Raw genomic sequence first — 53,724 nt, 5'->3', positions numbered from 1 at the left:
CGAGCGCCATACACCCCGTGATGTAGAGGTCGGCCGTCTCGTCCGCGAGTTCCCGGGCACGCCGGAGCATGTTTCGTTCGGTCTTCTCGACGACGGTACAGGTGTTCAGGATGGCGACGTCGGCGTCGTCCGGGCCGTCGACCCGGTAGTGTCCCGCGTCGCGGAGGCGCCGCTCGATCTCGCGGCTCTCTCCGCGATTGGACGTACAGCCGTACGTTTCGATGTGATAGCGAGCCATCCCCGGTACCCGTTCGTCGGGGGCCCGCGGGCAAAAGCCCGACGGATCCGCGCGGGGACGATCGCGCTCGAGGCGGAAGTCATCGCCACAACGATACGCTACGATGCCCGATGATTTTTCTCATCAGTACAGAAATAAAATCCCTTGTCGAAGGTGTAAGTTCTAATTACTTCTACTCAGGATCTGTTAGCATAAATATATCACGTGGCGCGACGTACGACCGACTGCGATGTCAAATAGTAACACCACCTTACGAGCGTTTCTCGCCGACCACCCGCGACTGATGGGCGTCCTGTTCGCGATGGCACTCGTCGTTTCCCAGACGGGAACGGTTGCCGCGGGTAACAACGGCTCGATCTGGTAGCTCGACGAACCACGAAACGGAAAGAGCCTCTCACGGCTCGTTCGACGATTTTTCAGACGGTCTCCGATAAGCGAACGTTATCCGGTAGCTGGGCGAACCGACGGTCGAGCGTCGGACGAAGCCGACGACCGTTCCCCCCGGCCGGTCGATCTCGCGAACGCGATCACGGTCCAGTCAGACGCTCGTCCGTCGACCAGCCGAACGTCCCGTCGAAGACGACGGGGATCGCCTCGAGCTGGAAGAACCGCTCGAGTTCGGACCCCGACAGCGTGACGGGCGGAAGCTCCGTTCCGGCCAGGCAGTACCGATCGATCTCGTCGAGGTACGGGATACAGAGCGCGCCGACCCCGTGCTGGGAGTGGTAGGTCTGCTGGCGGAGCACGTACCGGCCGTCGTCGGTCGGCTCGACGCGACACTGATTTGGAACGCCGCCGCCCGACTGTGCGATTGCGACGCTCCCGTCGCCGACGACGACGTACTGGTTGCCGACGATCCGATGCTCGCGGGCGATTTCCATCGCCGACCGGAACGTGAATCCGCAGTTCAATAGTTGGGCGAGCAGCCGGCCGACCGCCGTCGCGTCCCGGTTATCGACCTCGCTCAGCGTGACGATTCCCGCCGAACTCCCCGCCTCGAGTAGCCGAAGCCCCGGCTCGTACGAGCGACAGCCGTTGATCAGGAACGTATCGACGCCGACCGGAGACAGCTCGTTCGCCGGGAGCGTGCCGTCCCGACAGACGAACGCGTCGTCGTCGACGTGGCCGATGTAGTGCAGAAAGTCGGTTTCCGCCGCGATCGCGTCCCGGAGTTCCTCGACCGACAGCGTCCGACGGACGGTGACGTCGAACGGAAGTTCGTCGCGGTTGCCGTAGAGACCCTCCTCGCTCGCCTCGTACTCGGCCACCATCCGCGAATCGTTACAGACGACCGTGATCTCGATCGCGTCGCCCGCCGGCGAGCGCTCGAGGTCGTTGACGAACGCGCCGGGGTGCAGTTTGTTGGCACCCAGGGGAACGCCGGTGCCGAGCCACGCGGTCTCGAACGTCTCGGTGTCGGGGAGCGAGACGTACGCGTCGGAGACGGCTCGTCGGTCGGCTCCCCGATCGTCCGTACCCGCTCCGTCCCGGAGGCCGTCCGCCCCGTTCGCGCGCCCGTCGACCGTCCGCCCCTCACGCCCGGCTCCCCCGGCGTCCGCTTCGTCCGTCCGGCTCCGCGAGCGGGTCAAGGCGTTCACTTCGGCGGGCGGATCGGGCACCGCCCGCGTTCGCGACGCGCGAGTGGGGGCGATCCGGACGAGCGAGAGGTCGGAAGCCAGAAACGGCAACGCCGTCGCGTTTGCTGGCCCGGGCGTGACGAACGTCGTGAGCTGCCACGTCGGGGCGACGGGCTCGAGCGTCTCGAACGGAATCGAGAGAATCGTCGGCAGTTGTTCGGAAAGCGCGGCGTCGTACAGCGACGGGAGGTCGACGTCGACCGTCGCCTCGAACAGCTCCCGTTCCCGGAGGCCGACGTCGTACACCCCTTCCGTTCTGCTCACCGTATCGACGACGAAGACGTGTTTGAGAACGCGCCCGACCTCGGCGACGAACGCTGCTGGCGAACTGCCGAGCGGGTACTCGAACCCCGCGTCGGTCTCGAGGCGCGGCCGATCGCCCGTGACGACCGTCGCGCCGAGGTAGTACGCGGGCGATGCGGTCGCGTAGACGGCGAGGCGGTCCTCGGGGGCGACGATGGTGACGCCGGTGTCGGGAGACTCGAGCTCCGCGGGAACGTCGACGCGGTCGCCCAGGTCGATCAGCGGCGGATGACCGCGATACGACGGCAACGATCGCTCGGCGGTCGTCGTCTTCAGCGCCGAGCCGAACGTCGAAACGGCACGCGCGAGGTCGGCCGGTTCGTCCGTCGTCGTCACCGTACCGGCGGGTCGGTCGTGCGTCGAGACGGCACCCAGTCGAACGCGCGTTTCGTCGCCGAACTCGACCGCGAGCCGATCGTCGGCCGACGCGACCGTGAGTTCGGTTCGAACCCGGAGATAGAACCTGATCGGCGCGGTGAACTCGAGCAGATACTCGCCATCGGGGAACGTTTCGAACGCGAAGTGTTCGGCGTCGGCCAGCGTCTCGCCGTCGGGATCGCGCACGCAGGTCGGGACGACGTACGGCAGCACGACCGACGTGGTCTCGAACGCGATCGCCGAGTCGATCGGGAACGGACACCAGTCGGTGTCGACCTCGTGGGGATCGATCGCCGACGCCGTCCGGAGCGGGAATCGCCGATTCGCGATCGAGTCGACGATCGTCACTCCCGGTTCGTCGTCAGGTTCGAACGTCGGAACTGTCATACGTACGTAGCAGGTGTGGTGTCGGTCGAATCCGAGTTGGTGCGTCGGTGTCGGTGTGAGTCGTCGCCATCAACAGGCGAACCAGTCAGTCACGTGATCGCTCGCGTTCAGGTGCCACCGCTGAACTGGTTCGGTTCCGTCGACGTCGAGTTCGACGGTCGCGTCGAACAGCGACTCGAGTTCAGCGACCCGATCTGCCGTTCTGTCGACCGGTAAGACGTAGTGGCCGACCCCGCCGCGATTCCGGACGCTCCGACAGACCGGCTCGAGCAGCGAGCGCGAGCGATCGCCGTCGTAGCGCTCGAGCAGCGGTCGAAGCGAGTCGAGACAGAGGCGAAGATCGCTCGCGTCCTCGGCGTCCTCGATCGCGGCTTCGACGGCCGCGAGCGTCGACTCGAGGTCGCCGTCGACGTGCTCGACGCGTGGCGCGGGAACCCCCTCGAGCGCTGACGGACCCGCGGACGAACTCGCGCCGGCCGTCGAGCGCGCGACGGTGCCGTGCTGGATCACGCGAGCGGGCCGGTCGGAACGTCCGGCCCGCGAGAGCCGACCGAACGCCGTCTCGGTACTCCGATCCAGAAGCCCGACGATCCGATCTCTGGATCCGTCGGCGGTGCCGAGGAGGCGAGCGCTCGCTCGATCGGAGACCGCGTCGGGAACCGCACCGACGAGCAACACGTTACAGCCGGTCAGCTCGAGTCGCTCGAGCGTCGAGCCCGTTGCGACGGTGCCGTCCGGGTCGACGACGACGTCGCAACCCAGGATCGAGAACCGGACGAATCCCCCGATTCGCTCGACGCCGTTCGACCGCCTTCGGTTCAGCCGTCCGATCGCCTCGCGATCGATCACCTCGTCGATCTCGTCTCGGACGCGCGCGCGGCCGTCTCCGGTCTGGACGGCGACCGCGAGGGGGAGGCGAGTCTCGAGGCTGTCGACAGGGTGGGAGACGTCCGGCGGCGAAACGTGCGGCCAGTCGACGCTGCCCGCTCGTCGCTCGAATCCGGCTCGATCTGCGGGGAGAACCGACACGTCGTCGGATCCGGTGACGTCGACGGCGCGATCGGCGTAGGTAAACGAGATCGCCGGCCACCCGCCGTTTTGCCAGCGACAGCGTCGGACGAGGGTATCGAACGCGTCGGGGTCGATGACGTCGTTGAGCGGTGGGAGCGAACGCGGTTCGACGCCGAGCGAGTCAGCGACCGTCCGTGCGACGGTCCGACTCGGCGGTTCGTCGTCTCTTTGAGAGGGGAGCGAGCGTTTCGGGAGAACTCCCCCGTTCCCCGATGTCGAGTTCTCGTCGGTAGACATCTGGGTTCGGTAGGACGGGCGAGAGGAAAAGGACTGCGACGAATGTTCATTTGTATCTCCTTTCAGGAAATACATCTGGTGGTGAGTTTGGTGTCTCTGTGTTATTGTTTTCTATATCTGTTCTTCGCTGGTCGCTCGTAACACACTTATCTCGCTCCGTCGCCTCTCTGGCGACATGGTCGATAGGCACCGAGACGGGGGCGACGAGCGCGAGACTCCCGTTCGCCGTTGGGAACTGGCCGACTCCGAGTTCGAGCCGGGGCTCGACGAAACGCTGTTGCTCTTGAGTCATCACCGCCGCCGCGACGTTCTGTACTACCTCTCGGAGCACGAACTCGCGGGCGTCGAAACGCTGGCGACGGAGATCGTCGCGAACGAGCGAGGCTGTCCACCGCGTGACGTAACGCCGGCCGACCGGGAGCCGATCACGATCGATCTCTACCAGAATCACCTGCCGAAACTCACCGACGGCAGGCTCGTCGAGTTCGATCGGCGAAGCGGTGCCGTCCGATGGAGTTTTCCGTCGTCGAACGCCACGACGCTGCTCGAGTTTTTCTACGACTTCGAACACGACGATTTGACGGACGAAAACGAGTGAGCGCGCTCGCGCGTCGACCCGGCTCGAGTTCCCTACGACGGTCCGGCTCCGTCCGACAGCCGATCGTAGTGTTCGTCGAAGACGTTGACCGTCGCGAGCAATGCGCCGATGACGACCGGACCGAAAAACAGGCCCATGATGCCGAAGGCGTAGATTCCGCCGAGGACCCCGAGGATGATGATCGCCGGACTGAGATCGGCGTACCGATCGACGACGATGGGTCTGAGGTAGTCGTCGGCGACGCCGACGACGATCGCGCTGTAGATCGCGAGCCCGATCGCGAGCGCCGGCTCTCCGGTCGCAAAGAGGTAGACGACCGCCGGGCCCCACACCAGAAACGCGCCGATCAGCGGCACGAGCGAGAGGACGACCATGACGAACGTCCAGAACGCAGCGTTGGGAATCCCCGTCGCGAACAGGCCGAGACCCGCGATCACGCCCTCGGCGATCGCAATCAGTACGTGACCGGCGAGCACGGCCCACATGACCTGGTCCAGCTCGCCGTAGAAGTCGTCCTGAACGTCGTCGGGCAGCGGCGTGACCTCCCGCAGCCACGACAACAGCTCGTCGCCGTCTTTGAGGAGGTAGTACAGTAAAAACAGCGCCAGCCCGGCCCCGATCAGAGTGTGCGTGAGCACGCCGAACCAGACCGCCGTCTGCTCGACGAGGATCGTTCCGATCTGTTCCGCAGAATCCGCGACCGTCTCCACGACGTCGACTTCGATTCCCGTTTCCTCCTCGAGTCGCGCCTCCAGTTCGGCCAACTCGAGATCCTGGGGATCGACCTCACCGAGGATGTTCACGGCGTCGTCGACGACGACGAACGCGACGAGCACGAACGGAACGACGAAGCCGACGACGGCGACGATGACGAGCACGACCGCCGAAATGGTCGGCGAAACGACCCTCTCGAGGCGTTTTTGCAGCGGATAGAGAACGAAGGCGAGCAAGATCGCGACGAGGACGTACTGGAGAAACGGCGCGACGAGTTGCCACGAGAGATACGCGAAAATCGCAACCAGTACGAGCAGAAATCCCTTGCTTCTGTTCACACTGCAGTCGACCACGGACGATGCGATAAAACCGGGCGCGACTCATTCGGAGACGAGACTGTCGGTTTCAGCCGTCACACGCCTTCAAGGGGCTGGTTCACGCAGTTACCACCGGATGGCGACGCAGCTCGATCCGCTCTCGATCTCGGCCGATCTGCTCTATGCAGTCAAGACCGAGGGCAACGCCGACTGGTTGCAAGAGCAACTCGCGACGCTCGAGCGCTCGAGACTGGCCCGGGCGCTTACGGACTGTGACGGACGACTCGCGTTCTGGCTCAACTGCTACAACGCGTACGGGCAGTTGCTGATCGAAGACGATCCGTCGCTGCTCGAGGGTGGATTACTCGATCGCTGGAAGTTCTACGCCCGCGATCGGATTCCCATCAGCGGGGTGTGGCTGAGTCTCAACGACATCCAGCACGGCTTGCTTCGCGGGTCGAAACTCCCCTGGGGGTTCGGCTACCTTCCCCGCCCGATCCCCTCGGCGTTCGAACGCCGGTTCCGTCTCGAGGAGTGCGATCCACGGATCCACTTCGCGTTGAGCCGCGGCAGCGAGAACTGTCCGCCGATCGCGGTCTACTCGCCGGCCACCGTCGACGACGAACTGGACATCGCCGTCGAGTGGTACCTGGAGGAGAGCGCCGAGTACGACCCGGACCGGGGCGTGGCGACGATCCCTCCCCTCTTCCGGCGCTACCGTGGCGATTTCGGGGGCAAGCGCGGCATCGTCGACTTCCTCCGGGAGTACGACGCGATCCCCGCCGACGCGACGCCGTCGCTCGCCTACGAATCCGTCGGTCCATCGTCGGGAGTGGACCTCGAGCTCGAGTAGAGCGACTCGTGACGGCGTCGCTCTCGTCCCCGTCCTCCTCGAGCGATCGTTTTCCGCTCCTCGAAACCGGACCGGACACTCGTCGCCTGTCGCCTCCCGCGCCTCGAGGCCGCGACGATCACTCCTCGATTACCGTCCTCGCTCCTCGAGACCGCGACGATCACTCCTCGAGCTCCACGACGTGGGCGGTCGACGCGGCACGGATCACGCTTTTGACCGCCCGCGTCGCGTTTCGCTTCGAGGCGTATCCCTCCCCGCTGTCCCCGATCACGTTGCCGTTCCAGTGGACCAGCCGCCAGCGCCACTCGTCGGCGCGATCCTCGTACACCTCGAATCGGCTGCGTCGTTTCTCGCTTCCCGAGGCCGCGTTCGGCTCGCTCGACTCCCCGCGTTCGGTCACCGCCGTCGGCGGAATCGCCGCCGTCGACGCTTCCGACGCCGGATCGCTGCCGGGTGGATCCGCGCGGACGGCGACGCGGTCACCCTCGCCGGCCGACTCGTCGCCGATCCGGATACTCGAGCCGTCCGCGTCCTCCCACTCGAGATCGATCTCGAGTTCCGCGATCGCCGGCTCGCCCGACTCGCGCTCGAGTTCGAACTCGGCGACGACTCGCGGCGGAACCGCGACGCTGGCGCTCGCATCCGCTCCCGAGAGTCGAACTCGATCGCCGCTCTCGAGGGCGTCTGCGAGCGTTCTGAACACCTCGGCGAGGTCGTCGCGGTCGTAGGCGCGCTCGAACTCGAACTCCGTCGGTGGATCGGTCATAGCGGACGGACGACGCGGTCGAAAATAGTTCTTTCACGTGCGGGGGTTCGTCGATCGGATCGTAGCCGGAGTACTTTTGTCGGTTCACCGTCTCCGCTCGCCCGTGACCGAACGCGAGTGGCGCGGCGAACGCGAGGTCGTCCTCGAGCGGGACGAACGCACCTGCCGTCGCTGTGGGACGGCGGCGACGGAAGACCCGAACGGACTGCGGCTGTACCCCGTCGGCGACGTGCCGCGTTCGGGGACGGTTCACGAAAGCGCCCTCGTCGCGGTTTGTACTCCCTGTTTCGCGTCGCTCCGAAGCGAACCCGACGGCTCCGCTCTCCCGGACGATGAGGCGCTGTTCTCGCTCGTCCGCGAGACGACGGAACGCCAGGGGGTGACGGTGTCAGCGGTCGCCGCCTTCGCTTCCCTCGCGACGAAACTGCCCGGCGAACTCGCGGCAGCGACCGCCGACTCCGATCCCGTCTCGATCCCGGATACGGGGTACGTCCGGGCCCGCCGCGAGGTGTTGCTCGCGATCGACTCCGTCGACTCCCGGCTCGATCACCTCTACGCGATCGAGACGGACGCGCTCGATCCCAATCTGGCCGATCCCCTCGCCGAGTTCGCGGGCACGGGAACGAAGCTTCAGTCGGAACTGCGCGGCATCGTCGCTCTCGGCGAGTGCATCGCCGCGGGACTGGGCCGCTGTCACGGCTGCTTCGGGGAACTCGAAGCGGACGTCGATCGCTGCGGGACGTGCGACCTCGAGCGCCGCGACGTGGCCGACTGGCGGAGCGCGGACGGGTCCGTCGACTTCGAGGGGCTGTTCGACGCGATCAACGAGACCCTACAGGCCGCATCGGGAACGACGGAGGCGCTGACCGACCGGACGACGTCGGTGGCCGAGCAACTTCGGGGCGGTTGACCGACCGACCGGCGCTGGCGAAGAGTCGACGGACTCGAGTCGGCGTCCTCGCGTTTATCGCCAGTCCGTCGACTCGAGCCGACGGGGACGTCTCTGCGAGAGGTGGCGACGGAATCGACGCGAATGCGACGACCGGTCGTCCCCGCCGACGATTCGCACGTCACCGGGAATCGGTTCGTGGCTGGTTCGTGCGAGTTCCGGAGATGGCGGTCAGTCGTCGATGAGGCATTCTACCACGTCACCGTCTTCGGGAGCGATCTCCTCGTCTTCGGTCCGTCTGACGACGAGTTCGTCGACGTAGTACCAGGCGGACTCCTGTGCGTCGGTGATATCCACCGAATCCGACGTGATGTCGAGTGCCACCGGCGCGTCGTCGACGGTCAGATAGTACTCGTCGGCGTCACCCCGTGCCGACTCGAGCGACTCGACGAGCAGATCGTAGTTCTGTCGTCGGTCCCTCCGCCGTCTCACTCGGTCGTCGGCGATCGCTTCGCGTGCGATCCGCTCGGCGAGTTCGGCTTCGTCCGGCAACGCGTCCACGCCGATCGGATCGACGTCGTCCGGAACCCGGTCTCGCGGTGTGGCGACGATCGAGACGTCCGTTCTGGTCGTGGCCGACCACACGGTCTCCGTCTCGATACCGAACCCACCTCGTCGAACGCAGTAACTTCCGGCGACAGGCTGTAGGTAATCGTCCACTTCACCTCGTCGATCGCGTTCAGCAGGCGTTTCGCCTCGTACTGCCGGACGAACGATCTCACCGCACTGGCGTCGATCTCGTCCGGAACGGAGAGGCCGAGGTCCTGCGTTACCGGGCATTCGTCCGGGTAGGTCGGAGTACCGTCCTCGCTGGCCGCCCGGTCGCTCGCATCGCCCTCTCGGTGGTCGCTCGCGTTACCGTTCGCATCGTCGGTAGAATAGCAGCCAGCGAGCTCGGTAGCGATCCCGGTCGCTACGACGCCGAGACACCGCCGTCGATCCATACCCTTCACGATCTGACGTGTGGGAAACTGTTTTTTGATACGTTTCGGCCTAAAATAGGCACTCGGACGGTTACAGCGTCGTCGCCGCCTCGAGCGCGATGTCGATCGCGCGGGCGACGTTGTTTTTCGCCTTCTCCGGGAGTTCGTCGTCTTCGGTGTCGGTTCCTTTCTGGGTGCCTTCGACGAGGTTGCCGTCGACGGTGCAGATCGCGCCGGCTTGCAGTCCGCGCCTGCGAGCGAGGGTGAAGAGCGCGGCCGCCTCCATCTCGACCGAGAGCAGACCCGCCTCCTCCCAGTCCGCGACGTACGCCTCCGTCTCGGCGTAGTAGGCGTCGTCGGAGGCGATCGGACCCACGTGGATGTCTTCACCGTTTGCTTCTGCAGCGTCGACCAGCGCAGAGAGCACCTCGTAGTCGGGGACGGCGGGGTACTCGACGTCCTCGTAGCGCTTCGTCGTGCCCTCGTTTTTCGCCGCGCCGGTCGCGACGATCATATCGCCGATCTCGATGTCCGACTGCAACGCGCCGGTCGTTCCCACGCGGACGACGGTCTCGACGCCGACGTTCGCCAGCTCCTCGAGGGCGATCGCGGCGGAGGGACAGCCGATGCCGGTCGAACAGATCGTCAGTTCGCGACCCTCGTAGCTCGCGTTGACGACCTTGTACTCGCGATTGCTGGCGACCGTCTCGGACTCCTCGCAGTGGTCGGCGATGCGATCGACCCGTCCGGGATCGCCCGGCACGAGCGCGAGGTCCGCTACCGCTCCCTCCTCGATCAGCAGGTGTGGTTGGGTACCCATGTCTTCGCGTTCCGCGGGTGACGAGAAAAAAGATTCGAGTACGGAAACGACGCCGACGAGTCGCTCACGCCGACGGTGCCGACGGGAAGACTTCGACGGTTCGTTCCGGCGGACGGATCTCGCCGCGGACGCTTACGCCGACGGGGCGATCTCGACGCGCGTCGGCTGGACGACGACGGTCACGTCGTCGACGTCGAACTCGATGCGGGTGGCCGTGCGATCGGTTCCGCCGTCTGTCTCGCCAAAGAGCGCGTCGAGCGCTTCGGGATCGACGTAGTCGTACAGCTTCGTGCTCGACGACGTCGGATCTTCGTCGAAGTATCGCGCCAGGGCGATCGCAACGGCGACACTTGGCGGTTCGTTCTCTCCTCGTTCGTACTGGACGCGGCGACCGAGTGCGTATCCAGGGGACTCGCGTATCCTTCGTTCCGTCATGTCTCTCCGTCACGTTTCCGTGACTTTCTAGTCGAGTGGCCAACGGCCCGGCCCATATACTTACCGTCAGACAACAGCGGCTGAGAAGCGACGCTCGTCGCGCTCGTTTCGTGTGCCAACGATAAGACGGAACGAGTAATGATACTCCCGTTCAGAATCGCGCGTTGAGAAAGTCCGAAACCTCGTCGGCCGTCGGCGCGCTGCGGGCGCCGTTTCCGCTGGCGGTGAGGGCCCCGCATGCGTTGGCGTACTCGAGCGCCCGCTCGAGGTCGTCGCCGTTGAGCGTCATCGCGATGAAGCCGGCCGCGAAGGCGTCGCCCGATCCGGCCGTGTCGACGTCCTCGACGTCGAATCCGGGGTGAACGAACGATCCGTTCGGGGCGTGCAGTTCCGCCCCGTCGCGGCCGTGTTTCACGACGACGATTCGGTCGTCGAACGACGATCCCGCGTACTCGTCTTCGAGCAACGCGGCGCACTCCCTGTCGTTGGCGAAAACCACGTCCGCGATCGCGAGGGGCTCGCCGTACTCCCGATCGGCGAGGCGACGTCCCGGGTCGAAACTGACAGTCGCCCCGCTTTCGCGTGCGGTTCGTGCGATCGCGGCGGCCGTTTCGGGACGCTGGCCCGTGAGGTGGACGTGATCGGCGGCCGCGACGTACTCCTCGTCGACGTCGTCTGGACCGACCGCCTCGTTGACGCCGTCGTTACCGAGGATCGCGACCTCGCCGGCCTCGTCGACGAGGAGGTACTTGACGGCCGTGTTCGCGCCGTCGACGACGCGAACGCCCTCGAGCGAGACGCCCGCCGCCTCGAGTTCTCGGCGTGCGAGCAGTCCGTTGTCGTCGTCGCCGACGCTTCCGATCAGGCCGGTTTCGACGCCGAGCCCCGAGAGCCCGGCGGCGACGTTCCCCGCGCTTCCGCCGCCGCCCTGATGCCGTGACTGAATCGTCGCTTCGTCGTCTGCTTCGGGAAGTCTGTCGACTCGCAACGTCACGTCCCAGTTGACGTGACCGGCCGTGAGCACCGTGACCATTCGATTGTCGGGAGCACGGCGGCCGCCGAGAAAAATCTAGGTGACGGCGAACAGGAGGACGTTGTGCACGCCGGGTCCGAGACCGACCGCGGCGATGAGCGCGAGCAAGAACCTGGCCTGAGTGGGCTCTTCCTCGACGTACGCTTTGAACAGGGAGAGGACGACTACCGCCAGGACGATCTTGACCACGACGAACAGCCAGCCAGCGCCGACGTACTCCGCGGTCGGAAGTGCGCCGCCGGCCTCGAGGATTAGCCGCGAGAGGGGCACCTCCTCGCTCGCGCCGAGGACGTCGTATCCCACGGCGGTCGAGATACCGTCGAGCGCGTGTCCGAAGACGACGAGCGCGCCGGTCGCGCCGGTCACCGCGGCGACGTCGGTGAACCAGAGCCCGAGCGCCAGCCAGACGAGCGCGGTGACGACGCCGGTCGCGACGACCGCCACGACGGGCCAGAACGGCTGGAACGCGCCGGAATTCCAGCTCTCGACGAGAAGCGCGAGCACCGACGTAGCGAAGAAAACGACGCCGACGATTCCCAGAAACCGATCCTTCGAGCGCTGCAGTCCGCCGGCCTCGAGAAACGCACCGAGTATCCAGACGAGGCCGCCGACGGTCGCCGTCACCAGGTAGACGCCGGGTGACGCGAACAGCACCGCGGCGGCGTCCGGATAGACCTCGAGCCTGTAAAGGACGTGAGCGGTCGCGCCGATCATCATCCACGGTGCGAACGCGAGTACCGTCCGATCGGTCACGGGCGGCTCGAGGGTCCACAGGAGCGTGGCGGTGCCGAAAAACACCACGAGCAGCGGCACGAGGAGGTACCACGGTGGCAGCACGAATCCCTCCGGTACGACCATACTGCTACGCGGACGTGCAAGCGACTAACAACTTCCGGTTGTCGGGACGGACCCGATCTCGCCGGTCGTGGGGACGGACGCACAGTTCCGGCCGACGGTTCGGATCTCCGGTCACGTCTCCCAGGGATCGCGAGTCGTCTCGCCGAACAGCTCCCGCATGAGCGTCACGATGCTCTCGGGCGGGAACTGGCCGCGTTCGGTAACGATCGCGTCGACGTGCCTCGGCGGCGTGACGTCGAACGCGGGGTTTTCCACCGTCAGTTCGTCGTCCGATTCGTGCGGTGTGATCTCGTTGCGTTCGGACGGAGTGAGCACTTCCGTCTCGTCTCGCGTCTCGATCGCGACCGTGTGTCCGGTGAGCGTGTCGGGATGGAGCTTGATCGTCTGGGCGGCGACCATCACCGGAACGCCGCGCTCGCGGGCGTTGACCGCGAGGCCGCTGGTACCGATCTTGTTGATCACGCTGCCGTCAGCGGCGATGCTGTCCGCGCCGACGAGGACGTGATCGGCGTCGTTCAGGTATCGACGCGCCGCATTGTCGACGATCAGCGTCACCGGCACGCCCCACTCGCGGAGCTGGCGGGCCGTGATGTGACCCTGGTTTCGCGGCCGGGTCTCCCTGACGATCGCCTCAATGTGCTTTCCAGCCTCGAGTGCCGCCTCGATGCACGCGAGCGCGTCGGTGGAGTGACAGTGGGTCATCACCACGTCGCCGTCGCGCAGCCGGTTGGCCCCGATTTCGCCGAGCGTCGTCTGCGCTCGCTCGAGGTTTCGCCGAAACGCCTCGGCCCCCGCGATCGTCGACGATCGCAACTCGTCGACGGTGTCGCCGTCCATCTCCCGGAGGACGTACCGGAGGGCGTTCGGCAGGCTGACCGCGGTCGGTCGCGTCTCGTAGACCGTTTTGGCCGCGGCGTGCATCTGGCTCCGAAACGCCGCCGGACTCGAGGCGTCGGATAGCTCGGCCTGGGTCGCGAGCGCCTCGGCCGCGGCGTCCGCGATCGTCGCGGCGCCTCGAATCCGCATCTCCGCGATGTCGTCGGCGGTCGACTGGACGACCGGGGCGACGTCGGACGCGTCACTCACCATGTGAGCGTGATAGACGGGACGACACAAAAGCGATCGGTCGGGTTTTTGCCCGTCCGGCGAGTCGGTCCGCTATGGACCGAACCGAACTCGCCCCGCTGATCGACCACACCGTTCTCGGGCCCGAGACGTCGATCGGTGACGTCGAAGCCGTCCTCGACGACGCCGGTACGTACGGAATGAACGCCTGCATCCCGCCGTACGCCCTCGAGGAGGCGACGGAGTATGCACCCGATGTGACGCTGGCGACGGTCATCGGCTTCCCACACGGTCAGAACAGTCGGAACGTGAAACGGCGCGAGGGCGTCCTCGCCTGGAAAGCCGGCGCGGACGAACTCGACGTCGTGATCAACGTCGGCCGACTGAAAGCGGGCGAGGACGACGTCGTCCGCGCGGAACTCGCGGAGGTCGTCGCCGCAGTCCCGATTCCGGTGAAAGTAATCATCGAGACCGCACTGCTCACGGAGGCGGAGAAACGTCGAGCCTGCGAGGCCGCCACCGCCGCCGACGCCGCGATGGTCAAGACCTCCACCGGCTTCGCGGATGGCGGCGCGACCCTCGAGGACGTCGACCTGATGAGCGAGTACCTGCCTGTCAAAGCAAGCGGCGGGATCGGCAGCTACGAGAACGCGCTGGCCATGCTCGAGGCCGGCGCGGAACGGATCGGTGCCTCGAGCGGCGTCGCGATCCTCGACGGAGCACCCGAGCCCTCGGCGTGATCGCAACGGCCGCGCCGATTCCCCGCCGTCCGATCACTCGTCCGAAAGGATCCGATCGATCACGTCGGAGTCGTCCCCGCCCAGCGCCGACCGCACGAGCAGGTGGCCCCCGAGCAACGCCGGGCTGATGACGACGTCCGCGCCCGCCCGCTCGAGTTTCTTCGTGTTCTCCTGATCGGTGGCGGCGGCGACGATCCGCGTCTCCGGTGCGAGCTGTCGGGCGGTGAGGATCGTGAACGCGTCCTGTGGATCCTGGTTCGTCGCGACCAGGATCGCGGCCGCCCGTTCGATCTTGGCGCGGTGAAGCGGACTCTCGTCGCTCGGGTCGGCCGTCACCACCGGAATATTCTCGTCCGAGAGCGCCTCGGCCGCGTCGCGGTTCGTGGTCACGACGACGAACTCGCGGTCGTTCGCCGCGAGTTCGTCGACGATCGGTTCGGTCAGTTCGCCGTAGCCGAGCACGAGGACGTGCTCGTTCAACAGTTCGAGTTCTGATTCGGTCATCTTTCCGAGCGTTTTCTCGATTCGCATCTGGATCGCCGGGCCGACGAGCACCCCGACCGCGAGGCCGAAACTGGCGACGCCGAGAACGAGCACCGACATCGTAAATAGCTGTCCCTCGATCGAATCGAGGTGCGGCGTGACGTCGCCGTAACCGACCGTACTCGAGGTGATCAGCGTGAAGTAGAAGGCGTCGAGAAGCGTGTCGACGCCGTCGAACTCCTCGCGAAGCGCGTACGCGCCGATCGTTCCGTACGCCTGGACGCCGACGAGCGCCGCGCCGGCGGCGATCTGGGTCGTGTTGAGCGAGAGCGGTTTGGTGAAGTGGTCGCGGATGAACAGCAACACCGGAATCGAGATCAGCGAGAGGACGATCAGCGGAAACGAGTACTGGCTCACCTGCAAGAATCCCTGCGCGGCGGTCAACGGGAGCAGGAGGATCGTCGCCCACCACCCCACGCGCAGTCCGCGCCTGAGCGCGAGGGCGCTCGCGACCATCAAAAACCCGGTCACCGCGCCGGTGAAACGGGCCGTTCGCTGGACGACGTCGGGAATGTACGGGTCGAGCGGATCGTACGCCGGCTCGACGCCGATGTTGAACACCGCCGTCGCGACCGAGAGCAGGGCCACCGCCAGCGCGAGCCCGATCGCGGCTCGCGTCGTGAGTATCCGCTGCCAGTTTTCCGGTAACCGCGCTTTGAGCGACCCGCCATCGACCATACGCCTTCTTTCGCGTCGACTGCAATGAAGTCGGGTGTTTCGGGGCGGATCGCTCGAGCGACCTGGGCCGATTCACATCGTTTCGGGATCGATTCGATCCACGAGACCGTCGAAGTCGTCGTCGAAGCTTACGACGTGGTCGATTCCGTGACGCGCCACCAGAGCGACGGTGGTCGCATCGGTGAAACTTAGCGCCTGATCGTCGTACCGTTCGAACACTTCGACCGCGTCGGCGAAGGCAGCAGCCGTGACGCGAAGCATCTCGTACGTTTGCGGATACGGATCGACGCCGCGTAATCGATCGCCGAGCAGTTTTGCCGGTTCGAACGCCTCACCTCGGGTCAGCGTGAGCGTGACTGCCTCGTCGTAGACGTAGTCGCTGACGTACGGCTGGCCGAACTCGCCGTCGTACACCGCCTCGATCGCGGTGGTCGCCGCGGTGTGACGGGACGCGTCCGTGTCGTGGTCAGCGTACAGAACGCCCGTGTCGACGAGCACCGTCATCCGTATAGTATCTCGTCGATGTCTTCCTCTCCCGTTTCGACCCCGGAACTGAATCGCCCGCGCTGCATCGTCTCCTTTTCCGCATCCGAAAGCGGCACCCGCGATTCGCGAAACGAGTCGATAACGTCGTCGCGCGATTCGTACGCATCGTCGATCAATCGCGTCAGTAGCTCTTGTTGCGTGACGCTCGATCCCGTTTGAATCCGGATTTCCGCCTGCAACTCTTCGAGTCTGGATTTCGCGTTTTCGTCGACTTTTACTGCCGTCGCCATGAACGGTAGTTTCGTCCGAAACTGGGTAAACCTTTCCACCGCCAAGACGATCGTTTCCAGCGCGACGAGACGCCCGAGAGCGGTAGCTACTTGCCTCCGGCGGCGATAGCGCCACCTATGGCTACGGAGTGGAAACTGTTCGCCGATCTCGCGGAACGGGCGGGCGACAGACACGTCACCGTCGACGCCTCGGCGGGCGACACGATCGGTGATGCCCTCGAGCAGCTCGTCGACGGCCGACCGGAACTCGAGGCGCGCGTGCTCGAAGACGGCGAGTTGCGCTCGCAGATCAACGTGCTTCGCAACGGGACGAACGTCCTCGTCGAGGAAGAGGGACTCGAGACGGAACTCGAGGGCGACGACGAACTGGCGCTGTTCCCGCCGGTTAGCGGCGGCTCGTTCGCCAGTCGGGCGGTTGGCTTTCGGTGACGCCCGCAGCGCGGGTCACGCTCCCGAGAGGTCGATACCGAACACGAAGTCGGGTTCCTCGGAGAGCGACGCGCCCGCGTAGGAGGCGTCGCTGACGAACCGAGCAGTTTCGGGGATCAGCACTCTCGTCCCGTCGGCTCCGAGCGCCGCGGCGTCGCGCGCGACGGCGGCGAACAGCGCTCGAGCCGCCTCGACGTCGTCCCACGCGCCGACGCCGTACTCGGCCCACCGTTCGGTTTCGGAGTCCGACGCGCTCTCGCTCTCGATCTCCCCGTCGCTTTCGCTCCCGGTCGCCGTCGCGTTCCCTTCGCCACCGTCTTCGTCCGGCGTCACGGTCCGTTCGTACGTCCTCGAGCGATACGCCGCACCCGCGAGCCCGTCGTTTTCGTCCTCGACGGCGAAGACCGCCGTCTCGTCGGCCAGTCGATCGAAGTCGGACCGCGTCACCTCGCGCATCGCCCACGACTCCTCGGGCGCGAGTCCGAGCCCGCGCAGGTGCGTTCGGGCGTCGCTGTGCGTCCAGTAGCGCCACGCGGCCGTCGGATCGCGCGAGACCGCGTGCGACGGCGGGCCGTCGGCGTCGGGATCCGGCTCGAGGTGGGCGAACCGGAACTCGGTCAGCGGTTCGAATCCGCCGGCCCGAGCGGCACCGAGCGAGACCGCGTTCCACGAGAAGATCATGATCCGACCGACCGTCGCACCGCGCTCGCGGGCCCACTCGAAGCAGGCCTCGTTGAGCCGACCGCTGATCCCGCGACGGCGGTGGCCGGCGGCGACTCGCATTCCCTGGAACCACGCCTCGTCGGCCGACAGCAGCACGGCCTGGACGATCCCGACCGGCGTTCCCTCGAGTTCAGCGAGGAACGTCTTTTTCGCCTCCTCGCCGTTCTCGAGCCACTCGTGGTAGATCTCTGGGATGTAGTCTCCGCCCCGGTCGGTCCAGATGTCGCCGGTGAAGTCGACGACGCCCTCGTAGTCGTCGTGCGTCGCCCGGCGGATCTCGAGGGCGTCGGCTTCGTCGGACGCCGCGGTCGGTCGATCGGCGCGGTCGTTCATCTCACTCCCAGGGAACCGACCGGTCCTGAATTTCGCCGGCGAGCGAGGTCCTCATCGCCGCCTCCACGTCGTCCGCGTTGGCGAGCGCCCACATCAGTTTGACTTTCGCCGTTCCGGGTAGCGTGTCGCCCGCCTCGACGACGCCCGCCTCGAGCAGGTCGCGGCCGGTGTCGTACACGCGGTCGCAGACCCGCCCCTCGAGACACTGGCTGGTCATGACGACCGTCGTTCCGTCCGCGACCAGCTTCTCGATTCGCGGGATCAGATCGGTGTGGACGTGGCCGAGTCCGGTTCCCTCCAGGATCAGACCGGCGGACCCCTCGACGACGTCGAGAAACGCGGGATCCATCCCGGGCGTGAACTTCACCAGTTCGACGTCGCTCTCGAGGTCCGCTTCGATCTCGACGTCGCCCCCGTCGCTCCCGTCGCGCTCGCGGTACTCCCGCCTGAAGTCGACCGCGCCGGTTTCGTAGTCGACCTCGCCGATGGGGGTCGCGCCGACGGTCTCGAACGCGTCGCGTCGGGAAGTGTGATTCTTCCTGACGCGAGTGCCCCGGTGGAGCGCACAGGCGTCGTCGCTCTCGCTCGCGTGCATGCAGACCAGCACCTCGGCGCAGTCGCTCTTTGCGGCCTCGACGGCACAGACGGCGTTCATCACGTTGTCCGACGAGGGCCGGTCGGCCGAACGCTGGCTGCCGGTGAAGACGATCGACACCGGCGGTTCGAGCGCGAACGCGAGCGCCGACGCGGAGTACTGCATCGTGTCCGTTCCGTGCATGACGACGACGCCGTCGGCGCCGGCCTCGATCTCCTCGGCGACCGCCTCGGCGAGCTCGCGCCAGATCGCCGGCTCCATGTTCTCCGAGAGGATGTTCGCGACGACCCGACCCCGGTAGTTCGCCCGTCCCGCGAGGTCCGGCACCGCGCGAAGGACGTCCTCGGCGTCGAACTGTGCGGTTACCGCGCCCGTCCGGTAGTCGACCGTCGAGGCGATGGTCCCGCCGGTCGAGATCAGCGAGATCGTCGGCAGATCGTCGTCGAACGCGATCTCGCTCGCGTTTCCGTCGTCCCCCGCCGCGTCGGTGCCGTCGATTTCGTAAACGCCCTCTTCGAGCACGGCGACGTCGGCTTCCTCGCGATCGACGCCGACGTTGTACCCTCCCTCGAGTTTCACCACGAGGTGCTCGTCGGTGCTGGAGGGGAGCATCACGCCTTCGTACGCACGATCCGCGCGGTCGACGCGGACGCGATCGCCTGGATTCATGGGTGGCCGTTGCGCCCCGTCGGACTTGAAGCCACGCTTTCCGTCCGCGCCCCGCTCGGACCGCGGGCTAGGTCAGGAGACCGACGGCGACGAGTCCGAGTCCCGCGAGCACGAGCACGCCGACGATCAGCGCCGTCAGCAGCCGCACCGACGCCAGCCCCTCCTCCGAGAGGTCCAGACGGGGATAGAGGTGACGGGCTGCGTAGAGAAGTCCCACCCCGGCGGCGATGGCGATGGTTCCGAACGCGATCAGCTCGGTGTTCACCCGCGTACGTACCAGCCTCCCCGTGAAAAGCGTACTCACGCGTGTGCACCCAGAGAACGCCGTTCGAGGCCCGTCCGAAATCGCCGGCGGATGGGAAAGCTCCATGTTGCCGGGCCGACACCCTCTAGGTATGACCGACCGCTCGAACGAACTAACCGAGAGCAGGGACGGCCACTCCCGATCGACGGACGACATCCTCGAGGAGACGGAACGAATGCTCTCGGGGGCCGACGTCGGCGACGCGGGACCCGACGACCGATCGGGTGAGTCGGTCGATCGATCGACCGCGGATCGGCCGCCGGTCGAGGACGAATCCGCAGCCTCGCGCGGATCGCGATTTCGACTCCCGTCGCTGCGGCCGACCCGGTCGCTCGGCGAATACTTCTCGCCGAAAGGGTTTCTCGCGCTGGTTCTGCTCGCGGGCGTCGGGCTGTTCGCCGGTCAGACGGTCCTTCCGATCGGCGGAGTCGGCCGGTTCGTCGGGCTGTTCGCCGTCGCGTTTGCGGTCGGTCTCGTCACGTCGAAACGTCGCTATCTCGAGTTCTCCGCCGCGGGCGTCTCGACGGGAGTGGCGACGACGCTGTTGTTCGAATTTCCGCTCGCGGTGGCCGGATCCGCTCGGGCGCTGGTCGCGATGGGCGCAGTAGCCGGTCTGGTCGCCGCGCTCGCGGGCTACTACTTCGGACGGGACCTGCGCGATGGACTGGTTCGGGACGTGACGTAGACCGCTTCGCTCGACCCAGCAACCGGGGACGAAGGCCGTCGCTACCGACTCACGCGGGCGCCGTCAGCTCCCAACCGCGCTCGGTTCGGCGAACGATTCCCTCGTCCGCCATGCGCTCTAGCAACTCAGCGACGACCTCGCGCGGGGCCTCGACGTCGTTGCTGAGTTCGCCGATCGATTTGGGATCGGAGCGAACGCTCGCCAGCACGTCGGCGTAGATTCGACTCTCGGGGCCCGCACCGACGGTGTCAGAGATCCGATCGAGTACGTCACAGAGCCGACCCTGCACCCACCGCTGAGCCAGCGAGAGTTCGTTTTCGAGCCGTTCGAGGTCCTCGAGCGCTCGCAGGAGGTCGTCCAGGTCGTCGTCTTCGTCCCAGGAGACGTCGAGCGAGAGGTGTCGACAGGTCGTGATGTCGAAACTGCTGTTTGCGGGGTAGGCGCTCTTGCTCGCGAAACCGTACGGCGAGACGTTGACCTCGAGTCGAACGTTCCGGGCGATGTGGAAGTACTTCCGTCGCTGATCGTCGACGCGGCTCTCGATCAGTCCGGCGTCCTCGAGCTTTCGAAGGTGTTCGATGACCGCTTTGGGACTCACGCCGAGGTACTCCGATATCTCGGTCACGTAACAGGGTTTGCGGGCGAGCAATCGAAGAATTCGCCTGCGATTTTCGTTCCCGAGCAAATCCAACAACGCAGCGGAGTCCATCGAGCGAGCGTAGGACTTCGGCGCTGAAAAGCGTGTCTCTCGAGCGGGCGCGACGCCCGCTCATCAATGCGTGAAGCGATGTCAGCGACCGGGTTCGCCGTCCGACTGTCCGGGCCCGTCGTCGGCTTCGCCCGTGGCCGCCGAGCCGCCGTCGTTCGGCTGATCCGTGTCGTCGTTCGAACCCGATCCGTTGCCGGCACTCCTGTTCTGTTCCGCCGGCGCTCGATCGCTCCGGTCGGAGGGTGCAAGATCGTTGCTCTGATTCGGCACCTGCTGTCCGTCGTCCTGACCGGGCGCCGACTGGTCGTTCTCGAGTCCCGGCGTCTGATTCTGACCGGGCGTCGACTCATTCTGTCCGCCGGCGGCGTTCACCCCGGTGCGCTCGAATCCGGCGATTTGCTGTGCCATCGTCGCGACTTCCGGTCCGGTAAGCTCCGACGCGTTGTTCTGGAGCTCGTCGAGGCGGTCCTGATCGACGCCGGCGTCGGCGGCCCGCGGAACGGTCCGCTCGAGCGCTCGATCGAGCGAGGCGATTTCGACGGCGAGCTTCGCCATCCTGGCGTTGTACTCCGGCGGCGTGAGCTCGTCGCGTTTCTCGCGGAGTTCGTTCCGTTCGGTTTCGAGCGCCTCGAGTTTCGCCTCGAGGTCTCCGGTTCGGTCGCCGACGATCTCCGCCCGGTCGTCGTCGTCGGCGTTCTCGTATCGAACCTCAAACAGTCCGGACTCGACGGTGTTCTCGGCGTCGGCGGCGCTCGATTGCATGAACGACGAAACGGTGACGTTCGTCTCCGATTCCTCGTCAGCTTCGGGAGTCGATTCGTTCGAAACCTGTCCGTTCGCCGCGGCGCTTACGGCGATCGGCGCGACCGTCAGTCCGAACGCGACCAGAACGAGGACGACGATCGTCCGAGTGGCACTCATCGTCCGTACGGTCGGGTGACCGCCCTAAAAAGGCGAACGCCCGTTCGCACCCGTTCTGTATCGTTCACGCGCGAGCGACGACCGCCGAACAGTTTCAAAAGCGTTCAAGCGACTCGCTCGAGGTTCTATTCTCGATCAGATCTCGAATATTTTCCCGTCCGATTCACTCGTCGTTCGTCCGAACTCGCGTCGAATCGAGCGCCGTTCGTCGAACCGGAGTCAGATATCTGCCCATTCTCAGTCCACGGCCCGATATCGCTGACCACACGTGGGTAAAACACGTGCCGGAGTAGCGGAACGACTACGCTGATAGCGCTTCCGTTTAAATCTGTTCGCAAATAGTTATACCGTTTCGGAACGTGCGCCTAGTTAGCATGTTCGAGGTGTTCTCCGGAAGCTACTATCTCGGACGTCTCTACGTGACACCGACCGATAGCGACCGCGCGCTGATGCATCGACGGCAACACGAACGAATCAACGAGGAGGTCTACACCACCGGCGACGGCGTCGAACCGCTCGACGCTCCGCTGGTGATGAAACTCGAGAATCGGCACTTCGCGGTTCACGGCGACGAGGGCGTTCCCTCGGATACGTTGGCGGTTCCGGAGTCGGTGCTCGAGGAGACTCGGGTCCGGAATCCGCCGTCGGTTCGCGAGGTGTTGCTCGCCCGCCGCGAGCGCGCCCGGCAACTCCTCGAGCTAACCGGCTGGCAGCCGCCGGGGCTCGAGTCGGTGGTCGACGATTTCGACGGCGGTCCGAGCGACGGCTATCCCGGCGCCGGAACCTAGAAGTACTCTCGCTTCGCGTTTTCGTCCGGATGTTCGACGTCGACGAGTTGCTCGGCCGCGCATCGCTCAAAGAGCGCATCGACGAACTGGAATCCGAAACCGAGCGCCTGCGACGGCGGTACGAGGCCGAATCCGATCGTCGGGCCGAGGCTGCCACGGCCAGACAGGAGGCCGAAGAGCGGGTCAACAGGCTCGAAGACCGAATCGCACAGCTCGAGGGTGAACTCGAGCGGGTCGATGGAGAAGAGACGTCGCTCGAGTACCGTCGGCGCGACCGACTGCCCGCTCCCGAGGCCGCGGCGGTGGTCGACCGGCTGTCGTCGTTCAGAACCGCACCGGAGGGTGCGCTGACGGCGGTGATCGGTGGGAGCGACGGCGACGTTCGCGAGGTCGACGCCGAACTGGAGGCGGTGCTGGGCGAGCGAACCGCCCTGCTCGAGGACGCGACGCCGTGTGTCTGTTGCGTCGACGACGCCGGGCTCGTGTCGGTCGCGTTGACCCCGCCCGTCCTCCCCGACCGGGAGTCGGCCTGGGCCGACCGATTTTCCCTCGAGCGCGAGTGGTTCGTTCCGTCCGGCGGATTCGCGCTGGCGCTGGTCCGGGCCGACCTGTTCGCACTCGGCGTCTACGACGGCGACGAGCGACGCGAGTACCGCGGGTTCGAAAGCGACGTCAAGGGGAGCCACTCGAAGGGAGGCTACTCGCAGGCCCGGTTCGAACGAATCCGTGACGACCAGATCGACGACCACCTCGAGCGGTGTCGAGACGCTATCGCCGAGCACGATTTCGGCGATCCCGGCGTCGACGAGCCCCTGTACGTCGTCGGCCAGCGCGGCGTCCTCGAGTCGCTCGTCGAAGAAGCGTCCCTCGAACCCGCAGCTACGGCCGCCGTCGACGCGACCGGCGATCCGAAGTCGGCGCTCGAGGACGCGTTCGAGTCGTTCTGGACGACCGAACTCCGCGTGCTGTGAGACGGGTTGCCGTACCGCTGGGCAGTCGCGGTCCCGGCAGGCAGTCGCCGTTCCGCCGAACAGTCGCGGGCCCGCCGAAACTGGCGGACGATCGCGGTTCCGACGGAACTGACGGACGACAGTCCGTCTGACTCGCTGGGGGTCGATGCGGATTTCACGCGTCACGGCCGCGGTTCCCGCGCTGTGGGGACGCTCTCTCAATTCGTATTCCCACCGCGAACGTCGCCGCTGGGCGTATCACGATTTAAGTCCTCACCGCGAATATCGCCGCTATGCGTATCGCGATTCTGGCGCACGAGCAGTTTCCCGATGGGGCGAAGACGGCCCTCGGAGTGCTCCGGTACGCCGACGACGAGGTCGTCGCGGTGCTCGACCGGGATCGCTCCGGTCACCGGGTGACCGACTTCGTATCGGACGTCCAGGACGCCCCGATCGTGGCGGGAATGGGCGACCTCGAGGACGACGTCGACGCCCTGTTGATCGGCATCGCCCCGATCGGCGGCGGCTTCGAGGAAAGCTGGCGCGAGGACGTTCGGACGGCCCTCGAGCGGGGCTGCGACGTCGTCTCCGGATTGCACTACTTCCTGAGCGAGGACGAGGAGTTCGTCGAACTGGCCGCCGAGAACGGCTGTGAACTTCGAGACGTCCGCAGACCGCCGGACGACCTGTCGGTGAGCGAGGGCGTTGCGGCCGACGTCGACGCCGAGGTGATCCTGACGGTCGGAACCGACTGCTCGGTCGGCAAGATGACCGCCACGATGAAACTCGCTCGCGACGCCCGCGCGGCCGGCTACGACGCCGAGGTGATCCCGACCGGCCAGACCGGCATCATGATCGAGGGCTGGGGGATCCCGGTCGATCGCGTCGTCTCCGATTTCACCGCTGGCGCCGTCGAGGAGATGATCCTCGAATGCGGCGACGATCACGACTACCTGTTCGTCGAAGGCCAGGGGAGCATCGTTCACCCCGCCTACTCGGGGGTTACCTGCGGCATCCTCCACGGGGCGATGCCCGATCGGCTGGTGCTCTGTCACGACGCCGGCCGGCAGGCGATCGGCGGCTACGAGTCGTTCTCGCTGCCGTCGATCCCGACCTACGTCGACCTCTACGAGCGACTCGCCGAACCCGTCCGCGACGCGCCCGTCGTCGCGGGCGCGCTCAACACCGCCGGACTGGCGGAGCCGGCCGCCCGTGAGGCCGTCGACGAGTTCGCCGCGTCGCTGGACGCGCCGGCCACCGACGTGATCCGCTTCGGGACCGACGAGGTTCTCGAGACGCTCCTGTCGTCGAACCCGAACCGATGAGTCTCGAAACGTCGTTTCAGCGCCGTTCGCTCCCGCTCGAGCATCCGTTTACGATCGCCCGCGGAACGGTGACCGAGACCGACGTCGTGACCGTCCGCGTCGAGGACGATGACGGCCGCGTCGGAATCGGTGCCGCTGGGCCGGCGTCGCACTACGGTGAGACCGCCGACACGGTCGAGGCCGTCCTGCCGGATCTGCTCGAGGTCGTCGAGGACGTCGGTGATCCGGCGCGCCTGTCGCGGATCGAACGCCAAATGCGCGAGACCGTCCGGTACAACCCGGCTGCGCGGGCCGCCGTCAGCATCGCCGTCCACGATCTCGAGACGAAACGACTCGGCGTTCCGCTCTATCGCTACTGGGGGCTCGATCCCGCCGAGTCGCTCGAGACGTCGTACACGATCGGCATCGACGACGCGGAGACGATGTGCGAGAAGGCCGAGACCGCAATTGACAGGGGATACGGAACGCTGAAGGTCAAACTCGGAACCGACCGGGACGAGGAGATCGTTCGGACGATCCGGTCGGTCGCCCCCGACGCCAGCCTGTACGTCGACGCCAACGAGGCGTGGACGCCGCGCGAGGCGGTCGAGACGATCGATCGACTCGCGGCGTTCGACCTCGCGTTCGTCGAACAGCCCGTCCCGGCCGACGATCCCGAGGGACTGCGGTTCGTCTACGAGCGTTCTCCGGTTCCGATCGCCGCCGACGAGTCCTGTCTCACGCTCTCGGACGTACCCGCGGTCGCGGACCGCTGTGACGTCGCGAACCTGAAACTGATGAAATGCGGCGGGCTCCGGGAGGTCCGGCGGATGATTCACGCCGCCCGCGCGCACGGCCTCGAGGTCATGCTCGGCTGTATGACCGAGTCGAACGCCTCGATCGCCGCCGCCTGTCACCTCGCGCCGCTGCTCGATTACGCCGACCTGGACGGCTCGCTGTTGCTGGCCGACGATCCGTACGACGGGGTTCCGATGCCGGACGGACGGATCGATCTCGAGTCGCTCGATCGTCCGGGAACGGGCGCGACGGCCGACTGACCGTCGCCCTACTCCCGTCCCCCTCGCGTCGACTCCTCGAGTCGCGTGACGTCGACGCGGCCGCCGGTGCGCTCGAGTTCGAACCCCAGCGACCGCAGACAGTCGACCGACCGTCCCGTACCGTGTACCAGCACCTCGACGAGATCGGCCGGCTCGTCGACGTCGGTGCCCAGCCGGAAGGAGTCGACCGTCTCGAGGGAGGCACCGACGTCGTCGGCGATCCGGCGGTGGTCGAGGTAAGACGCGCCGTGGAAGTCGACGCGGAACGAGTCGTCTCGAACGACGAGCGCGTTCGTGCCGCCGCCGCGACCCGGCGCGAGGACGACGTCGCCGTCCGCGGAAAACAACGCCTCGAGCGCACCGGGCGTCGCCAGCGCGAGGTCGGCCATCACGACGGCGACGGGGCCGCCCTCGCGCTCGAGGACGGCGTCGATCGCCTCGGTTAGCGGCCGGTCGTCGACTCTGATCGTTGTATTCGGCGACGCCGCCTCGAGTTCGCCCTCGAACGAGATCGGCGACGTCGAGAGGACGGTCGGTTCGCGTCCCGTCGCGACGACCGCCGCCAGCACGTCCGCGAGCATCGCTCGCGCGAACCGCGCTCGCTCGTGGGCTGCGAGCACGGGGCCGAGGCGGGTTTTCGGCGATACGGCGTCGAACGGGACGACGGTCTGCATCCGACGGGGGTTGCCCGCACGCGTCCAAAAGGCCGTCGGAGTTGAAGCCCCGGAGCTCGACTCGTACGGATCGGCGTTCGAACGAAACGCATTCGATGCCGCGCTGTCGATCCAGGCGCTACTGACATTCGATCGTCGAACGAAAATCGTCGCCCCCGTACGAACTCTTTCCAGCGCGAACCGCGATCAGAACAGCGGTTCGAGTTCGTCCTCGTCGTCCTCGACGAGGCTCTCGAGGTTGTCCTGGCTCTCGGCCTGGATGTCATCGATGTTGTCCTGTGCCTCGATCGCGACCTGCTGAAGGCGCTTGATCCGCGGCACGTTCGTCACGCCTGAGAGCAAGACGGCGGCGGCGACCTCCGGTTCGTCGCGCGGGTAGTCGCCGCCCCGGACCTCCATGCTGCCGGTTTCCTCTTCGAGCCACTTGCGGCCGCGCTCGATGCCTTTCCGGTTCAGGTACTCCGAGGGACCTGCGAGGACGAGCAGCGCCCGTTCGGTCCCTTCGATCTCACAGGGGAGGGTCAACCGACCGAGCGCAGCTTTGCGAACGAGACTCGTGATGCGGTTGGTCGTGTTCGCCGCGTCGAGGTCGTCGCCGCTTCGGTCGTCGGTCGTAAACCGAGAGAGGAGTCCGCCGCCCGTGTTCAGCTCCACCCCTTCGCTGGCGAAGCCGACGGTCGAGACGCCGCCGCCGGAGAGAGTGTTGATGATCTCGGAGGAGTCGACGACGCTCTCTGCGACGTCCTGGCTACCGGTCACCTCGCCGGCACCGAAGAGGATGCCGAAGCGACGGACGATCTCCTCGTTGATCTGGTCGTAGCCGCCCTCGACGGATTCACCGGTCTGTCGCCAGGAGTCGTTGTCGAAGACGAGCAGATTGTCGACTTCGCGGACGAACGTCTGGAACGACCGCGCCGCGTTGAGGGTGTAGATGCCGCCCTCGTCCGTTCCGGGTAGGACGCCGAGTCCGTACACGGGGATCGTGTAGATTCGCTTGAGATGTTTCGCGAGAACGGGTGCACCGCCGGATCCGGTGCCGCCACCCATACCGGCGACGATCAGGAACGCGTCGACCTCGTGGGTCGGGATCGAGTCGATCGCGTTCTGTACCTCGTCGATGTCCTCCTCGGCGACTTCCGCGCCGAGTTCGTTGTCCGCGCCAACGCCGTGGCCCTTCACTCGAGCCTGACCGATGAGCACGCGATTTTCCTGCGGGATGCGCTCGAGACCCATGAGGTCAGCTTTCGCGGAGTTAACCGCGATCGCAGCGCGGACGATCCCGCTGTTCGTGCGATCGTCGTAATCGAGAAATCGATCGACGATCTTGCCACCGGCCTGTCCGAATCCGATCATCGCCAGCTTCATTGTTTGTCAGGGGGCTCCGTTGGGTTGGAACAGAGCGATTAAGACTATAAGTCTTTTGATGATGTGAATTTCTAACACAATTCTATATTACCGAAAACCGACTGACGGCGGCGCTCTCCAATCGCTCGTTACGACGCGCGGTAGGTCGACATCTGTCAGCACCACTAATATTTATGTCGGCCGAGTGTCGTCGAGTTGATGGAAGCGGATCCGGCGACTGTCGACGGCTTTTGTCCGAGACGTTCGATCGGTCATCGGAACCGCTGTACACGAGTTCGATCGGCCGGACGAACTGTCCTCCGCCGGTTTCGGCTGGACCGCCCGGCGGTCGCGGTCCCGCCGATCCGTCGGTACTGCGGACCGTCTCAGACGAATTACTCTACCGATGTACCGGTGCACCCGCCGCCGGTGTCGCGGGTGGGCCGGAACTGACGGACAGTAAAGCGTCTCACGCGCCGTCCGACGTGAGGTACGAACCGAGCCGTCGCAGTTCGTCCTCGTCGACGCCGAACGCCGCGACGTCGTTCTCCCGGACGGTGTTGTCGATCTCGAGCGATCGCGCCTGGTCCGGGCCGAAGGGAACGAACGGGAGCGGTCCCGCCGCGGCGAGCCCGAGTTTCGCGAGCGCCATCGGCACCGGAAGCACGGTCACGGGCCTGCCGTCGGCTTCGTGGGCGAGTTCGGTCACGTCCGCGAGCGTGAGCACCTCCGGACCGGCCACTTCGTACACCTCGCCGACGTGGACGTCGTCCTCGAGGGCGTCGGCCAGCATCGAGACGAGGTCGTGCACCCAGATCGGCTGAAATCGCGTCCGTCCGCCCGCCGGCAGCCCGGTCACGTACGGCGTCGTCACCGTCTTGGTGAAGCCGACGAACTCGTCACCCTCGCCGAAGACGACCGACGGCCGGAAGATCGTCCACGCGAGCGACGACTCTCTGACCACCGTCTCGGCCCGCCCCTTCGCGCGCAGAAACGCCGTCTTCGCGTTCGAATCGGCGTCGAGCGCGCTCATCTGGACGAAGCGATCGACGCCGTGCTCTTCGGCGGCACGAACGAGGTTCTCGGTTCCCCGAAGGTGGACGGTCTCGTGGTCTGCCCCGCCGCGGGGCTGATACAGCGGCGACAGCGAGACCAGGTTGACGACGGTGTCGTGGTCCGCCACGGGATCGACGATCGAATCGAAGGCGGCGACGTCGCCTACCGCCAGTCCGACGCCGTCGGGCAGGTCGTCACCGTCCGGATTCCGGGACAGCGCCGTTACCTCGTGGCCGCGTTCGATCAGCTCAGCACACAGGTTCGTGCCGATGAAGCCGGTACCGCCGGCGACGAGGATCTTCATACCCGAAAGATGACTCCGGAGCGATAAATAAATACGCGGTTACCGACGTCTCGCGCCGCGGGATCTGAACGCCCTGGGATCCTCCCTCGAGCGGCGAACGTCGAACGATACATGTATTCGCGTCTTCGAGGTGAGAGCATGCTGATCACGCTCGAGGGGCTGGACGGAAGCGGGAAGACGACGGTGTGGGAGGCGCTTCGCGACGTCTACCCCGAGGCGACGTTCACGCGGGAACCGACGAACTCGTGGTACGGCGACGCCGTCTATCGTTCGATTGACGACGACGAGGCGGACCCGCTCGCGGAGCTCTTTCTGTACACCGCCGATCACGCGGATCACCTCTCCCGAGTCGTCGCGCCGGCGCTCGAGCGTGGCGACCTCGTCGTCTCTGACCGCTACTCGGATTCGCGCTTTGCGTACCAAGGTGCCACGCTCGCCGCCGAGACGGGAGCGAAGGAGGCGGGCACTCGCCGGCCCGCCGACCCGCTCGAGTACGTCGTCGAGATCCACGAGCCGTTCTCGATCTCGCCGGATCTGACGATCTACCTCGATCTCGACCCCGAAACGGCCGCGACTCGCGCCGGTACGACGAACAAGTTCGAACGCGCCGAGTACCTCGCGTCGGTCCGGGAAAATTACGAGCGGTTGATCGAACGCGAGCCGAACCGATTCGTTCGCGTCGACGCGACGCGGGAACCCGACGCGGTCCTCGAGCGCGTGACGGACGTGCTGGCCGACGCGACCTCCGAGGCCCACGACTAGAACGCCGGCAACCGGCCGGAATCGACCGCGGTTAGTACCGACAGCTACCCGCCGCGACCGGATACGGACGGGGACTCGCGACGAACGGCCGGCTACCCGCGACGGCCGGGGCAACCGACTTGCGTCTCCGTACTGATGGTTCGCTATGCACCGCGCCATCGGCGAACGTCCGCTGGCGGAGACTCGCGTCTCGAGCGACCTCGCTCTCGAACTCTACGAGGACATGGTGCGATCGCGGCTGTTCGACGAGCGCGCGGTCTCGCTCCAGCGCCGGGGGTGGATGAGCGGCTACCCCCCGTTTCGCGGCCAGGAGGCGTCACAGGTCGGCGCGGCCCACGCGCTCGCCGGATCGGACTGGCTCGTCCCGACCTACCGGTCGAACGCGATGCAACTCGTCCGTGGGGTTCCCATGGCGGATATCCTGCTGTTTCGTCGGGGCCGTCCCGAGTTCGCCTCGGGACGCGAGTCGAACGTCTTCCCGCAGGCGATCTCGATCGCATCGCAGCTTCCACACGCGGTCGGACTGGGGATGGCCGCCGCTCGCGGGGACGGATCGGACGCCGTCTGCTGTTACTTCGGCGACGGGGCGACCTCGGAGGGCGACTTCCACGAGGCGCTCACCTTCGCGGGCGTCTTCGACGCGCCGGTCGTCTTCTTCTGCGAGAACAACCGCTGGGCGATTTCGACGCCGCGACCGCGACAGACCGCCAGCGAGACGATCGCACAGAAGGCGACGGCCTACGGCTTCGAGGGCGTTCGCGTCGACGGCAACGATCCGATCGCCACCTACGAGGTCGTCTCGGACGCCCTCGAGTCGGCCCGCGCCGGCGATCCGATCCTCGTCGAGAGCCTGACCTACCGGCAGGGACCGCACACGACCAGCGACGACCCGTCCCGCTACCGGACCGACGAGGATCTCCCGGCGTGGCGAACGGCGGACCCGCTCGAGCGCTTCGAGCGCATGCTCCGCGAGCACGACGTTCTCGCGGACGACCTCGCCGAGTCGATCCGCGCCGACGCCGAAGCCGAGATCGAAACCGCGATCGAGACGGCCGACTCGTCACCTGAGCCGGGTCCGACGGCCGTCTTCGATTCGGTTTTCGCCGACCGTCCGCCGCGGATTTCGGCCCAGCGGGAGTGGCTCCAGGAGTTCCTCGAGCGACGCGAGCCGGACGACCTCGAGACGGGTCGTTGATCGCCGGTGGCTCGTGCGACCTCGCACGAACCGCTGTACGTCGTAGCCGGCGCAACCCCGGCATCCCGCAGTTGCGCCGGTAACTCGTGGTTGCGCCGTTAATCCGCAGTTGCGCCGTTAACCCGTTGCAGCGATCCGTCTCAATCCATCGCGATGTACGTCTGCGTTCCTTCGATCCCGTCGATTCCCTGAATCCGAGTCGCGGCGATGTCTTTCACTTCGGCGGGCGTCTCGACCTGTGCTTTCGCGATGATGTCGACGTCACCCGCGACGATGTGTGCCGATTCGACGCCGTCGATCGCCCGAATTTCGTCTCGCAGTCGATCCGCCTCGCCCGTGTTCGCTTTGATCATGACGTATGCTGTGACCATCAGTTGACACCTCCGGTTCTGCCGGCAGTCGCGGTCTCCTGGTTCGCACTCTCTCCGACGAGCAACTGTCTGACCTCGCTCAACACCTCGAAGTCCGCCAGAACCACGAGTCTGTCGCCGACCTCGAGGGATTCGTCCTCGGAGGGGATGGCGAGCTCCCGATCGCGCTTTCCGAACGCGAGCACGGTCGCATCGGCGGGGAGTTCCAGTTCGCTGATCGTGTAGCCGTTGACCGGAGCCTCGTCGGTGACGGTGAGTTCGACGATCTGCAGGCTGGGTGCGACGTCGGCGACCGCGCGGATCGTCCCGCCCAGCAGGGCGTTTTTCGCGCCGATCGCGCCCAGCCGTTCGGGGTAAATGATCTCGTCGACCTCGTTTGCGTACTTGCGATAGATCTCCTCGCGGTAGGCCTCGTCGATGCGCATGACGGTTCGACAGCCGTGGTGTTTGGCGATCATACAGGCGGTGAAGTTGACGTTCAGATCGCCCGTCAGTGCACCCAGGACGTCGGTGTTCGCAATCCCGGCCTCCTCGAGGACGGTCTCCCGGGAGCCGTCGCCCTCCACGACGGAAAACTCCTGCGTGCGGGCGCGTCGGATCTTGCCCTCCTCGCGCTCGATCAGCGTCACCTCGTGGCCCTCATCGCGCAAGACGCGTGCCGTCCGCAGTCCGACCCGTCCCGCGCCGATAATTACGAACCGCATGGGGAGCGATACGCTCGCCGCTGTCAATAAGGTTGTCCCTCTTTACCACACCCCATGCTGACGGTAGGCAAAGGCTTTAGTCGTGATAGGGAGTACCACACCAGCAACTGATGGTTCACGCGTTCATTATGGTGAAAACCGCCGCCGGGAAGTCCGAAGATCTGCTCTCGGAGATCAGAGCGCTCGAGCGAGTTGCCAGCGCGCACATCGTCGCGGGCAACTACGACATCATCGCGGAGGTCCACGCCGACGAGATGTACGACATTCTCGAGGCGGTCTCCTCGAACGTGCAGGGACTCGACGGCGTAACGGACACGAAGACGTACATCGCGATGGACTGATCCGTCGCGGCGGTATCCGATCACAGCGTCTCTCGAGACGGTGAGCCGAACCGGTGCGTCTCTCCTGCGTTCCCGTCGCGCTGGACTCGAGCTCTCGAGGTGCGCTCGCGACCACCACGGCCGAACGAGCGTCGACTACATCGGCATTCCGCCGCGACCCCCGTCCTCGCTCGCGGACTGGCCGCGGCTCTGGGCGTTCTCGAGCAGCGTCGCCGCCGCGCCGCGGTACTCGTAGCCCGGAACGATCCCCTGGGCGAAGGTTCCCTCGACGTACTCGACGAGCGCTTTCGCGTCCTCGACGCCCTCGCGGGCGTTCCAGGCGACGTATCCGAGCGTCACCGTGACGTCGGTCGCGTCCCGTTCGACGATCGGTTCGTCGTGCGTGTCGGTGTGTGCAACGGTGAAGACGTCCGCGAGTCGCCGCTCGAGCGTCTCGAACCAGCCGTCTTCGACGACCGACGCGACCGCCTCGTCCGCGACCGCGGCGTCGAGCGTCGGAAGGACCACGGTGGCCGTGAACCGGCCGTCCCGCTCGCCTTCGGCCTCGCTCGCCGTGACGGTCGCGTCGAAGACGGTCGTCGTGAGTTCGTATCCGTCGGCGGTCGGTTCGAACGCCTCGTGGGCCTCGAGTTCGCGTTCGACGGAAGCCGGAATCTCGCTCATCGGGCGACGGTACGGGCGGTGCGAAAAAGGATGTTGCGTCCCGTCGACCGCCGCCAATCGAGCAGCGAGCATCGCTCGAGTGTGAGGAACGTAACCGTTTCGCGGCGGTAGCCGGTCGTTTCCGGCGCAAACGTCGCGTATAACTACAACGGATATCGACGTTTCTCGCTGGCATGTCCCTCGACAGACACGCCGCCGAACGTCGGCGCTTCGCTCGTCTCCTTGGAATCGACGGTGAACTCGGCTCCGGACTGCCGATCGGCTCGGGCTCGAGTCGACTTTCCGGGCCGAGTCGCGACGATTCCTGCGATCGACCGCGAAATCGAGAGCGGGCCCGGGAGTGTGAGCCTGACTCCGACGAGCGTCGTTAACGGACCTCGCGTTCTCCGAGAAACGAGTTGAGCGCCGTCGCGACTTCCTCGAAGTCTTTGACCGTCAGTCCGTCCGTCGTGACGAAGACGCCCTCGCGGTCGGTCGTCACGCGGATCAGAAAGCCGTTGTCGAAGACGCGTATCGTGTAGTTGTAATCGCCCAATTCGGTCCCCTCGTAGGCGGTCTGAGCGGTCTTGAATCCGCGCCACTCGTGGCCGATGAACGTCGAGAGGTCGGCGTCGCGCTCCAGGTCGTCACGGAGGTAAACTTGCTCGTAGTCGTCGCGCGTGAAGTAGGTGATCGACCGGAGGCTGTCTCCGATCGCCGTTCGACAGGTCGTTTCGATCCGTTCTGCTTGCTCCGACGTGAGGAGGCCTGTGGCCATACTTCTTCGATGGTCGTGCGACCCCTTAACCACGGGGTCGATTTTCGGGGCGTCGCGTTCCGCCTCGATTCCGGTCCGATCGACGCTCGACTCGATCGAGTCGGGGGCCGCTCCCGATCCGAGAACGCGGCCGATCGTTCAGTCTGCCATCACTCACGGCAGCAGAATCTTTATAGCCGGTAACCCCTCAGTACCCTCAACGAGTCCCCGATCGAGCCGCTCCTCATGAAGATTCTCACCTGTAACGCCGGCTACCTGCTCGGATACCGGAACGTCCTCGGCGGATACGTTCCACCGCCGATCGGCTCGATCCTCGGCGACGGTGAGGTCGAACGCCGGTCGCTCGAGCGGCTCGTGTCGGTAATCGAGCGCGAACGCCCCGACGTCGTCTCGCTCCTCGAGGTCGATCGCGGCTCTCACCGGACGGTCACCGGCGGACAGTTCCGGACGCTCCTCGAGTCGCTTCGAGACCGTGGACTCTCCTATCGCGGCGACGTGGCGAACAAGTACGGCGACGGCGGAATCGTCGAGTCGGTCCCGTTTTTCGGCCACCTCGGAAACGCCGTGCTCTCGCGAACGGATCGTCCGACGACCACGCACTATCTGTCGGCCGGACGAAAACGACTGGTCATCGAGGCGGACGCCGCCGTCGACACGGTGTTGTTCACGGTCCACCTCTCGCTCGGTGCCCGAAGCAGGAGGCGTCAGCTCCGCCAGCTGGCCGACCTCGTCGACAGACGAGCCGACGGACGCGACGTCGTCGTGACCGGGGACTTCAACACCTACGGCGGAACCGACGAGCTGACCGCGTTCGCCGACCGGACGGGACTCGAGACGCGGATCCCGGGCGACACCGTGCCGCCGCGGCCGCTCGACGACCTGTTCGTCGACTCCCGCGCGCTCGATCTGTTTCTCTGTTCGCCGTCCATCGAGATCGGACGATGCGACGTGCTCGACGTCCAGCTTTCGGATCACCGGCCGATCGTCCTCGAAACGGGACGCTGACCGTCCCTCGCGGGAGGACGCGCGGTGTCGGCCGAACGAAACACGCGTCATTCAATATCTTCCCCGGCAGAGGTGGAATAATGAACGAGATCGCCGGCGAATCGACGGTCGAACTGGTAGGGACGACCGACTCCGAGCGGCCGTTCCAGGAGGCTCTCTCCGAGTTGTTCGCGGGCGACGGAACGATCTACGTCGTCAGCGGCTACTTCACCTACCAGGGGTACCTCTCGATTCGGAACGACGTCGTCTCGTTTCTCGAGCGATCGCGCGAGAACAAGCTGGTGGTGATCGTCGGCCCCGCCTCCGACCAGTTTTCGGCGCGAATCGCCCACGATCTCTGGGGACTCGACGACTGCGATCGGGTGCGCCTCTACAAGCAACCGCGGGGACTCCACGCGAAACTGTACCTTCGAGACGGACCGGAGCCGACGTGCATCATCGGCTCCGCGAACATCACGCAGGTCGCCTTCGAGTACAACGTCGAACTCGGCCTCGAGATGACGCGTGCACACAGCGATCATCCGGATCTGAAGCCGTTCCTCGAGTGGGCCCACGACCTCGTCGCGTCGTCGGAGCCGCTTCGTCGACGGGACCTCTTCGGCCCCGTCCTGGTCGGAAGTTCGTTCGTCAACTGGTCGAACAAGGCGCGGCTGTTGCCGATGCGAAACGTCGCGCTCAGGGTGGGCCCCGTCCTCTTGTTGCTGTTTTTCCTCGCGGGACTGTTTCGACTCGTGTGAACGACGAGGCGTTCACCTCGAATGTTCCGTAATCCGACGGTCGACCGGGAGCCGTCGAGAACCGAACCCGGCAGCCGTTCGCTTCAGGCGTTCGAAATCGCCCGATCGAGGTCGGCGATGACGTCGTCGACGTCCTCGATGCCGATCGACAGCCGGACGAGGTCGTCGCTCACGCCGCTCGCGAGTTTTTCTTCCTCGGTGAGCTGCTGGTGGGTGGTGCTCGCGGGGTGGATGATCAGCGACTTCGCGTCGCCGACGTTGGCGAGTAAGCTGGTGAGTTCGACCTCGTTGCACACCGTCTCGGCCGCGTCGTAGCCGTCCTCGAGGCCGAACGTGATCATACCGCCGTAGCCGCCGTCGAGGTACTCGCCGGCCTCGTCGTGGGTCTCGTGACTCTCGAGACCGGGATAGTTGATCCACGAGACGTCCGGGTGATCCTCGAGGAACTCGGCGACGGCCATCGCGTTCTCGCAGTGTTTCTCCATGCGAAGCGGCAACGACTCGAGCTTCTGGAGGGTGACCCAGGCGTCGAACGGCGACTGCTGGTTACCGAGGTCGCGCAGTCCGCGCGTTCGGGCGGCGATGGCGAACGCCTGTTCGCCGAAGGTTTCGTGGAAGTTGACGCCGTGGTAGGCCGGGTTCGGCTCCGTGAGCTCCGGATAGTCGCCCTCGTCCCACGGGAAACTACCGCCGTCGACGAGCACGCCCCCGACGGTCGAGCCGGCGCCGTGGATCCACTTGGTCGTCGAGTTCCAGACCAGGTCCGCGCCGTGTTCGATCGGCCGACAGAGATACGGCGTCGCGAACGTGTTGTCGACGAACAGCGGCACGTCGTGGTCGTGAGCGATGTCCGCGATTCGCTCGATGTCCGGCGTCACGAGCGCGGGATTGCCGATCGTCTCGAGGTGGACGAACGCGGTGTCGTCGTCGATGGCTTCCTCGTAGGCGTCGTAGTCGAGCGTGTCGACGAACTTCGTCTCGATGCCGCGTTTCGAGACCGTGTGGGTCAGGTACGTGTAGGTACCTCCGTACAGCGACGACGAGGAGACGATGTTGTCGCCGACGTCGGCGAGGATGAACGTCGCCAGATCGAACGCCGCCATTCCGGACGAGGTGGCCAGCGCGCCGACGCCGCCCTCGAGCGTCGCGATGCGCTCTTCGAGCATCGCGTTCGTCGGGTTCATGATCCGCGAGTAGATGTTGCCGAACTCCTGCAGCCCGAACAGCGCCGCAGCGTGTTCGGTGTCGTCGAAGACGTAGGAGGTCGTCTGGTAGAGTGGCGGCGCTCGAGCGCCCGTCGTCGGATCGGGCTCCTGTCCGGCGTGGACGCTGTTCGTTGCAAACTGACGGTCGTCGCTGTCGTCGCTCATGGTCGTCCCCAACTCAGGGCTGGTAGTAAAACGTTGTTGCGATCGTGGACGAAACTCACCGCGCGTCCCGCTCGGGCCGTCGTTCGGATTCCGTGGCCGTGACGAACTCGAAGCGCGCGCCGCCCGAGTCGGCTGCCTCAACGGAGACCGACCAGCCGTGGGCGTCGACGACTGACGTGACGATCGAGAGACCGAGTCCCGTACCGTTACCGCCGGTGTACCCCTTCTGGACGACCCGATCCCGTTCTTCCGCTGGAATTCCGGGACCGTCGTCCTCGACTGCGAACCCGTCGTCCGTGCCGCAGACGGTCACCCTCACCGACGGTCCCGCGTGTTCGATCGCGTTTCGAAAGAGATTCTCGAACGCCTGCTGGAGACGACCGGGATCGCCTTCGACCGTTCCGAGCTCTCGGGTTTCGAGGACGGCGTTTGCCGTCTCGACGCCGTTCCAGGCGGCTCGAACCGTCCGCTCGAGATCGAGCCGCCGCTCGTCGAGGTGTTCGCCCTGGCGCGCAAGCGCCAGCAGATCGTCGATCATCGTCTCCATGCGTTCCGCTGCGACGACGATCTCTTCGACGTACGCCGGATCCTCCGTCTCCTCGACGAGATCGGCGTACCCCTGGAGCACGTTGAGCGGGTTGCGGAGGTCGTGGCTCACGACGGAGGTGAATCGCTCGAGGTGTTCGTTTTGCCGTGCGAGTTCCCGGCGGCGACGCTCCCGGTCCAGCGTGTACCCCACGAGTTCGCCGAGCGTCCGAACCTGCTGGCGAAGCGACCGGGGCCACGGCCGTTCGATTCGCTGTTCGATGGCCAGAACCCCCTCGAGTTCCCAGTCGACGACGATCGGAACCGCGAGCAACGACTCCAGGTTCCGCTCTCGAAGGTACGGATGTTCTTTCGGCTTCGCTTCGACGCGGCGATCCGACCGTCTCTCGGCAGCGCCGAGGCGGCCGACGAACCCTTCCGGAACGTCGATGTCGAGCTCGTCGTCGACGGCCGGCGGAACGGCGTGTGGGTCGAACGACTTGGACATGGTCTCGAATCCGGGGAATGACCCGATATCGATCGACTCGACGTCGGTCGGGTGCTCCGCCCGCCGATCCCAGCAGTGGGTCGGTTCGAGGGCTTCGCCCTCGAGTTCGAATACGAGACAGCGATCGGCGTCGAGCTGTCGGCCGACCAGCTGGAGTCCCCACTCGATCTCGATATCGGTCTCGTCCGGCGCGGCGCTCATCAACGACCGCGAAATCTCGAACACCACCTCCCTGATGTCCGAAATCGAGCGGTGATAGAACTCGTCGATACGAGCCGCGAGCCGACCGATTGCGTGTTCGTCCAGCGGACGATCGCCGTACGTCTCGATCGCCGACGCCTCGAGGGAGACCATCGATCGACAGACCGCCGGTTCGACCGTCGGTGCGAACCTGACGACCGGAACGGTCGGACGGACGTCGACAACGTTCTCGAGCATCGAGACGACGTCGGCCGCGTCGAAGCCGTCGCCGATCACGACGCAGTCGATCTCGTGATCGAGCGCGTCGCGGATCTCCGCCGCAGAGTCGACGGTCGTCGTCGTATACGACCTCCCGATCGCTTCCTCGATGCGCTCGCGGTCGTCGGTCGCGTCGGCGTAGAGGACGTGAAAGGAGCGATTCGTCGGTTCTCCTCGAGTCCGGGGTTCCGCGCGACCCGAACTACCGCTCATTTCGCCACCCCGTTTCTCGAGGTCGGCGTCCGCTCGACCGCCGAACGCGATCTCTTCGACCACAGCGTGGAGTGCTGTCGGCGACCGTCGTCGATCGCTGCGAGTCGCCGCTATCCGTCGTTCGATCGATGCTCGCTCGCCGGCGTCGCTTTCTCGCGTCCGCCCACCGAGAGGCGTCGTTCGCACTCGAACCGAATCGGTGCCGATGGTCGTAAGTCAGCGTACGGCTCCCAATCAAAGCGGATGTCAGTTCGAGTTGTAGGATGAATTATCATAAGTATACTGGCTATCGTCCCGGGAGTTCCGTCGATACTCGGCTGGCGGTGTCGTTACGCCGGCGTCGAAGTTCCGGGAAGTCAGAGTCCGATCGGTGCGAACGCGAACAGTCCCGCGAAGGGGTCCCGAAGCAGTACCAGCACGATTCCCGCGATGATCACGGCGATCGTCCAGACGATCATGATGTACATAATTTCCCGGACGAACTCCTCGTCCTCGGTCGCCATCAGGGATCCGTCACTACTCATGGGCGGACATTCCGTCTCCGACACTAAATACTGTTCGCCGTCGCGGATACCGCCGAAATCGGCGACGGACCGCGCGCTCACTCGAGCAACGGTTCGCCGGTCATCTCCGGCGGGCGATCGACGCCGATCAGCCCGAGGAGCGTGGGCGCGAGGTCGGCAAGCGTTCCGCCCTCGCGGACGGATCGACCGCCGTCTGTCCCGTCGGGGGCGAGGTAGACGAACGGAACGTCGTTGTACGTGTGGGCGGTGTGTGGATCGTCTTCGGTGCCCATCTCGTCGGCGTTGCCGTGGTCTGCGGTGACCAGGACGTGCGCGCCGGCGTCCGCGAGCGCCTCGAGCAGTCGGCCGAGTTGCGCGTCGACGGCTTCGACCGCTTCGATCGCGGCCTCGTAGTCGCCGGTGTGGCCGACCATGTCCGGATTGGCGTAGTTGAGTACGAGGGTGTCCGGATTCTCGTCCTCGAGAATTTCGATCGCCGTATCGGTCACCTCGGGCGCGCTCATCTCGGGGCGCTCGTCGTAGGTCGGTACGTCCGGACTCTCGACGATTTCGCGGATCTCGCCGTCGAACTCGACCTCGCGGCCGCCGTTCAAGAAGTAGGTGACGTGGGCGTACTTCTCGGATTCGGCGATCCGCAGTTGCGACTTCCCGTGGTCGGCGAGCACCTCGCCCAGCACGTTCTCGGGCTGGTTCGGCGGATACGCGACCGGCAGGTCGAACGTCTTGTCGTACTGGGTCATCATCACGACCTCGGCGTCCGGCGGATCCGTCTCGAACTCCGTCGCCCAGTCCGCCGAACGGATGTCCGCGAGCATCCTGGTCAGCTGGCGGGCGCGATCGGAGCGGAAGTTGAACCAGACGACCGCGTCGCCGTCTTCGAGCGCAGGACCGCCCTCGATCACCGTCGGTTCGACGAACTCGTCGGTGACGTCGCGCTCGTAGGATCGTTCGATCGCCCCGAGCGCCGACTCCGCCTCGAACGCGGCCTCTCGATCGACGATCGCGTCGTAGGCCCGCTTCGTCCGCTCCCAGTTCTGGTCGCGGTCCATCGCGTAGTAGCGGCCCGTGACGGTCGCGACGTGACCCGTTCCGTGCTCGTCGACAACGTCCTCGAGCGTCGCGAGGTACTCGCGACCGCCGGTGGGCGAGGTGTCCCGTCCGTCGGTGATCGCGTGGGTGACCGCCTCGACGCCGCGGTCGCCGGCGAGTTCGATCAGCGCGTGGAGGTGCTCGTGATCGGAGTGGACGCCGCCGTCGCTGACGAGACCGACGAAGTGAATCCGCCCGTCGTTCTCGAGTGCGCCGTCGAAGGCCGCGTTGATGGCGTCGTTCTCCCGGAACGACCCGTCGGCGATCGCATCGGAGATGCGCGTGTACTCCTGGTAGACGACCCGGCCGGCCCCGATGTTGAGGTGGCCGACCTCGCTGTTGCCCATCTGTCCCTCCGGCAGCCCGACGCGTCTGCCCGCGACCTCGAGGCTGGCGCTTGCACCGACGTCCGAGATGCGATCGAACGTCGGCGTCTCGGCCGCCTTCACGGCATCGCGTCCGCCGTCCCTTCCGAGTCCCCAGCCGTCGAGAACGATCAACGCAGCGTCCATGTGCGAGCGATGCCCATCCGCGCGTAATTAGCTGTTGTTTTTCCGTGCGATCGAGGTGATCCCCGTCGTCGTCCGGCGGTTTCTCTCGAGACGACCGATCACTGGGTTTTTGCTCGTGGACCGGGATCAACGGCCATGACGCTCGATCCGGTCCACTACGACGGCATCGCGCAACTCGCGAGGCGGATCGACCACGGCGCGGACGAACGCGACCGGCGCGCGTTCGCCGAGACCGTCTGGACGGAGTTTCTCGAGCCGCTTCGATCGGACGACCGGACGATTCTCGCGCCGGTCGACGAGCGGGCGCGTCGGCTCGTCGACTGCGAGACGGTCGCGTTGCGCGAACGCGAATTCCCCACCCAACACGGCCTCGACGCCGGGACGATCAACCCGACGACGTTCAAAAACGGGCTGGTCATCGACATCGCCCAGGCGGCGATGAGCGCGACGCCGAGCGATCTCGAGTTACACCGCTCGCGGACGACCGTCATGACGGTCCACTCGAACGACGAGACGATGACCGTCGACGAGGAGTGGCGGTCGTTCGACGAGGGATTCAGTCGCAGCCGGGCGGTGAAGGTACCACCGCTGCCGCGGTTCGCCGAGGGCGTCGTTCACGCGCTCGCGCTCTATCTGGCCGAGAGCAAACACGCCCTCGAGCACGCGCCGGCGGTTTCGGACCTGCTCGTCCTCGACGGGCCGCTGTATCCGCGCGGACTCCTCCGCTGGGCCGACCAGCACCCCGATCTCTCGGATTTCCTCCTCGAGGATCCCCGGCCGACGACGGTCCTCGAGAACTACGTTCGGCTGGTCGAGCGATTCGTCGACCGCGGGGTCCCCCTCGTCGGATTCGTCAAAAACCCGGCAACCCGCGTCGTCACGCGAACGCTGAAGGAGAACCGAGACGTCGACGTCAGCGTCCCCTGGGCCGACGACGCGGCGCTGTTCACGCGGCTGCTCGAGCGCGGCGAGTACGTCGACGACGCCGACGGCGATCGCTGGGAGCGCGACACGACGTCGCTTTCGTACACGAACTGGTTCCGCTCACGCGGCGGCGTCGATGGGCCGCTGTCGGCCGACGGCGACGCGCTCGGCGTTGCCCGCCGCCTCGACCCCTCGGCGTACGAGGTCACGTTCTTCGTCGTCTACGATCCCCGCGACGATCTGCTCTACCGGATCGAAGCGCCCTACGCGTTCACTCGCGATACGGAGACGCGTGAGCGACTGACGATGCAGCTACTCCAGGACGTCGCGATCGCACACGGACCGCCGACGATCGTCGAGAAGGCGGACGAACTCGCCCGAATCAGTCGCCCGGAGAAACGGTCGCTCCGGGACACGCTCGAGACGCAGTTCGACACGACTCACAGACGCAGCTACGACGATCACCGCTGGGACGACGGCTGGTCGGCCACCAGCGGTTGAAGGCCGCGGGTTTCCGCGCCGTTTCCGCGGTGACCCGGCCGCGACCGTCGGAGCGTCGACCGTCGAAGCGAACGCCGGGCCGTCGACCGAGGCGTCGCCGTGGCCGGGTTCGGACGACCCGTTGTCACTCCGTACCGGTACGCAAGGGTTCGCGCGCGTCGGAACCGACGGGCGCCAGACCGCCTCACTCGACGTCGAGTTCCGCTTTCTCGACGTCGAACTCGACGTCGTCGGGATCGATGCCGATCCGGGCGAACTGCGTTCGGACGTGCTCTTTCGCACACTCGAGCGCCTGTTCGCGGGTGTCGAACCCCCGCGGCATGGGTGATTCGAACGCGAGGTTAACCTCCCGTCCGTCCACCAGCTGCGTGGTTCCGCCGCTGTCGACCTCGTAGAACTCGTCGCAGACCCAGACGTACGCGGCGTCCTCGTCGGGCGCACCGCGAAACGAGGGGGACTGCTCACCGCGCTCGTACAGCGTCCCGGTAAGTTCGGTCCCGCCCGCTATTCCGCGTACCATGAGCATACCGTTTCGTACGGCTCGCGGACGCAAAAAGGGCGTGACTCGAACGTAGGCGAGTTGCTCTTTCTTTTCGCTCGTCCTCGCTGGTGTCACCCCCGACGACCACCTGGAACAATGATAATTAGTATACGATATTACTATATGCGACGGTCAGTAGTCCAAATTCGCCGCGTATGAGATAACGCATCAAACAAATGACCCAAATCGTTTTGGAAACGGGCTTATCCACGTTGCAATGGTGTATCCTTCTAATGAGTTCTGACGCTCACATCGATAGCACCAGCGGGGGAGTCATTCTGAACGACGTCGCGCCGGAGCGCTACGAAGTTCTGCGCCATCCCCGCCGCGTCCGGCTCCTCGAGATTCTCGAAGATCGGCCCAGTCTGTCGGTCGAGGCGCTTACGTCCGCATTGGCCGAGCGGGAGCGGTCCGACGTCACGGGGGGCCGCTCCCGTCGGGAGATCCGGGTCACGCTCGTCCACAACCACCTGCCGCGGCTCGCCGAGTTCGGCATCGTCGAGTGGGACGACGACCGCGTCGAACTGGTCGCCGATTCGCCCGTCTGTCCGGACGAACTCTCGCGGCTCCTCGAAGAGAGCAACGGCGACGCGGCTCACCTCGAGCAGCTGGTCGATCCCGTCCGACTGGCCGTCCTCGAGGAGGTGACCGAGAGCGATCGACCGCTCTCGCTCGAGCAGCTCGCATCGGCGCTCGCTGGCCGGGGATCGCTCTCGCAGACGGATCCTGAGCGTGCGGAAATCGCGCTTCATCACTCCCATCTTCCCGCACTCGAGGAGATCGGCGCCCTCGAGTACGACCACGAGTCCGGGCTGGTCAGTCGCCCCGACGACGCCGTCTGACCGGTCGGATCGCTCCGGCCGCCCGCCGGTGAACCATCCCCGTTGACGTCGGACCCGTCGGAACGTTCGGTTTCGAGTTCTGCTTCGTGACAGCGCGTCGGCACGCCCGGAGGGAAACGCGTTTTAGGAACCGGTCGGATTACGTGAGTATGACCGATCTGGGTGACTTCGGCGATTTCACCGCCGACGGAGACGGCGATCCGAGCGCCGCGGCCGAATCCGCGGCCGAGGAGGCCGACGCTCCGTCTCGGCGGTCCGATGCGACGTCGGCTGCGGGCGACGTCCAACCGAACGGGGCCGGAACCGCGGACGACGAGTTCGAAACGACGACCGTCGAACCGCGCGGCGAGGACGTCGGCATCGGCGCGCTCTGTGTCTCGCAGGGGTTGCGCGTCGCCGAAGACGGCGACGAAACGACGCTGCGTGCGTACGTCACCCGCGGGAACCGCTCGTCGATCCGTCTGGGGAGCTACCTGCTCGCGCCGTATCCGGACGGCGAACAGCTGTTCTGTCGCATCACGGAACTCGAGTACGCCCAGCAGTACCACGCCGACGACGCGACCGAGATTCACGCCCGACGCGCGATGCGCTCCGACGGCATCGAGGAGGCCGACTACAAGTTCGTCGCGTCGCTCGAGCCGATCGCGGTGCTGTACCAGGACGAGGGCGAACTCAAACGCCGGATGACCGACCGCGTACCCAAACCCCAGACCGTGATCGCGCAGGCCGACGACACCGAGGCCATCAAGACCGGGCTGAAGATTCCCGACGACGGCGTCTTCCTCGGTCACCTCTCCGTCGGCGGCGAGAAGGTCAGGACCGCGGCGTCACCGCCGACGATCGACTACCGGTTGAAAGACGACTACGAGGCGGGCGATCCGCTCGTCTTCCGACACACCCTGATCGCCGGCGGCACCGGTTCCGGAAAGACCCACGGCGCGAAGAACGTTCTCCGACAGTTTCTCGCCGACAACCGGACGTACCCGATGGAAGACGGGCGCAGCGTCCGTCCCGCCGTCGTCCAGTTCGACCCGCAGGACGAGTACGCCCAGATGCACGACGACAACCCCGACCTCGACGACGAGTTCGCCCGCCGTCTCGAGCGCGAGGGGATCGCCCACGGCGGCGTTTCCGAGACGACGGCGTTCGTCCCGAAAATCGGCTCCGCGTCGTACTCGGCGGGACACCACCGCGCACAGCAGGTCGAGTTCACGATTCCGTTCTCGATGGTCCACGAGAATCCGTGGCTCGTCGCCGGCAGCGGACTGAACGACAACCAGTACGGCGCGCTCGTGAGCGTTCTCCTGCCGCGATTTCGCGAGCAGTACGGGATGGGAGCAACCTACGACGAGTTCACGACGTTTCTCGACGACCCCGCGCTCAGAGAGGAACTCGACGAGTCCGGCCGCGTCCACGAGGCGACCTTCGACGCCGTTCGCCGGCGCGTTCTCGGCTTCGGTCACGTCTTCGACCAGGACGCCCGACCGATCACCGAGCTGATCTCCGAGTTCGTCCGCCCCGGCGGATTGAGCGTCGTTCCGACGTACCACATCAACGATACGCGAGCGACCGAGGCCGTCGTGCTCGCACTCTCGTCGCTGCTGATCGACGAGAAGCTCTCGAACGATCCGACCTACGACCGCATCAAGGAGACGCCGCTGATCCTCGGCATGGACGAAGCCCACAACTTCCTCACCGACGCCGACAGCGTCCAGGCGGGCAAAGTCATCACGAAGTTCACCGAAGCGGCCAAGCAGGGCCGCAAGGAACGACTCGGCCTCTTTCTGATCACGCAGGACCCCCAGGACATCGACGACGCCGTCTTCAAACAGATCAACACCACGGTCGTCCTCAATCTGGGCGACGAAGACGCCATCAAGAGCGTCAACATCCCCTCGAACCTCGAGTCGAAGGTCCCCTACATGGAGAAGGGACAGATGGTCGTCTACTCGCCCGACAATTCGGAGCCGGTCGAACTGATCGGGCTGCCGAAGTGTCTGACCCGCCACGGCCGGGACTGATCCCGTCTTTTCCAACGGTTCGACGCTCGCACAGTCACGTCGAAACCGACCGCGATCCCCGTTCCGTCGACTCGATCGTCGGTCGCTACTCGAGCAGCGTGCGTTCGAAGAACTCGCGGACCGACTCGGCGATCGCGTCGTCCTGTCCGACGAAGAAGTGGTCCGCCGACAGGGCCACGGTCGTCACGTCGGGACCCCGCTCGTCTGCGCGCTCGACGACCGGACCCCACTCCACCGTCTCGTCTCGCTCGCCGTAGAGCACTCTGGCCGGCGACTCGAGCGCGCCGAGGGCGTCGACGGCGTCGAGATCCGCGTTCGCGTCGATTCGCGCCGACGGCGCGAGGACGGCGACGGCGTCGACCGCCACGTCCGCGCTCGCGAGCAGCGCCTGCGTCGCGCCGAAGCTGTAGCCGAACAGGCCGACCCGAGCGTAGCGTTCGCGTGCCCACCGGACGGCGTTTCGCACGTCCTCGCGCTCGCCGTAGCCTTCGTCCCACGTCCCGTAGTCGAATCGCAGGCAGTCGATTCCCGCCTCCGCGAGCGCACTCGAGATCGCGACGAGCCGCCTGTCGCTTCGCGAACCGCCGTACCGGGGATGGGGCGGACAGGCGACGACGATCGCCGACGGCTCGCCCGCCGGCTGCTCGAGCGTTCCGCGAACGTCGCGTCCGCCGGGGATCACCACGTCGCTCATGCTCGGGGGTATCGCCCGCCCGGTATTGAAGCCACGGGTCGCGTTCGACCCCGGCGACGCCGTGGCGGGCCGCCCGATCCGTCCTCACTCGTCGCGCTCGCTCACCGACCGTGCGTTCGTCGCCGACTGTCGTTGATGTGATGTTTTTAAGGGTGACGAGCGATACGTACGAGTATGGGCATCCTCTCTCGGACCTCCTACGTCATCCGGTCGAAGATCAACTCGCTGCTCAACCGAGCCGAGGACCCGACCCAGACGCTCGATTACTCCTACGAGCAGATGCGCGACCAGCTTCAGGAGGTCAAACGCGGTATCGCCGATCTCACCACCCAGAAAAAGCGCCTCGAGATGCAAAAGCGCCGGCTCGAGGAAAACGTCGAGAAGCACAACGAGCAGGCCCGAACGGCGGTCCAGCAGGACCGAGAGGACCTGGCGCGGCGCGCCCTCGAGAAGAAGAAGACGAAGATGAACCAGATCGAGGACCTCGAGCGCCAGATTTCGGACCTCCAGAGCCAGCAGGACAGTCTGATCGAGCAGAAAGACGAACTCCAGACGCGCATCGAGGAGTTCCGGACGAAAAAGGAGACGATGAAAGCCCGCTACGAGGCCGCCGAGGCGAGTTCGACGGTGTCGGAGGCGATGACGGCGACGGGCGAGGAGTTCGAGGACGTGGGTCGCGCGATCGAACGGGCCGAAGAACAGACCGAGGACATGGAAGCCCGCGCCGCCGCCCTGGACGAACTCCACGAGAGCGGCGCGTTCGACGACGTCCTCTCGGACAAGGATTCGATCGACCGCGAACTCGAGGAGCTGTCGACCGGCAGCGGCGTCGAGGCCGAACTCGAGACGCTGAAATCAGACGTCGGCGGCGGGGAGTCCGAACCCGACTCCGACGTCGAGGCGGCGGACGTCGACGACTCCGAACTCGAGGACCTCGAGGCGGACGTCGACGACGAGGAGGTCGAAGCGGAACTCGCGGAGCTACAGGAAGAGGAGAATCAGTAGCGCCGCGTATCGGCTCAGTTCCGTTTTCATTTTCGACCGTCACTCTCGAGCGTCTCTCGGTTTGAATCCGAACCGTTCCGCGAGCGTCGAGATGACGCGGTCGTGGAGGTACCAGAGGATGGCGACCGCCGCCACGATGATGAGCCCGTCCTCGAGGCCGCCCATCAGTCCCAACGCGACGATCAGCGTCGTCGCGCACGCCGCCGCGTGGTTCGTCTTCGTCAGTAACATGGTCGTGGTCGTCAACATCATCGCGAGCGTCGCGCTCGCGGACAGGTAGATGAGGTCCCACGAGAGCGCGGGGTCGGGTTGATCGAAGACGACGTACGCGCTGACCTCGTTTCCAAGCAGCGCGTAGGCGATCAGCCCGGCGACGACGGCGATGGCGTGACCGCCGATGACGTGGTAGCCGCCCTCGGCTCGCGGCTGTTCGCCGGTCGCCATCAGGTACGCCGAGGGCCCGAGACTCGGAAACAGAAACGGTCGTCCCGTCACCAGCGTGATCAGTCCGAGAACCGTAAAGTGCAAGAAGACGTTGATCGTCGCGCTGTACTCGTCTCTGACGTTGAGTTCGCGGTCGGGATCTTCGAAGGGGAGTTCGACGTCGACCAACGTGGGTGGGGAAACGGCCCGATCCGGCAAAAGCGCTCGCGCTGCAACCGCCCGTCCCGACGGCGGCACTCACTCCTCCATCTCGACGTCGGGATCGGTTGGGCGTTCTCCCGGCGGCCCGAGTCGATCGTTCTCTCTCCCTGCCTCGAGTCGCGCGTTTTTACTTCCGATGACTCGAGGAACGAGTATGGGCAGGCGACGGCGCTCGCGTCGGGAACTGCTTTCGGCCGGGAGCACGCTGTTCGCCGCCGGAAGCACGCTGCTCGCGTCGGGATTCGCCGGCTGTCTCGAGGAGTCGCCGGGCGCGGACGATCCGCAACTTGGCGATCCGGAGCCGTTCGTCGAGATCGAACTGACGACTGCGCCGAACGGCGAGCGGGTCGACCCATCGGCGGTCCACCTCGTCGACGGCGGAACGATCGAGTGGGTCGGCGGCGACGGACGCCACGATACGACCGCGTACCATCCGGCGACTCACGGCGACCAGCGACGGATCCCCGACGCCGCCGAACCGTGGGCGAGCGACGTGCTGGACGACGGCGATTCCTTCGACCGAACGTTCGACGACGAGGGAGTCTACGACTACGTCTGTACGCGCCACGAAGCGGTGGGGATGGTCGGAACGATCGTCGTCGGCTGGCCGGACCCCGACGATCAGCCGGCGCTCGAGTCCCCGTCCGAGTCGTATCCGCCCGCTGCGGTCGAGGAACTCGAGCGCCTGAACGACCGGGTTCGGGCGTTTCTCGAGGACGCACACCGATAACGATCGTCGCGGCGACCGGCGTATCCGCTGTGCCGGCCCGAACGCTTTCGTCGCTCGGCACCGAAACGACTATCCGAATTCCCACCGAACGTGGGAATATGCCGACCGTGGATTCCAAGGGGAGGATCGTTCTCCCGAAAGAAGTACGCGAGCAACTCGGCCTGGACGTCGGCACGGAGGTAGACGTTCGCGAAAAAGACGGCAAGGCCGTCGTCGAGCCCGAGACGGATCCTGAGCGCATCATCGAGCGAATGGAGTCGCTCGTCGAACGAGCGAGTCCCGATCCGACGAGCCGGCGGGAAGACGACCTCGACGCGTACGCTCGAGATCACGCCGAGACCATCCGAAGACGGGCTCGACGCGCAGATGACGAGTGACGGACCGTATCTTTTCGACGTCGGCGTCGTCGCTCTCGCTCACGCGGGGACTCCCGTAAGCGAGCCCGCGCTCTCGTCTCTTCGAGATGCGATCACGGGCGATATCGACGGCGTGATCCCTTACTCTGCGCTCGTCGGCGCTCACCACGTGCTGACGTCCTACTACGGATTTTCGAACGAGCGGGCGTCCGAACTCATGGAGAACCTGATGGATGCCAAACGGATCCACTGGTACGACGAACTCCCCGAGCCCGTCGTTCGATCGGGATTCTCGCTCTCCGGAGCCCTGAACATCGACGGGTGGGACGGCTACTACGCTCGGGTCGCGCTCAGCGAGGGCGTCGGCACGATTTTGACGCTCGACGACGACTTCGAGGCTGTCGACGGCGTTTCGACTCACGTCGTCCTCACGCCCGACGAATTCGCCACGCTGAACGACTACCTCGCCGGTTGATTCTCGGGAAGGCGTGGATCGACTGGAGACGGTGGGCGTCGCAGCTTCGATCCGTCCCTGTAGCCGCCGGGCCGGGAGCGGTGCAGTCCGAACGTCGGTCAGTACGTCCAAAACCGACGTCGAAAGCCGGCGTGCTCTGATACGGTCTGCGTTCACGTCGGGGTCCCGAGCACCGTCACGTCGTACCCCTCGAGGTCGTCGATCGACTCGAGGAGGATCACCTCGAACGCCCAGGACGCGCCGCCGTCGAGGTCGCCCGTCGTGTCGAGGTAGCGTCCGAGTTGGTCGCCGGTTTCGTCGTACGTTCGAACGCGGACCTCGACGAGTTGAACCCGGTCGTCGCCCGCGTTCTCGACCGTCCCCTGGACCGTCGGGCCCCTGAAGTCCTGCTCGAGGACGAACCCGTGGTCGTCGATCGCCAGCGAATCCAGCGGCGTGACGCTCTCGTTGAGCTCGGTTTCTGCGAGCGCCGCCGCCGCGGCGGTCTCTTCGGGGGTGCGGTCGTCGCCGTCGATCGGACCGACCTCGCCGCTCTCGTAGGTCGGCGAGTCGTCCCCGCCGACGGCGTTGCACCCGGCGAGCGCGACGGCGGCAACCGTTCCGACGCCGGCGAGCACGCGGCGACGGTCCGGTCGATCGCAGCGAGTCGGATCGAAACCTCCTCGGGTCATCGCCGCGACCGTCGGTCCACGGAGCGTTCGCCGTACTCGATCATACGGGTCGAACGGCTCCGGGCCATTTGAGTCTGGACCCTGCACTCGAGCCGGCGGGGGCGACGTGACCGACCGAATCTCGGGATGTGCAACGCGGAATCTTATCGTCGCCGACGGTGAAGCCGGGGGTATGAGTTCGTCCGACGCCGACGAGGCGTACGAGTCGTACGGCGCTGACATCGGTGAGCGGATGACCTCGTGGGCGCGATTTCGCGACTGGTTTCTCGTGGAAGCCGACCGACTGTTCGTCGCCGCGCTCATCTCGGTCGTGACGTTTCTCCTCTTTCTCGTCCTGAACGCGCTCGGCGTCATCTCGTTCGTCAACGACGACTCGATCACCCGCCTGGCCGGCGGCATGATCGCCGGCACCTTCTCGCTGGTGACGCTCGTCGTCTCGATCAACCAGCTCATCCTCTCTCGAGAGTTCGCCGCGGCCGGCGAGTCCCAGGACCAGCTCGAGGGCGTCCTCTCTTTTCGCGAGGACGTCACCGAGACGACGGGCGTGCCGGCGGTCCCCGCCTCGCCCACGCGATTGCTCGAGTTGCTCGTCGAAGCGATCGACGACCGCGCCAGGACGCTCGCCGACGCGACGAGCGATCACGACGACGAACTCGCGACGCGGGTGAGACGGTACACGAACGGCGTCACGAACAGCACTGAACGGATCGACGAGACGCTCGAGCACACGAAGTTCGGCACGTTCCGGGCCGTCTCCGCGGCGATCGGCTACGACGACGCCTGGCAGCTGTACGCCGCCAAACACCTTCGAGGTCGGTACGGCGACCAGTTGTCCGACGAGGCACGCGAGGCCCTCGACGGACTGATCGACGCGCTCGAGTCGTTCAGCGTCGCCCGCGAGCACTTCAAGACGACGTACCTCCAGCGCGAACTCACCCGCTTCTCGCAGCTGACGATCTACTGCGGCGTGCCGGCGATCCTGTCGGCGATGCTCGTCGGCTTTCTGTACGCCGATCTGGGCGGGCCGGCGATCAGCGCCGATTATCTGCCGTTCGTGGTCAGCGCGCTCATCGCCGTCGTCGTCTCGCCGCTCGCGTTGCTCACGTCGTACATCCTCCGGACCGCGACCGTGACGCGCCGGACCGCATCCGTCGGCCCGATGCTCCCTCAGAAGGACCCCGACGAGGGACCGTTCGACGTCACCTACGGCGAGGAATCCGAGTCGCCGACGCCGGCCGGATCCGACTGATCGCCGGTCGGGACTCGCGTCGCCCGGAGCCGCAGTATCCGCCGAACTTCGTGGTATCTCGTCGGATTCCACGGTATCCCATCGGATCTCCCGTTTCTCCGTCTGATCTCGCGGTATCCACCCCTGATTCGTGTTCCCCGTCGGATTGCACGTCGCGACCGTCGCCCCCGTACCCGTCGATCACCGGCTGTGGTATTTTACCCGTGAGCGTCGTTGTGTTTCCCGTCGATGAGCGACTCGGACTCGAGCGACGGATCGGACGACCAGGAGCGGCTCGAGGGACCGCGGTTGTGGGTGTTGCTCCAGGTAAACCGCTGGCTGTTCACGGCTACCATCCTGTTCGCCGTCTTCGCGATCCTCGTGGCTACGAGCTTTCTCGAACTGACGCCGCTTCGGGAGATCGTCGAGAATCAGGACGGTATCGAGTTCCTCTTTTCGGCGTTCATCGGAGCGATCATCACCGGCACCTCGATCGTCGTCACGATCAACCAGCTGGTGCTATCCCAGGAACTCGGCGCGGTCGGCCAGCAGCGAGACCGGATGCAGGACGCGATGGAGTTCCGACGGGACGTCGAGAGTACCATCACCGAGGACGCGAGCCCGCCCGAACCCGCGGCCTTCCTCTTCGAACTCGTCGACGGCGTCGAGGAACGTGCAAAGGAACTCGAGGCCGAGATGGAAGACGAACGCGACGAGGAGCTGCGCGAGAAGATCGCCGACTACGTCGACGACGCCACCGAAAACGCACGGAGCGTCAAAGACGACCTTCAGGACGCCCAGTTCGGCACGTTCGAGGTGATCTGGAACGCGCTGAACTTCAACTACTCGCGGAAGATCTACGACGCCCGCAAGATCCGGGCGGATCACGGCGACTCGCTTTCCGAGGAGGCAAGCGAGAAGATCGACCACACGATCGACACGTTACAGCTGTTCGGCCCGGCCCGCGAACACTTCAAGACGCTGTACTTCCAGTGGGAGCTGATCAACCTCTCGCGGGCGCTGTTGTACATCTCCGTGCCCGCGTTGACCGTGATGGCGATCATGATCATGTACGTCGACGGGAGCGCGCTCCCCGGCTCGACCCTCGGCGTCGACAACCTGGTCTGGATCACCAGCGCCGGGTTCGTCGTCGGCATCTCGCCGTTCGTCGTCTTCATCACCTACATCCTCCGCATCGCGACGGTCGCCAAACGGACGTTAGCGATGGGACCGTTCATCCTCCGGGAGTCCAAACGCGACGAGGACCTGGGCTGAACGGCTTCTCCGTCCGCAATCCTGCCATACCTATTTCCGGCCCACCGTGGTACCTTTCGGTTCGAGCGATGAGCGGCGACGGCTCCCAGCCACGCGACACGATGGCCGAGCGCAGCGAGGACCCGACCTGGAAGCACGAACTCCTGTTGAACGCGAACCGCTGGCTCGTCACCGTCGGGTTGATGGGGTTCGTCGCCGTCGGCCTTCTGGTCGTGAGCCAGCTCAGCCCCGTCTCGTTGCTCGCGTTGATGGACGAAAAAGAGCCCGTCCACACCCTCTTTCAGGCGCTCGTGACCGCGTTGATCACCGGCGTCACGCTCGTCGTCACGATCAACTCGCTGGTGCTTTCCCAGGAACTGGGTGCCGTCGAGGACCAGCGCGAGCGCCTCGAGGGCGCACTCGAGTTCCGCGAGACCGTCGAGTCGTCGATCGACGCGCCGATCAGCCCGCCGGAGCCATCCTCGTTCGTTCAGGCGATCATCGCCGCTTCCGAAGAGCGGGCACACGACTTTCGCGAGGCCGTCTCCGACGGTCACGACGAGGAGTTCGAAGAGCGCGTCGACGACTTCGTCGACAACCTCACGACCCACGCCGACTCGATCCGCGACGATCTGGAAGACGCCCAGTTCGGCACCTACGACGTCGTCAAGGCCGCGCTGGACTACAATTACTCCTGGAAGATCTTCCGCGCCCGCCGGATCGAGAACGCGCACGCGGACTCGTTCACCGACGAGACCCGCGAGGCCTACGACCAACTGCTCGAGTCGCTGAAGCTGTTCGGCCTCGCCCGCGAGCACTTCAAGACGCTGTACTTCCAGTGGGAGCTGATCAACCTCTCGCGGGCGATGATGTACGTCGCCGTGCCCGCACTGGTGGTCACGACGTCGATGCTGCTGTTTTTCGACGCGGACGCCGT

General features: G+C 65.8%; 61 protein-coding genes (2 of these 61 cut by a window edge). 27 read left to right on the top strand and 34 right to left on the bottom strand.

Annotation, left to right across the window (positions count from 1 at the left end; genetic code table 11):
* Positions 1 to 238, bottom strand: the start of a protein-coding gene (locus EA472_RS16255) for a tRNA (N(6)-L-threonylcarbamoyladenosine(37)-C(2))-methylthiotransferase (RefSeq protein WP_124192568.1). It extends 1,016 nt beyond the left edge of the window; the window shows 238 of its 1,254 coding nt (coding positions 1-238); the start codon lies at positions 236 to 238; its stop codon lies off the left edge, out of view.
* Between the two features lie 229 nt (positions 239 to 467).
* Here EA472_RS16255 and EA472_RS23255 point away from each other — a divergent pair, with 229 nt between their 5' ends.
* Entirely contained in the window at positions 468 to 602 is a 135-nt protein-coding gene (locus EA472_RS23255; protein ID WP_279387182.1) for a DUF7503 family protein, read from the top strand.
* Positions 603 to 765: 163 nt separating this feature from the next.
* On the opposite strand, the gene EA472_RS16250 is transcribed toward EA472_RS23255, so the two are convergent.
* Together EA472_RS16250 and EA472_RS16245 are read right to left on the bottom strand one after the other, a co-directional pair.
* The gene (locus EA472_RS16250; RefSeq protein ID WP_124192567.1) at positions 766 to 2,943 is read right to left on the bottom strand and encodes a hypothetical protein; all 2,178 of its coding nucleotides are present in this window, start codon (positions 2,941 to 2,943) and stop codon (positions 766 to 768) included.
* A 69-nt stretch (positions 2,944 to 3,012) separates the two neighbouring features.
* Complete coding sequence (locus EA472_RS16245) at positions 3,013 to 4,251, bottom strand: DUF7504 family protein (protein WP_124192566.1); 1,239 nt, start codon at positions 4,249 to 4,251, stop codon at positions 3,013 to 3,015.
* A gap of 175 nt (positions 4,252 to 4,426) precedes the next feature.
* Between EA472_RS16245 and EA472_RS16240 the strand changes: the two genes are divergently transcribed.
* Positions 4,427 to 4,849, top strand: coding sequence for a DUF7344 domain-containing protein (locus EA472_RS16240; RefSeq protein ID WP_124192565.1), 423 nt, complete (start codon positions 4,427 to 4,429; stop codon positions 4,847 to 4,849).
* A gap of 32 nt (positions 4,850 to 4,881) precedes the next feature.
* On the opposite strand, the gene EA472_RS16235 is transcribed toward EA472_RS16240, so the two are convergent.
* The gene (locus EA472_RS16235) at positions 4,882 to 5,901 is read right to left on the bottom strand and encodes an AI-2E family transporter (RefSeq protein WP_124192564.1); all 1,020 of its coding nucleotides are present in this window, start codon (positions 5,899 to 5,901) and stop codon (positions 4,882 to 4,884) included.
* Between the two features lie 115 nt (positions 5,902 to 6,016).
* Between EA472_RS16235 and EA472_RS16230 the strand changes: the two genes are divergently transcribed.
* Positions 6,017 to 6,733, top strand: coding sequence for a DUF547 domain-containing protein (locus EA472_RS16230; RefSeq protein WP_124192563.1), 717 nt, complete (start codon positions 6,017 to 6,019; stop codon positions 6,731 to 6,733).
* Positions 6,734 to 6,893: 160 nt separating this feature from the next.
* On the opposite strand, the gene EA472_RS16225 is transcribed toward EA472_RS16230, so the two are convergent.
* Positions 6,894 to 7,499, bottom strand: coding sequence for an amphi-Trp domain-containing protein (locus EA472_RS16225; protein ID WP_124192562.1), 606 nt, complete (start codon positions 7,497 to 7,499; stop codon positions 6,894 to 6,896).
* Positions 7,500 to 7,602: 103 nt separating this feature from the next.
* Between EA472_RS16225 and EA472_RS16220 the strand changes: the two genes are divergently transcribed.
* On the top strand, positions 7,603 to 8,409 hold the full coding sequence (locus tag EA472_RS16220) for an HNH endonuclease (protein ID WP_124192561.1): 807 nt from the start codon (positions 7,603 to 7,605) through the stop codon (positions 8,407 to 8,409).
* 210 nt (positions 8,410 to 8,619) lie between these two features.
* Here the strand turns inward: EA472_RS16220 and EA472_RS16215 are convergent, their stop codons facing one another.
* The 6 genes from EA472_RS16215 to EA472_RS16190 form a co-directional block, all read right to left on the bottom strand.
* Positions 8,620 to 9,108, bottom strand: coding sequence for a hypothetical protein (locus tag EA472_RS16215; protein ID WP_124192560.1), 489 nt, complete (start codon positions 9,106 to 9,108; stop codon positions 8,620 to 8,622).
* A 354-nt stretch (positions 9,109 to 9,462) separates the two neighbouring features.
* On the bottom strand, positions 9,463 to 10,191 hold the full coding sequence (locus tag EA472_RS16210; protein WP_124192559.1) for a nucleoside phosphorylase: 729 nt from the start codon (positions 10,189 to 10,191) through the stop codon (positions 9,463 to 9,465).
* Positions 10,192 to 10,323: 132 nt separating this feature from the next.
* Entirely contained in the window at positions 10,324 to 10,626 is a 303-nt protein-coding gene (locus EA472_RS16205) for a HalOD1 output domain-containing protein (RefSeq protein ID WP_124192558.1), read from the bottom strand.
* 151 nt (positions 10,627 to 10,777) lie between these two features.
* On the bottom strand, positions 10,778 to 11,659 hold the full coding sequence (locus tag EA472_RS16200) for a carbohydrate kinase family protein (RefSeq protein ID WP_124192557.1): 882 nt from the start codon (positions 11,657 to 11,659) through the stop codon (positions 10,778 to 10,780).
* Positions 11,660 to 11,695: 36 nt separating this feature from the next.
* A complete protein-coding gene (locus EA472_RS16195; RefSeq protein ID WP_124192556.1) occupies positions 11,696 to 12,517 on the bottom strand; it encodes a DUF63 family protein in 822 nt (273 codons plus the stop codon).
* 111 nt (positions 12,518 to 12,628) lie between these two features.
* On the bottom strand, positions 12,629 to 13,606 hold the full coding sequence (locus EA472_RS16190) for a ribose 1,5-bisphosphate isomerase (RefSeq protein ID WP_124192555.1): 978 nt from the start codon (positions 13,604 to 13,606) through the stop codon (positions 12,629 to 12,631).
* A gap of 71 nt (positions 13,607 to 13,677) precedes the next feature.
* Between EA472_RS16190 and deoC the strand changes: the two genes are divergently transcribed.
* Entirely contained in the window at positions 13,678 to 14,322 is a 645-nt protein-coding gene (gene deoC / locus EA472_RS16185; RefSeq protein ID WP_124192554.1) for a deoxyribose-phosphate aldolase, read from the top strand.
* A 33-nt stretch (positions 14,323 to 14,355) separates the two neighbouring features.
* On the opposite strand, the gene EA472_RS16180 is transcribed toward deoC, so the two are convergent.
* The 3 genes from EA472_RS16180 to EA472_RS16170 all read right to left on the bottom strand — a co-directional run bounded on the left by EA472_RS16180 (position 14,356) and on the right by EA472_RS16170 (position 16,319).
* The gene (locus EA472_RS16180) at positions 14,356 to 15,543 is read right to left on the bottom strand and encodes an NAD-binding protein (RefSeq protein ID WP_124192553.1); all 1,188 of its coding nucleotides are present in this window, start codon (positions 15,541 to 15,543) and stop codon (positions 14,356 to 14,358) included.
* A 72-nt stretch (positions 15,544 to 15,615) separates the two neighbouring features.
* Positions 15,616 to 16,047, bottom strand: a complete 432-nt coding sequence (locus tag EA472_RS16175) for a type II toxin-antitoxin system VapC family toxin (RefSeq protein WP_124192552.1) — start codon at positions 16,045 to 16,047, stop codon at positions 15,616 to 15,618.
* Positions 16,044 to 16,319: a hypothetical protein gene (locus tag EA472_RS16170; RefSeq protein ID WP_124192551.1), complete on the bottom strand. Its 276-nt coding sequence runs from the start codon at positions 16,317 to 16,319 to the stop codon at positions 16,044 to 16,046. The genes EA472_RS16175 and EA472_RS16170 overlap by 4 nt, the downstream gene beginning before the upstream one ends.
* Positions 16,320 to 16,436: 117 nt before the next feature.
* Between EA472_RS16170 and EA472_RS16165 the strand changes: the two genes are divergently transcribed.
* A complete protein-coding gene (locus EA472_RS16165) occupies positions 16,437 to 16,748 on the top strand; it encodes a ubiquitin-like small modifier protein 1 (protein ID WP_124192550.1) in 312 nt (103 codons plus the stop codon).
* Positions 16,749 to 16,763: 15 nt separating this feature from the next.
* On the opposite strand, the gene EA472_RS16160 is transcribed toward EA472_RS16165, so the two are convergent.
* From EA472_RS16160 to EA472_RS16150, 3 genes are all read right to left on the bottom strand, one after another.
* Positions 16,764 to 17,804, bottom strand: coding sequence for a GNAT family N-acetyltransferase (locus EA472_RS16160; RefSeq protein WP_124192549.1), 1,041 nt, complete (start codon positions 17,802 to 17,804; stop codon positions 16,764 to 16,766).
* A gap of 1 nt (position 17,805) precedes the next feature.
* Positions 17,806 to 19,068: a Glu-tRNA(Gln) amidotransferase subunit GatD gene (gene gatD / locus EA472_RS16155; RefSeq protein ID WP_124192548.1), complete on the bottom strand. Its 1,263-nt coding sequence runs from the start codon at positions 19,066 to 19,068 to the stop codon at positions 17,806 to 17,808.
* Positions 19,069 to 19,135: 67 nt separating this feature from the next.
* On the bottom strand, positions 19,136 to 19,333 hold the full coding sequence (locus tag EA472_RS16150) for a hypothetical protein (RefSeq protein ID WP_124192547.1): 198 nt from the start codon (positions 19,331 to 19,333) through the stop codon (positions 19,136 to 19,138).
* A 130-nt stretch (positions 19,334 to 19,463) separates the two neighbouring features.
* Between EA472_RS16150 and EA472_RS16145 the strand changes: the two genes are divergently transcribed.
* Positions 19,464 to 20,057 carry a DUF456 domain-containing protein gene (locus tag EA472_RS16145; RefSeq protein WP_124192546.1) on the top strand — a complete coding sequence of 198 codons (594 nt, stop codon included), beginning with the start codon at positions 19,464 to 19,466 and terminating at the stop codon, positions 20,055 to 20,057.
* A 49-nt stretch (positions 20,058 to 20,106) separates the two neighbouring features.
* On the opposite strand, the gene EA472_RS16140 is transcribed toward EA472_RS16145, so the two are convergent.
* A complete protein-coding gene (locus tag EA472_RS16140; RefSeq protein WP_124192545.1) occupies positions 20,107 to 20,766 on the bottom strand; it encodes an ArsR/SmtB family transcription factor in 660 nt (219 codons plus the stop codon).
* Positions 20,767 to 20,847: 81 nt separating this feature from the next.
* The gene (locus tag EA472_RS16135) at positions 20,848 to 21,687 is read right to left on the bottom strand and encodes a hypothetical protein (RefSeq protein ID WP_124192544.1); all 840 of its coding nucleotides are present in this window, start codon (positions 21,685 to 21,687) and stop codon (positions 20,848 to 20,850) included.
* Between the two features lie 374 nt (positions 21,688 to 22,061).
* Between EA472_RS16135 and EA472_RS16130 the strand changes: the two genes are divergently transcribed.
* The 4 genes from EA472_RS16130 to EA472_RS16115 all read left to right on the top strand — a co-directional run bounded on the left by EA472_RS16130 (position 22,062) and on the right by EA472_RS16115 (position 25,787).
* A complete protein-coding gene (locus EA472_RS16130) occupies positions 22,062 to 22,475 on the top strand; it encodes a DUF5802 family protein (RefSeq protein ID WP_124192543.1) in 414 nt (137 codons plus the stop codon).
* Positions 22,476 to 22,504: 29 nt separating this feature from the next.
* Positions 22,505 to 23,446 (top strand): Vms1/Ankzf1 family peptidyl-tRNA hydrolase, encoded by a 942-nt coding sequence (locus EA472_RS16125; protein ID WP_124192542.1) that lies wholly within the window; start codon positions 22,505 to 22,507, stop codon positions 23,444 to 23,446.
* A 272-nt stretch (positions 23,447 to 23,718) separates the two neighbouring features.
* The gene (locus EA472_RS16120; RefSeq protein WP_124192541.1) at positions 23,719 to 24,750 is read left to right on the top strand and encodes a DUF1611 domain-containing protein; all 1,032 of its coding nucleotides are present in this window, start codon (positions 23,719 to 23,721) and stop codon (positions 24,748 to 24,750) included.
* Positions 24,747 to 25,787 (top strand): dipeptide epimerase, encoded by a 1,041-nt coding sequence (locus EA472_RS16115; protein WP_124192540.1) that lies wholly within the window; start codon positions 24,747 to 24,749, stop codon positions 25,785 to 25,787. The genes EA472_RS16120 and EA472_RS16115 overlap by 4 nt, the downstream gene beginning before the upstream one ends.
* 8 nt (positions 25,788 to 25,795) lie before the next feature.
* Here EA472_RS16115 and cofC read toward each other — a convergent pair whose 3' ends face one another.
* The 3 genes from cofC to EA472_RS16100 all read right to left on the bottom strand — a co-directional run bounded on the left by cofC (position 25,796) and on the right by EA472_RS16100 (position 29,165).
* Positions 25,796 to 26,461, bottom strand: coding sequence for a 2-phospho-L-lactate guanylyltransferase (gene cofC, locus EA472_RS16110; protein ID WP_124192539.1), 666 nt, complete (start codon positions 26,459 to 26,461; stop codon positions 25,796 to 25,798).
* Positions 26,462 to 26,647: 186 nt separating this feature from the next.
* Positions 26,648 to 27,826, bottom strand: coding sequence for a tubulin/FtsZ family protein (locus EA472_RS16105; protein WP_124192538.1), 1,179 nt, complete (start codon positions 27,824 to 27,826; stop codon positions 26,648 to 26,650).
* Between the two features lie 448 nt (positions 27,827 to 28,274).
* The gene (locus tag EA472_RS16100) at positions 28,275 to 29,165 is read right to left on the bottom strand and encodes a complex I NDUFA9 subunit family protein (RefSeq protein WP_124192537.1); all 891 of its coding nucleotides are present in this window, start codon (positions 29,163 to 29,165) and stop codon (positions 28,275 to 28,277) included.
* A gap of 138 nt (positions 29,166 to 29,303) precedes the next feature.
* On the opposite strand from EA472_RS16100, the gene tmk reads away from it, so the two are divergent.
* Entirely contained in the window at positions 29,304 to 29,927 is a 624-nt protein-coding gene (gene tmk / locus EA472_RS16095) for a dTMP kinase (protein WP_124192536.1), read from the top strand.
* Between the two features lie 145 nt (positions 29,928 to 30,072).
* Positions 30,073 to 31,122 carry a thiamine pyrophosphate-dependent enzyme gene (locus tag EA472_RS16090; RefSeq protein WP_124192535.1) on the top strand — a complete coding sequence of 350 codons (1,050 nt, stop codon included), beginning with the start codon at positions 30,073 to 30,075 and terminating at the stop codon, positions 31,120 to 31,122.
* Between the two features lie 140 nt (positions 31,123 to 31,262).
* Here the strand turns inward: EA472_RS16090 and EA472_RS16085 are convergent, their stop codons facing one another.
* Complete coding sequence (locus EA472_RS16085) at positions 31,263 to 31,493, bottom strand: Lrp/AsnC family transcriptional regulator (protein ID WP_124192534.1); 231 nt, start codon at positions 31,491 to 31,493, stop codon at positions 31,263 to 31,265.
* A complete protein-coding gene (locus EA472_RS16080; protein ID WP_124192533.1) occupies positions 31,493 to 32,197 on the bottom strand; it encodes a potassium channel family protein in 705 nt (234 codons plus the stop codon). Before EA472_RS16080 ends, EA472_RS16085 begins: the two co-directional genes overlap by 1 nt.
* Before the next feature lie 110 nt (positions 32,198 to 32,307).
* On the opposite strand from EA472_RS16080, the gene EA472_RS16075 reads away from it, so the two are divergent.
* Complete coding sequence (locus tag EA472_RS16075) at positions 32,308 to 32,538, top strand: Lrp/AsnC family transcriptional regulator (protein ID WP_124192532.1); 231 nt, start codon at positions 32,308 to 32,310, stop codon at positions 32,536 to 32,538.
* A gap of 135 nt (positions 32,539 to 32,673) precedes the next feature.
* On the opposite strand, the gene EA472_RS16070 is transcribed toward EA472_RS16075, so the two are convergent.
* Positions 32,674 to 33,201, bottom strand: a complete 528-nt coding sequence (locus EA472_RS16070) for a DUF5813 family protein (protein WP_124192531.1) — start codon at positions 33,199 to 33,201, stop codon at positions 32,674 to 32,676.
* 173 nt (positions 33,202 to 33,374) lie between these two features.
* Between EA472_RS16070 and EA472_RS23055 the strand changes: the two genes are divergently transcribed.
* Positions 33,375 to 33,572 (top strand): hypothetical protein, encoded by a 198-nt coding sequence (locus EA472_RS23055; protein ID WP_124192530.1) that lies wholly within the window; start codon positions 33,375 to 33,377, stop codon positions 33,570 to 33,572.
* Here EA472_RS23055 and EA472_RS16060 read toward each other — a convergent pair.
* Positions 33,569 to 33,958: a DUF7522 family protein gene (locus tag EA472_RS16060; RefSeq protein WP_124192529.1), complete on the bottom strand. Its 390-nt coding sequence runs from the start codon at positions 33,956 to 33,958 to the stop codon at positions 33,569 to 33,571. The two genes, EA472_RS23055 and EA472_RS16060, sit on opposite strands and share 4 nt — an antisense overlap.
* Positions 33,959 to 34,183: 225 nt before the next feature.
* Here EA472_RS16060 and EA472_RS16055 point away from each other — a divergent pair, with 225 nt between their 5' ends.
* Together EA472_RS16055 and EA472_RS16050 are read left to right on the top strand one after the other, a co-directional pair.
* Complete coding sequence (locus EA472_RS16055; protein WP_124192528.1) at positions 34,184 to 34,963, top strand: endonuclease/exonuclease/phosphatase family protein; 780 nt, start codon at positions 34,184 to 34,186, stop codon at positions 34,961 to 34,963.
* A gap of 80 nt (positions 34,964 to 35,043) precedes the next feature.
* Entirely contained in the window at positions 35,044 to 35,700 is a 657-nt protein-coding gene (locus EA472_RS16050) for a phospholipase D family protein (protein WP_124192527.1), read from the top strand.
* A gap of 83 nt (positions 35,701 to 35,783) precedes the next feature.
* On the opposite strand, the gene EA472_RS16045 is transcribed toward EA472_RS16050, so the two are convergent.
* From EA472_RS16045 to gpmI, 4 genes are all read right to left on the bottom strand, one after another.
* A complete protein-coding gene (locus EA472_RS16045) occupies positions 35,784 to 37,070 on the bottom strand; it encodes an O-acetylhomoserine aminocarboxypropyltransferase/cysteine synthase family protein (protein WP_124192526.1) in 1,287 nt (428 codons plus the stop codon).
* Between the two features lie 55 nt (positions 37,071 to 37,125).
* Entirely contained in the window at positions 37,126 to 38,838 is a 1,713-nt protein-coding gene (locus EA472_RS16040; RefSeq protein ID WP_243637874.1) for a receiver/sensor box histidine kinase, read from the bottom strand.
* Between the two features lie 293 nt (positions 38,839 to 39,131).
* Positions 39,132 to 39,299 (bottom strand): hypothetical protein, encoded by a 168-nt coding sequence (locus tag EA472_RS22590; protein WP_165874922.1) that lies wholly within the window; start codon positions 39,297 to 39,299, stop codon positions 39,132 to 39,134.
* A 77-nt stretch (positions 39,300 to 39,376) separates the two neighbouring features.
* Positions 39,377 to 40,900: a 2,3-bisphosphoglycerate-independent phosphoglycerate mutase gene (gpmI, locus tag EA472_RS16035; protein WP_124192525.1), complete on the bottom strand. Its 1,524-nt coding sequence runs from the start codon at positions 40,898 to 40,900 to the stop codon at positions 39,377 to 39,379.
* Positions 40,901 to 41,035: 135 nt separating this feature from the next.
* On the opposite strand from gpmI, the gene EA472_RS16030 reads away from it, so the two are divergent.
* On the top strand, positions 41,036 to 42,325 hold the full coding sequence (locus EA472_RS16030; protein WP_124192524.1) for a DNA double-strand break repair nuclease NurA: 1,290 nt from the start codon (positions 41,036 to 41,038) through the stop codon (positions 42,323 to 42,325).
* Positions 42,326 to 42,509: 184 nt separating this feature from the next.
* On the opposite strand, the gene EA472_RS16025 is transcribed toward EA472_RS16030, so the two are convergent.
* Entirely contained in the window at positions 42,510 to 42,851 is a 342-nt protein-coding gene (locus EA472_RS16025) for a DUF7113 family protein (RefSeq protein WP_124192523.1), read from the bottom strand.
* A gap of 248 nt (positions 42,852 to 43,099) precedes the next feature.
* Here EA472_RS16025 and EA472_RS16020 point away from each other — a divergent pair, with 248 nt between their 5' ends.
* Complete coding sequence (locus tag EA472_RS16020; RefSeq protein ID WP_124192522.1) at positions 43,100 to 43,708, top strand: DUF7344 domain-containing protein; 609 nt, start codon at positions 43,100 to 43,102, stop codon at positions 43,706 to 43,708.
* 149 nt (positions 43,709 to 43,857) lie between these two features.
* On the top strand, positions 43,858 to 45,729 hold the full coding sequence (locus EA472_RS16015; RefSeq protein ID WP_124192521.1) for an ATP-binding protein: 1,872 nt from the start codon (positions 43,858 to 43,860) through the stop codon (positions 45,727 to 45,729).
* Positions 45,730 to 45,814: 85 nt separating this feature from the next.
* On the opposite strand, the gene EA472_RS16010 is transcribed toward EA472_RS16015, so the two are convergent.
* Positions 45,815 to 46,423, bottom strand: coding sequence for an alpha/beta hydrolase (locus EA472_RS16010; protein ID WP_124192520.1), 609 nt, complete (start codon positions 46,421 to 46,423; stop codon positions 45,815 to 45,817).
* 174 nt (positions 46,424 to 46,597) lie between these two features.
* Between EA472_RS16010 and EA472_RS16005 the strand changes: the two genes are divergently transcribed.
* Complete coding sequence (locus EA472_RS16005; RefSeq protein ID WP_124192519.1) at positions 46,598 to 47,428, top strand: PspA/IM30 family protein; 831 nt, start codon at positions 46,598 to 46,600, stop codon at positions 47,426 to 47,428.
* 39 nt (positions 47,429 to 47,467) lie between these two features.
* Here EA472_RS16005 and EA472_RS16000 read toward each other — a convergent pair whose 3' ends face one another.
* Positions 47,468 to 48,040 (bottom strand): HPP family protein, encoded by a 573-nt coding sequence (locus EA472_RS16000; protein WP_124192518.1) that lies wholly within the window; start codon positions 48,038 to 48,040, stop codon positions 47,468 to 47,470.
* A gap of 187 nt (positions 48,041 to 48,227) precedes the next feature.
* Between EA472_RS16000 and EA472_RS15995 the strand changes: the two genes are divergently transcribed.
* From EA472_RS15995 to EA472_RS22795, 3 genes are all read left to right on the top strand, one after another.
* Positions 48,228 to 48,803 carry a plastocyanin/azurin family copper-binding protein gene (locus EA472_RS15995; protein WP_124192517.1) on the top strand — a complete coding sequence of 192 codons (576 nt, stop codon included), beginning with the start codon at positions 48,228 to 48,230 and terminating at the stop codon, positions 48,801 to 48,803.
* A gap of 98 nt (positions 48,804 to 48,901) precedes the next feature.
* Positions 48,902 to 49,180: an AbrB/MazE/SpoVT family DNA-binding domain-containing protein gene (locus EA472_RS15990; protein WP_124192516.1), complete on the top strand. Its 279-nt coding sequence runs from the start codon at positions 48,902 to 48,904 to the stop codon at positions 49,178 to 49,180.
* On the top strand, positions 49,170 to 49,634 hold the full coding sequence (locus EA472_RS22795; RefSeq protein WP_124192515.1) for a type II toxin-antitoxin system VapC family toxin: 465 nt from the start codon (positions 49,170 to 49,172) through the stop codon (positions 49,632 to 49,634). Before EA472_RS15990 ends, EA472_RS22795 begins: the two co-directional genes overlap by 11 nt.
* A 152-nt stretch (positions 49,635 to 49,786) precedes the next feature.
* On the opposite strand, the gene EA472_RS15980 is transcribed toward EA472_RS22795, so the two are convergent.
* A complete protein-coding gene (locus EA472_RS15980) occupies positions 49,787 to 50,305 on the bottom strand; it encodes an FxLYD domain-containing protein (protein ID WP_124192514.1) in 519 nt (172 codons plus the stop codon).
* Between the two features lie 172 nt (positions 50,306 to 50,477).
* Here EA472_RS15980 and EA472_RS15975 point away from each other — a divergent pair, with 172 nt between their 5' ends.
* The 3 genes from EA472_RS15975 to EA472_RS15965 all read left to right on the top strand — a co-directional run.
* Positions 50,478 to 51,554: a hypothetical protein gene (locus EA472_RS15975; RefSeq protein WP_124192513.1), complete on the top strand. Its 1,077-nt coding sequence runs from the start codon at positions 50,478 to 50,480 to the stop codon at positions 51,552 to 51,554.
* Positions 51,555 to 51,782: 228 nt separating this feature from the next.
* Positions 51,783 to 52,808 (top strand): hypothetical protein, encoded by a 1,026-nt coding sequence (locus EA472_RS15970; RefSeq protein ID WP_124192512.1) that lies wholly within the window; start codon positions 51,783 to 51,785, stop codon positions 52,806 to 52,808.
* Positions 52,809 to 52,876: 68 nt separating this feature from the next.
* On the top strand, positions 52,877 to 53,724 hold the 5' portion of the coding sequence (locus tag EA472_RS15965; protein ID WP_124192511.1) for a hypothetical protein. It continues 190 nt past the right edge of the window; only the first 848 of its 1,038 coding nucleotides appear in the window; its start codon is at positions 52,877 to 52,879; the stop codon falls past the right edge of the window.

Source organism: Natrarchaeobius oligotrophus (assembly GCF_003841465.1).
Classification (GTDB): Archaea; Halobacteriota; Halobacteria; order Halobacteriales; family Natrialbaceae; genus Natrarchaeobius; species Natrarchaeobius oligotrophus.
Note: the sequence above shows the minus strand (reverse complement) of the source record. Positions and strands in the feature narration are given on the sequence as shown.

What these genes read in the sequence shown, in the direction of transcription:
- EA472_RS23255 (WP_279387182.1), top strand. Translation starts at nt 468, where the DNA reads ATGTCAAATAGTAACACCACCTTACGAGCGTTTCTCGCCGACCACCCG.
- EA472_RS16250 (WP_124192567.1), bottom strand. Translation starts at nt 2,943, where the DNA reads ATGACAGTTCCGACGTTCGAACCTGACGACGAACCGGGAGTGACGATC.
- EA472_RS16245 (WP_124192566.1), bottom strand. Translation starts at nt 4,251, where the DNA reads ATGTCTACCGACGAGAACTCGACATCGGGGAACGGGGGAGTTCTCCCG.
- EA472_RS16240 (WP_124192565.1), top strand. Translation starts at nt 4,427, where the DNA reads ATGGTCGATAGGCACCGAGACGGGGGCGACGAGCGCGAGACTCCCGTT.
- EA472_RS16230 (WP_124192563.1), top strand. Translation starts at nt 6,017, where the DNA reads ATGGCGACGCAGCTCGATCCGCTCTCGATCTCGGCCGATCTGCTCTAT.
- EA472_RS16225 (WP_124192562.1), bottom strand. Translation starts at nt 7,499, where the DNA reads ATGACCGATCCACCGACGGAGTTCGAGTTCGAGCGCGCCTACGACCGC.
- EA472_RS16210 (WP_124192559.1), bottom strand. Translation starts at nt 10,191, where the DNA reads ATGGGTACCCAACCACACCTGCTGATCGAGGAGGGAGCGGTAGCGGAC.
- EA472_RS16205 (WP_124192558.1), bottom strand. Translation starts at nt 10,626, where the DNA reads ATGACGGAACGAAGGATACGCGAGTCCCCTGGATACGCACTCGGTCGC.
- EA472_RS16200 (WP_124192557.1), bottom strand. Translation starts at nt 11,659, where the DNA reads ATGGTCACGGTGCTCACGGCCGGTCACGTCAACTGGGACGTGACGTTG.
- EA472_RS16195 (WP_124192556.1), bottom strand. Translation starts at nt 12,517, where the DNA reads ATGGTCGTACCGGAGGGATTCGTGCTGCCACCGTGGTACCTCCTCGTG.
- EA472_RS16190 (WP_124192555.1), bottom strand. Translation starts at nt 13,606, where the DNA reads ATGGTGAGTGACGCGTCCGACGTCGCCCCGGTCGTCCAGTCGACCGCC.
- deoC (WP_124192554.1), top strand. Translation starts at nt 13,678, where the DNA reads ATGGACCGAACCGAACTCGCCCCGCTGATCGACCACACCGTTCTCGGG.
- EA472_RS16180 (WP_124192553.1), bottom strand. Translation starts at nt 15,543, where the DNA reads ATGGTCGATGGCGGGTCGCTCAAAGCGCGGTTACCGGAAAACTGGCAG.
- EA472_RS16175 (WP_124192552.1), bottom strand. Translation starts at nt 16,047, where the DNA reads ATGACGGTGCTCGTCGACACGGGCGTTCTGTACGCTGACCACGACACG.
- EA472_RS16170 (WP_124192551.1), bottom strand. Translation starts at nt 16,319, where the DNA reads ATGGCGACGGCAGTAAAAGTCGACGAAAACGCGAAATCCAGACTCGAA.
- EA472_RS16165 (WP_124192550.1), top strand. Translation starts at nt 16,437, where the DNA reads ATGGCTACGGAGTGGAAACTGTTCGCCGATCTCGCGGAACGGGCGGGC.
- EA472_RS16160 (WP_124192549.1), bottom strand. Translation starts at nt 17,804, where the DNA reads ATGAACGACCGCGCCGATCGACCGACCGCGGCGTCCGACGAAGCCGAC.
- gatD (WP_124192548.1), bottom strand. Translation starts at nt 19,068, where the DNA reads ATGAATCCAGGCGATCGCGTCCGCGTCGACCGCGCGGATCGTGCGTAC.
- EA472_RS16145 (WP_124192546.1), top strand. Translation starts at nt 19,464, where the DNA reads ATGACCGACCGCTCGAACGAACTAACCGAGAGCAGGGACGGCCACTCC.
- EA472_RS16140 (WP_124192545.1), bottom strand. Translation starts at nt 20,766, where the DNA reads ATGGACTCCGCTGCGTTGTTGGATTTGCTCGGGAACGAAAATCGCAGG.
- EA472_RS16135 (WP_124192544.1), bottom strand. Translation starts at nt 21,687, where the DNA reads ATGAGTGCCACTCGGACGATCGTCGTCCTCGTTCTGGTCGCGTTCGGA.
- EA472_RS16130 (WP_124192543.1), top strand. Translation starts at nt 22,062, where the DNA reads ATGTTCGAGGTGTTCTCCGGAAGCTACTATCTCGGACGTCTCTACGTG.
- EA472_RS16125 (WP_124192542.1), top strand. Translation starts at nt 22,505, where the DNA reads ATGTTCGACGTCGACGAGTTGCTCGGCCGCGCATCGCTCAAAGAGCGC.
- EA472_RS16120 (WP_124192541.1), top strand. Translation starts at nt 23,719, where the DNA reads ATGCGTATCGCGATTCTGGCGCACGAGCAGTTTCCCGATGGGGCGAAG.
- EA472_RS16115 (WP_124192540.1), top strand. Translation starts at nt 24,747, where the DNA reads ATGAGTCTCGAAACGTCGTTTCAGCGCCGTTCGCTCCCGCTCGAGCAT.
- cofC (WP_124192539.1), bottom strand. Translation starts at nt 26,461, where the DNA reads ATGCAGACCGTCGTCCCGTTCGACGCCGTATCGCCGAAAACCCGCCTC.
- EA472_RS16105 (WP_124192538.1), bottom strand. Translation starts at nt 27,826, where the DNA reads ATGAAGCTGGCGATGATCGGATTCGGACAGGCCGGTGGCAAGATCGTC.
- EA472_RS16100 (WP_124192537.1), bottom strand. Translation starts at nt 29,165, where the DNA reads ATGAAGATCCTCGTCGCCGGCGGTACCGGCTTCATCGGCACGAACCTG.
- tmk (WP_124192536.1), top strand. Translation starts at nt 29,304, where the DNA reads ATGCTGATCACGCTCGAGGGGCTGGACGGAAGCGGGAAGACGACGGTG.
- EA472_RS16090 (WP_124192535.1), top strand. Translation starts at nt 30,073, where the DNA reads ATGCACCGCGCCATCGGCGAACGTCCGCTGGCGGAGACTCGCGTCTCG.
- EA472_RS16085 (WP_124192534.1), bottom strand. Translation starts at nt 31,493, where the DNA reads ATGGTCACAGCATACGTCATGATCAAAGCGAACACGGGCGAGGCGGAT.
- EA472_RS16080 (WP_124192533.1), bottom strand. Translation starts at nt 32,197, where the DNA reads ATGCGGTTCGTAATTATCGGCGCGGGACGGGTCGGACTGCGGACGGCA.
- EA472_RS16075 (WP_124192532.1), top strand. Translation starts at nt 32,308, where the DNA reads ATGGTTCACGCGTTCATTATGGTGAAAACCGCCGCCGGGAAGTCCGAA.
- EA472_RS16070 (WP_124192531.1), bottom strand. Translation starts at nt 33,201, where the DNA reads ATGAGCGAGATTCCGGCTTCCGTCGAACGCGAACTCGAGGCCCACGAG.
- EA472_RS23055 (WP_124192530.1), top strand. Translation starts at nt 33,375, where the DNA reads ATGTCCCTCGACAGACACGCCGCCGAACGTCGGCGCTTCGCTCGTCTC.
- EA472_RS16060 (WP_124192529.1), bottom strand. Translation starts at nt 33,958, where the DNA reads ATGGCCACAGGCCTCCTCACGTCGGAGCAAGCAGAACGGATCGAAACG.
- EA472_RS16055 (WP_124192528.1), top strand. Translation starts at nt 34,184, where the DNA reads ATGAAGATTCTCACCTGTAACGCCGGCTACCTGCTCGGATACCGGAAC.
- EA472_RS16050 (WP_124192527.1), top strand. Translation starts at nt 35,044, where the DNA reads ATGAACGAGATCGCCGGCGAATCGACGGTCGAACTGGTAGGGACGACC.
- EA472_RS16045 (WP_124192526.1), bottom strand. Translation starts at nt 37,070, where the DNA reads ATGAGCGACGACAGCGACGACCGTCAGTTTGCAACGAACAGCGTCCAC.
- EA472_RS22590 (WP_165874922.1), bottom strand. Translation starts at nt 39,299, where the DNA reads ATGAGTAGTGACGGATCCCTGATGGCGACCGAGGACGAGGAGTTCGTC.
- gpmI (WP_124192525.1), bottom strand. Translation starts at nt 40,900, where the DNA reads ATGGACGCTGCGTTGATCGTTCTCGACGGCTGGGGACTCGGAAGGGAC.
- EA472_RS16030 (WP_124192524.1), top strand. Translation starts at nt 41,036, where the DNA reads ATGACGCTCGATCCGGTCCACTACGACGGCATCGCGCAACTCGCGAGG.
- EA472_RS16025 (WP_124192523.1), bottom strand. Translation starts at nt 42,851, where the DNA reads ATGCTCATGGTACGCGGAATAGCGGGCGGGACCGAACTTACCGGGACG.
- EA472_RS16020 (WP_124192522.1), top strand. Translation starts at nt 43,100, where the DNA reads ATGAGTTCTGACGCTCACATCGATAGCACCAGCGGGGGAGTCATTCTG.
- EA472_RS16015 (WP_124192521.1), top strand. Translation starts at nt 43,858, where the DNA reads ATGACCGATCTGGGTGACTTCGGCGATTTCACCGCCGACGGAGACGGC.
- EA472_RS16010 (WP_124192520.1), bottom strand. Translation starts at nt 46,423, where the DNA reads ATGAGCGACGTGGTGATCCCCGGCGGACGCGACGTTCGCGGAACGCTC.
- EA472_RS16005 (WP_124192519.1), top strand. Translation starts at nt 46,598, where the DNA reads ATGGGCATCCTCTCTCGGACCTCCTACGTCATCCGGTCGAAGATCAAC.
- EA472_RS15995 (WP_124192517.1), top strand. Translation starts at nt 48,228, where the DNA reads ATGGGCAGGCGACGGCGCTCGCGTCGGGAACTGCTTTCGGCCGGGAGC.
- EA472_RS15990 (WP_124192516.1), top strand. Translation starts at nt 48,902, where the DNA reads ATGCCGACCGTGGATTCCAAGGGGAGGATCGTTCTCCCGAAAGAAGTA.
- EA472_RS22795 (WP_124192515.1), top strand. Translation starts at nt 49,170, where the DNA reads ATGACGAGTGACGGACCGTATCTTTTCGACGTCGGCGTCGTCGCTCTC.
- EA472_RS15980 (WP_124192514.1), bottom strand. Translation starts at nt 50,305, where the DNA reads ATGACCCGAGGAGGTTTCGATCCGACTCGCTGCGATCGACCGGACCGT.
- EA472_RS15975 (WP_124192513.1), top strand. Translation starts at nt 50,478, where the DNA reads ATGAGTTCGTCCGACGCCGACGAGGCGTACGAGTCGTACGGCGCTGAC.
- EA472_RS15970 (WP_124192512.1), top strand. Translation starts at nt 51,783, where the DNA reads ATGAGCGACTCGGACTCGAGCGACGGATCGGACGACCAGGAGCGGCTC.